Origin of the sequence: Nocardiopsis sp. CC223A (genome assembly GCF_030766825.1) — a bacterium.
Lineage (GTDB): Bacteria > Actinomycetota > Actinomycetes > Streptosporangiales > Streptosporangiaceae > Nocardiopsis.
The window spans coordinates 1-49,095 of record NZ_JASFDV010000052.1 but is presented as its reverse complement, the minus strand read 5'-3'; the positions used below and the strand labels follow the sequence as shown (position 1 = coordinate 49,095).

36 protein-coding genes are annotated in these 49,095 nt (G+C 70.4%); 22 read left to right on the top strand and 14 right to left on the bottom strand.

The window, feature by feature from the left end:
- The 4 genes from QJS33_RS19955 to QJS33_RS19940 all read left to right on the top strand — a co-directional run.
- A partial coding sequence (locus QJS33_RS19955) for an SbcC/MukB-like Walker B domain-containing protein (protein WP_306369546.1) occupies positions 1-2,402 on the top strand: 2,402 nt, incomplete at its 5' end.
- Between the two features lie 159 nt (positions 2,403-2,561).
- A complete protein-coding gene (locus tag QJS33_RS19950) occupies positions 2,562-3,677 on the top strand; it encodes a TIGR02679 family protein (protein WP_306369547.1) in 1,116 nt (371 codons plus the stop codon).
- 181 nt (positions 3,678-3,858) lie between these two features.
- On the top strand, positions 3,859-4,809 hold the full coding sequence (locus tag QJS33_RS19945) for a bile acid:sodium symporter family protein (protein ID WP_306369545.1): 951 nt from the start codon (positions 3,859-3,861) through the stop codon (positions 4,807-4,809).
- Positions 4,810-4,928: 119 nt separating this feature from the next.
- Positions 4,929-5,120, top strand: coding sequence for a hypothetical protein (locus tag QJS33_RS19940; protein WP_306369544.1), 192 nt, complete (start codon positions 4,929-4,931; stop codon positions 5,118-5,120).
- On the opposite strand, the gene QJS33_RS19935 is transcribed toward QJS33_RS19940, so the two are convergent.
- Positions 5,108-5,629: a hypothetical protein gene (locus QJS33_RS19935; protein WP_306369543.1), complete on the bottom strand. Its 522-nt coding sequence runs from the start codon at positions 5,627-5,629 to the stop codon at positions 5,108-5,110. The genes QJS33_RS19940 and QJS33_RS19935 overlap by 13 nt on opposite strands.
- A 520-nt stretch (positions 5,630-6,149) precedes the next feature.
- On the opposite strand from QJS33_RS19935, the gene QJS33_RS19930 reads away from it, so the two are divergent.
- From QJS33_RS19930 to QJS33_RS19895, 8 genes are all read left to right on the top strand, one after another.
- Positions 6,150-6,542, top strand: a complete 393-nt coding sequence (locus QJS33_RS19930) for a hypothetical protein (RefSeq protein WP_306369542.1) — start codon at positions 6,150-6,152, stop codon at positions 6,540-6,542.
- Positions 6,543-6,807: 265 nt separating this feature from the next.
- Positions 6,808-8,841, top strand: coding sequence for a hypothetical protein (locus QJS33_RS19925; protein WP_306369541.1), 2,034 nt, complete (start codon positions 6,808-6,810; stop codon positions 8,839-8,841).
- A 38-nt stretch (positions 8,842-8,879) separates the two neighbouring features.
- Entirely contained in the window at positions 8,880-10,034 is a 1,155-nt protein-coding gene (locus QJS33_RS19920) for a hypothetical protein (RefSeq protein WP_306369540.1), read from the top strand.
- Positions 10,031-11,074, top strand: coding sequence for a protein phosphatase 2C domain-containing protein (locus QJS33_RS19915; RefSeq protein ID WP_306369539.1), 1,044 nt, complete (start codon positions 10,031-10,033; stop codon positions 11,072-11,074). Before QJS33_RS19920 ends, QJS33_RS19915 begins: the two co-directional genes overlap by 4 nt.
- On the top strand, positions 11,061-12,128 hold the full coding sequence (locus QJS33_RS19910; protein WP_306369538.1) for a serine/threonine protein kinase: 1,068 nt from the start codon (positions 11,061-11,063) through the stop codon (positions 12,126-12,128). The genes QJS33_RS19915 and QJS33_RS19910 overlap by 14 nt, the downstream gene beginning before the upstream one ends.
- 30 nt (positions 12,129-12,158) lie before the next feature.
- Positions 12,159-12,860, top strand: a complete 702-nt coding sequence (locus tag QJS33_RS19905; RefSeq protein ID WP_306369537.1) for a vWA domain-containing protein — start codon at positions 12,159-12,161, stop codon at positions 12,858-12,860.
- 7 nt (positions 12,861-12,867) lie between these two features.
- A complete protein-coding gene (locus QJS33_RS19900) occupies positions 12,868-13,539 on the top strand; it encodes a hypothetical protein (protein WP_306369536.1) in 672 nt (223 codons plus the stop codon).
- Positions 13,540-14,105: 566 nt separating this feature from the next.
- Complete coding sequence (locus QJS33_RS19895) at positions 14,106-14,513, top strand: hypothetical protein (protein WP_306369535.1); 408 nt, start codon at positions 14,106-14,108, stop codon at positions 14,511-14,513.
- 45 nt (positions 14,514-14,558) lie between these two features.
- Here QJS33_RS19895 and QJS33_RS19890 read toward each other — a convergent pair whose 3' ends face one another.
- Both QJS33_RS19890 and QJS33_RS19885 read right to left on the bottom strand, forming a co-directional pair.
- Entirely contained in the window at positions 14,559-16,823 is a 2,265-nt protein-coding gene (locus QJS33_RS19890; RefSeq protein WP_306369534.1) for a DUF262 domain-containing protein, read from the bottom strand.
- Positions 16,824-16,893: 70 nt separating this feature from the next.
- Entirely contained in the window at positions 16,894-18,999 is a 2,106-nt protein-coding gene (locus QJS33_RS19885) for a UvrD-helicase domain-containing protein (RefSeq protein WP_306369533.1), read from the bottom strand.
- 445 nt (positions 19,000-19,444) lie between these two features.
- Here QJS33_RS19885 and QJS33_RS19880 point away from each other — a divergent pair, with 445 nt between their 5' ends.
- The 4 genes from QJS33_RS19880 (at position 19,445) to QJS33_RS19865 (ending at position 24,808) form a co-directional block, all read left to right on the top strand.
- Entirely contained in the window at positions 19,445-19,810 is a 366-nt protein-coding gene (locus tag QJS33_RS19880) for a DUF6507 family protein (protein ID WP_306369532.1), read from the top strand.
- Between the two features lie 39 nt (positions 19,811-19,849).
- Positions 19,850-22,540, top strand: coding sequence for an ADP-ribosyltransferase (locus QJS33_RS19875; RefSeq protein ID WP_306369531.1), 2,691 nt, complete (start codon positions 19,850-19,852; stop codon positions 22,538-22,540).
- 100 nt (positions 22,541-22,640) lie between these two features.
- Entirely contained in the window at positions 22,641-23,360 is a 720-nt protein-coding gene (locus QJS33_RS19870) for a hypothetical protein (RefSeq protein ID WP_306369530.1), read from the top strand.
- Positions 23,357-24,808, top strand: a complete 1,452-nt coding sequence (locus tag QJS33_RS19865) for a DUF6177 family protein (protein ID WP_306369529.1) — start codon at positions 23,357-23,359, stop codon at positions 24,806-24,808. Before QJS33_RS19870 ends, QJS33_RS19865 begins: the two co-directional genes overlap by 4 nt.
- A gap of 82 nt (positions 24,809-24,890) precedes the next feature.
- On the opposite strand, the gene QJS33_RS19860 is transcribed toward QJS33_RS19865, so the two are convergent.
- The 6 genes from QJS33_RS19860 to drmD form a co-directional block, all read right to left on the bottom strand.
- Entirely contained in the window at positions 24,891-26,498 is a 1,608-nt protein-coding gene (locus QJS33_RS19860) for a serine/threonine-protein kinase (RefSeq protein ID WP_306369528.1), read from the bottom strand.
- A gap of 111 nt (positions 26,499-26,609) precedes the next feature.
- Positions 26,610-27,380, bottom strand: coding sequence for a DISARM system phospholipase D-like protein DrmC (gene drmC, locus QJS33_RS19855; RefSeq protein WP_306369527.1), 771 nt, complete (start codon positions 27,378-27,380; stop codon positions 26,610-26,612).
- Positions 27,377-29,287: a DUF1998 domain-containing protein gene (gene drmB / locus QJS33_RS19850; RefSeq protein ID WP_306369526.1), complete on the bottom strand. Its 1,911-nt coding sequence runs from the start codon at positions 29,285-29,287 to the stop codon at positions 27,377-27,379. Before drmB ends, drmC begins: the two co-directional genes overlap by 4 nt.
- The gene (gene drmA, locus QJS33_RS19845) at positions 29,287-33,198 is read right to left on the bottom strand and encodes a DISARM system helicase DrmA (RefSeq protein ID WP_306369525.1); all 3,912 of its coding nucleotides are present in this window, start codon (positions 33,196-33,198) and stop codon (positions 29,287-29,289) included. The genes drmB and drmA overlap by 1 nt, the downstream gene beginning before the upstream one ends.
- Positions 33,198-37,289, bottom strand: coding sequence for an Eco57I restriction-modification methylase domain-containing protein (locus tag QJS33_RS19840; protein WP_306369524.1), 4,092 nt, complete (start codon positions 37,287-37,289; stop codon positions 33,198-33,200). Before QJS33_RS19840 ends, drmA begins: the two co-directional genes overlap by 1 nt.
- Positions 37,286-40,462 carry a DISARM system SNF2-like helicase DrmD gene (gene drmD / locus QJS33_RS19835; RefSeq protein WP_306369523.1) on the bottom strand — a complete coding sequence of 1,059 codons (3,177 nt, stop codon included), beginning with the start codon at positions 40,460-40,462 and terminating at the stop codon, positions 37,286-37,288. Before drmD ends, QJS33_RS19840 begins: the two co-directional genes overlap by 4 nt.
- 737 nt (positions 40,463-41,199) lie before the next feature.
- Between drmD and QJS33_RS19830 the strand changes: the two genes are divergently transcribed.
- The 4 genes from QJS33_RS19830 (at position 41,200) to QJS33_RS19815 (ending at position 43,224) form a co-directional block, all read left to right on the top strand.
- On the top strand, positions 41,200-41,979 hold the full coding sequence (locus tag QJS33_RS19830; RefSeq protein WP_306369522.1) for a hypothetical protein: 780 nt from the start codon (positions 41,200-41,202) through the stop codon (positions 41,977-41,979).
- A 232-nt stretch (positions 41,980-42,211) separates the two neighbouring features.
- Positions 42,212-42,634, top strand: a complete 423-nt coding sequence (locus tag QJS33_RS19825) for a hypothetical protein (protein WP_306369521.1) — start codon at positions 42,212-42,214, stop codon at positions 42,632-42,634.
- Positions 42,631-43,020 (top strand): class IV adenylate cyclase, encoded by a 390-nt coding sequence (locus tag QJS33_RS19820; protein ID WP_306369520.1) that lies wholly within the window; start codon positions 42,631-42,633, stop codon positions 43,018-43,020. The genes QJS33_RS19825 and QJS33_RS19820 overlap by 4 nt, the downstream gene beginning before the upstream one ends.
- Before the next feature lie 15 nt (positions 43,021-43,035).
- Positions 43,036-43,224, top strand: a complete 189-nt coding sequence (locus QJS33_RS19815) for a hypothetical protein (RefSeq protein WP_306369519.1) — start codon at positions 43,036-43,038, stop codon at positions 43,222-43,224.
- A gap of 84 nt (positions 43,225-43,308) precedes the next feature.
- Here the strand turns inward: QJS33_RS19815 and QJS33_RS19810 are convergent, their stop codons facing one another.
- Together QJS33_RS19810 and QJS33_RS19805 are read right to left on the bottom strand one after the other, a co-directional pair.
- Positions 43,309-43,509, bottom strand: a complete 201-nt coding sequence (locus tag QJS33_RS19810) for a DUF397 domain-containing protein (protein ID WP_306369518.1) — start codon at positions 43,507-43,509, stop codon at positions 43,309-43,311.
- A gap of 2 nt (positions 43,510-43,511) precedes the next feature.
- Entirely contained in the window at positions 43,512-44,366 is an 855-nt protein-coding gene (locus tag QJS33_RS19805; protein WP_306369517.1) for a DUF5753 domain-containing protein, read from the bottom strand.
- A gap of 412 nt (positions 44,367-44,778) precedes the next feature.
- Here QJS33_RS19805 and QJS33_RS19800 point away from each other — a divergent pair, with 412 nt between their 5' ends.
- Both QJS33_RS19800 and QJS33_RS19795 read left to right on the top strand, forming a co-directional pair.
- Positions 44,779-45,315 (top strand): ATP-binding protein, encoded by a 537-nt coding sequence (locus tag QJS33_RS19800; RefSeq protein WP_306369516.1) that lies wholly within the window; start codon positions 44,779-44,781, stop codon positions 45,313-45,315.
- On the top strand, positions 45,315-45,800 hold the full coding sequence (locus QJS33_RS19795) for a hypothetical protein (RefSeq protein ID WP_306369515.1): 486 nt from the start codon (positions 45,315-45,317) through the stop codon (positions 45,798-45,800). Before QJS33_RS19800 ends, QJS33_RS19795 begins: the two co-directional genes overlap by 1 nt.
- A gap of 182 nt (positions 45,801-45,982) precedes the next feature.
- Here the strand turns inward: QJS33_RS19795 and QJS33_RS19790 are convergent, their stop codons facing one another.
- From QJS33_RS19790 to QJS33_RS19780, 3 genes are read right to left on the bottom strand one after another with little or no spacing between them, the layout of a single operon-like run.
- Positions 45,983-47,041 (bottom strand): hypothetical protein, encoded by a 1,059-nt coding sequence (locus QJS33_RS19790; protein WP_306369514.1) that lies wholly within the window; start codon positions 47,039-47,041, stop codon positions 45,983-45,985.
- Positions 47,028-47,963 carry a phosphotransferase gene (locus QJS33_RS19785; RefSeq protein WP_306369513.1) on the bottom strand — a complete coding sequence of 312 codons (936 nt, stop codon included), beginning with the start codon at positions 47,961-47,963 and terminating at the stop codon, positions 47,028-47,030. Before QJS33_RS19785 ends, QJS33_RS19790 begins: the two co-directional genes overlap by 14 nt.
- The gene (locus QJS33_RS19780) at positions 47,956-49,074 is read right to left on the bottom strand and encodes a hypothetical protein (protein ID WP_306369512.1); all 1,119 of its coding nucleotides are present in this window, start codon (positions 49,072-49,074) and stop codon (positions 47,956-47,958) included. Before QJS33_RS19780 ends, QJS33_RS19785 begins: the two co-directional genes overlap by 8 nt.
- Between the last annotated feature and the right edge of the window lie 21 nt (positions 49,075-49,095).

Genomic DNA, 49,095 nt, shown 5'->3' with positions numbered 1-49,095 from the left:
ATGGCACCTCGGCACCGGGAGCCCTCACTGCTCCTGACGCCTCCGGCGGCACTGTGGTACCTGGAACCTCCGTGGTCTCCGCCGCCTCTGACGGCACCTCGGCACCGGGAGCCCCCACCACCTCCGAAACGTCCACCGCTCACACCACACCGGGCACCCTCGCCCCCGACGCCCCCCAGGGCTCCGACCACGTCGGCGCCGCGCCTGCCCCGGGCACCTTCGAACTCCCCGTCGCCCACATCACCACCGCGGGCCACTTCTCCCTCGGCGTGCTGGCGGGCGCCGGGCCCAAGGCCGCCCCCGAGTTCATCGGCGCCACCAACCGCGCCGCCCGCCGACGCGAGCGCCTGGCCGACCTCGACGCCCGCATCCGGGCGTTCACCGCCGAACTCTCCGACCTGGAGGAGCGCCTGGCCACCGCGGCCGACCGGGTCAAGGCGTTCGCGCTGGCCCGCACCGACCTGCCCGACACCGCGCCCGTCGCCCGCGCCCTCAAGACCGTCGAGCACCACGCCACCCTCGTCGCCGGGGCCCGCACCGCCCGTGAACAGGCCCGCCTGCGCCTGGACTCCGCCACCGCCGACGTCGACGCCCACCGCACCCGGCTGCGCGCGGCCGCCGCCGAGCGCTCCCTGCCCACCGCCCCCGCCGACCTCGACGCCGTGGCCGCGGCCCTGGACGCGTTCCGCGCCGCCCACCGCACCCTGTCCCAGACCCGTGCCGACGTCGAACGCGCCGAGCACGACCTCGCCGAGCGCACCGCCACCATCGAACGCCTCACCCGGGCCCACACCGCCGACACCCGGACCCACGAGGAGCGCGCCGCCGAGCACGACGAGACCGTGACGCGCCTCCAGGTCCGGCAGGAGAGCGTCGGCGCCCCCGCCCAGGAGATCCTCTCCCGGCTGCGCCGCACCGAGGAGGACCTCGCCCACACCCGCGCCGTTCTCGCCGACCTGCGCGAACGCGCCTCCGCCGCCCGCGACGGCGTCGTCCGCGCCGAATCCGGGATCGAGAACGGCCGCTCCTCCCTCCTCCTCTCCCTGGAGGCCGTGTTCGAGCACTGCGCGGGCCTGGCCCCGCTCACCCGCCCCGGCACCCGGACCCTGCTGGGCGTCGACGGCGACCGCACCTGGCCCGCCCCGGCCCTGTGGCCCGGCGCCGAGGAGGCCGCCGACCGGGTGACCGCCGCCGTCACCGGCGGCACCGCCCCCGCCGAGGCCCTGCGTTCGGTCCTGCCGCCCGGCGCCGCCGACACCCTGGACGCCTTCGCCGCGGCCGTCGGCACCGCACCCGTCACCGAGTCCGCCCTCAAGACCGCGGGCACCCGCATGTCCGAGGCGCTGCGCGTGTTCACCGACGCGCTCGCCGCCACCTCCGACGGCCACCAGGTGGACCACGAGGCCGACCCGAGCGGCATCGTCGTCGTCCACGTCAACGACGAGGCCGGGCGCAACCCCCTCCCGGCCTTCGCGCGCCTGGTCGCCGAACGCGTCGAGGAGCAGGACGCCCTGCTCCGCCGCGAGGAACGCGGCGTCCTGGAGGACGAGCTCCTCTCCGCCATCGCCCAGCAGATCCACGAACGCGTCCGCACCGCCCGCGACCTCGTCCGCAGCATGGACTCCGACACCCGCTCGCGCCCGATGACCTCCGGCACCCGGATCGGCATCCGCTGGACCCGAGCCGACCACCTCACCGACCGCCGCCGCACCGTCGCCGACCTGCTGCGCCGCGACTCCGTCGGCCTGGGCCCGGGCGGCCTCACCGAACTGCGCGGCCTGCTGCGCGACCTGATCCGCGAGTACCACGCCGCCCACCCGCGCGCCACCTACAAGCAGGTCCTGGCCGCCGTCCTGGACTACCGCGAGTGGTACCGGTTCGAACTGCGCAAGGCCGTCCCCGGCCAGGACGAGGTCCGCCTCACCAAGGCCAAGCACGAGGAGATGTCCGGCGGCGAGAAGTCCGCCGCCATCCACCTGCCCCTGTTCGCCGCCGCCAACGCCCTGTACTCCTCCGCCCGCGCCACCTGCCCGCGCCTGATCGCCCTGGACGAGGCGTTCGCCGGCATCGACGACCGCTACAAGCCCGAGCTGATGGGCCTCACCGTCACCTTCGACCTCGACGTGTTCATGACCGGGCACGACCTGTGGGTGCACTACGACAGCGTCCCCATGGCCGCCCACTACGACATGCACCACGACAAGGCGTCCCACACCGTCTCCGCCATGTTCATGCTGTGGGACGGCGCCCAGGTCATCGACGCCGACGCCGGGTTCTCCGGCAACGACGCCCTGTCCTCCCACCTGCTCGGCATCACCCCGAGCCGGTTCGTCCCCCTGGCCACCGAGGGCACCCTGCCCGTCGGCACCGACGAGGCCTCCGACGTCCTCGACCCCGTCTGATCCAGAGGAAACCCATGCCTTCCCACCCCCTGGGCCGCCCCGGGTACGCCCGCCTCCTGGAGTCGGCCCGGCGCACCCTGGAACGCCGCAACGCCGTGCTCGGCGGCAGGGCCACCATCCCCCGCCCCCACCGACGACGAGTGCGCGGCCGTCAGCGGCCTGCTGGGCAGCGACCACCTGCCCGGCGCCCGGAGCATCAGCGTGCCGCTGGACCGCTTGGACGCCGGCGTGCGCCGGTCCACCGGCCAGGGGCTCATCGAGCTCCTGGAGACCCTCGGTCCGCCCCTGCGCCGCCCCCGTGACGAGGAGGAGGACCGGCGGCGGCTCCGCGAGGACGTCCTCGCCCCCGCCCGGGACAGCCCCCTGACCGCCGACGCCTGGTACCGGACCTGGCTGGAGCGCATCTGCGGCAACGGCACCGTCACCAGACTCGTGAACCTGGGCGACACCGACCGGCTGCGCCGGGCCGTGCGGATCCTGGAGATCGTCGACTCTCGCACCGACACGGCGCCGCCGCTGCCCCTGCCGTCCCTGGCCGCCACGACCACCGGGGACACCAAGGCCCTGGAACACCGCGCCCCGCTGACCACCCTCGTCCTGGGCGCCCTCGCCGAACGCACCGGCCTGCCCCGGGCCGACACCGCCGAGGCGGCCCGCGCCCTGTGGGAGGCGCACGGCGTCGTCGGCGACGACCTGGCCAGCCGCGTCCTGGTCCTGGGCCTGCCCGCCACCGGAGCCGGGCTGGGGGAGTGGCTCACCGACGCCGCCGCCCGGGGTGTCCCCTTCCAGGTCACGCTGCACCAGCTCGTCACCCTGCCGATCACCGTGACCGCCCCGGTCGTGCACGTCTGCGAGAACCCCGCCGTCCTGCGCCGCGCCGCCGCCGGGCTCGGCGCGGCCTGCGCCCCTCTGCTGTGCACCGAGGGCTGGCCCTCGGCGGCCTTCCACCGCCTGGCCGCCACGGTCCGCGCGGGCGGGGGCCGACTGCGCTACCACGGTGATTTCGACGCCGCCGGGGTGGCGATGGCCCGGTACGCGATCGACCGCCACGGCGCCTCACCGTGGCGCATGTCGGCCGCCGACTACACCGCCCGCGTCGACGACGCGTTCCCCGCGCTCACCGGCACCGGACCCACCCCGTGGGACCCGGCGCTCGCCGAGGCCATGGCCCGGCACGGACGCGCCGTCCACGAGGAGTCCGTCGACGAGGACCTCCTGCGGGACCTGGCCCTCGACCCGGCCGCGACCCCGCCCCGCCCGGAGGGCGCGGGGTGACGGGCCCGGGCCCGATCTCCCGAACGGCGCACCCCGGGAGTACGGCACGGACGCACACCCGGCCGCTCCCGCTTCGAGGCGCAGGGACTACCCTGACCGGGCGGTGTCGACCCCACGGGGCGGCAACCGCCCGGGGCGGGACGTCCCGCCCGCCCCGGGGAACTCTTCGGGAAAGCCACTGATGCACATCATCAAGAACATCGCCGACTTCACCGGCCGATGGTTCGCACTCCTGGTCCTGGGCGGAGCCGTGCTCGGGCTCCTGCTGCCCGCGGCCGCCGCGCCCATCACGCCGTACATCCCGCTGCTGCTCGGCGTCATCATGTTCGGGATGGGCCTGACCATGCGCCCGGCCGACTTCGCGATCGTCGCCCGCCACCCCAGGGCCGTCCTGTTCGGCGTCCTGGCGCAGTACACGGTCATGCCCGTCCTGGGCTGGGGCATCGCCCACCTGCTCGGCCTGCCGCCGATGCTCGTCGTCGGCATGATCCTGGTCGGTGCCTCCCCGGGCGGTACCGCCTCCAACGTGATCGTCTACCTGGCCCGCGGCGACGTCGCCCTGTCGGTGGCGATGACCTCCGTCTCCACCCTGGCGGCCCCCTTCCTGACCCCGCTCCTGGTCCTGGGCCTGGCCGGGTCCACCCTGCCGGTGGCCGCGGGCGACCTGTTCCTGTCGATCCTGCAGATCGTCCTGGGGCCGGTCATCGCCGGCCTCCTGCTGCGCATGGCCGCCCCGGACCTCGTCGAACGCCTGCTGCCGGCGCTGCCGCTCATCTCGGTGACCGGCATCGTCATCGTCGTCGCGGGGATCGTCGGCGCCAACGCCGACGCCGTCCTGGGCACCGGCCTGCTGCTGGCGCTCGCCGTCATCCTGCACAACGGTCTGGGCCTTGGGCTGGGCTACCTGGTCGGTGTGGCCGGCCGGCTGCCCGAGAGCGCCCGCCGCGCCGTGGGCATCGAGGTCGGGATGCAGAACTCCGGTCTGGCCGTCGCCCTGGCCACCGCCCACTTCTCCCCGCTCGCCGCCCTGCCGGGCGCCCTGTTCTCCGTCTGGCACAACCTGTCCGGGTCGGCCCTGGCCACCTACTGGGCCCGTCGCGCCCCGAAGGACGAGCCCGCTCCGACCCCCTGACCGGGAAACCGGTTACCCGGGCACGACCGTGCCCACACCCGCATTCCGGGTCCGCAACCGGACACTTTTCTTCGGGTGATCATGTCGCGCCGGAGAGTGATGCTTGCCAGGCTGTGGCCATGGCACGCATCCTCTCCGGCCTCCTCGCCCTGTCCCTGACCACGACCGGCGCACACCTCCCCCTCACCCCGACCCCGCCGCCCGCCCCCGCCCTGACGGAGCCCGCCCCGGTCCGCGCGCACGAACCCCTGCGGCGCCCCCGCCCCCACCGCAGGCGCAGGGTCCCCCGCCCGCGCTGTCAGTTCGACTGACGCGGCAGCACCCGGCGCAGCGCCTCCAACACCAGGCCGCCGAGCAAGGCGGCCGCCCCCAGCCCCAACAGCCCGCCCAACCCGAAGCCGAAGGCGCCGACCAGTACCACCGCCACCAGCGAGCCCCCGACGCCGCTCCCGAACCCGGCGTCCTCGTAGACACGGTCGGCCGTGGTCGTCGCCGCCCACGTGTCCTTTCCGGGCACCAACCGGACGTCGGCGACCCGGCCGGGCGTGCACTCCCCGGAGGAGTACACCAGCACCTCCTCGCGCACGGCGTCCTCCCCGGAGGAGTACACCAGCACCTCCTCGCGCACAGCGTCCTCCCCGGGCCGGTACGTCCCGTAGCAGCGCGTCTCGTTGCCCGACCCCTCCTCGTGCGTCACCGTGACCCGGCCGCTCTCCCCGGACCACCCGTAGGCGGCCCCGAGCGCCCGCACCTCGTGCCCGACCACCAGCACCCCGATCGCCAGGAAGAAGCATGCGAACACGGCGGAGGCCACGGCCACCGCCAACCGTCCCACCGGCGACTCGGCCCGCGCCGTCGGCCCCCCGGTGCCCCGCCCCGGCCCCGCCCTCCGCTGCCGCTTCCACCCGCCCATAGGCCACCTCCGCCGAACTCCGATCCCCCCGCCCCCCGCCCCGGTTCTCCCAGTGCCGGCAGTACCGCCCCCCGCCCCGCCCTACACCGGCTCCGGGGGAGATCACGGCTTCTCGCGCTCTGAGTGGCATCGTCCCCGGTGTCCGTTGTGCGCCTCCTGCCGATCCACTCACCGGACCGAGGATATTCGAACCATTCTCATGTTTGTGAATATTGCCCATTAAAGGACTTTCGGCATTCTCTGTGCTCCGTGAGGTCCTCCGCGTCCAGCACGTGGGGGAGAAGATCGGTTTGTGAGGGCGTTCGCATGTTCGTCTCCGGTGATCTTCCGGTACTCGGCGCCATCTCATCCGGCATTCCCCTATGATGGTCCCGGTTTCTTTCCGGTGTTGTCCCCGGAGATCACTCACTCTTCCCTCGAGGACCTCATGGAACTGGTATTCGCTGCGGCCTCCGCAGCCGTCGCCCTTCTTGTCCAAGGTGCGCTCAAGACGATCGGCGAGAAGTCCGGTGGCGCATCCTGGGATGCTGGCAAGGCGGTGCTGGATCGAGTCCGCAGTCGTTTCAGTGGTGATCCTGAGGCCGAGGTGGTGCTTTCGGAACTGGAGGAGGCCCCTGGGGAGGAGTCTTCACAGGAGTCCGTGCATCGGATGCTGGTCTCATATATGGTCCGCGACCAGCGGTTCCGTGAAGAATTGGTGGAGCTCCTGGAGAAGGCGAAGGGCGAGGTCCCGCCCGGTACCTCCATTAACGCCAACGTGATCAAGAACGCCAACGTCTTCAATCAGAAGGTCGAGATCTCAGGAGACTGGAACAGCTGACGGAATCCGTTCCCGGCCCTGACCTCCAGGGCATTCTTGCTGGTCATCGACGTTGAAGGCGGGTTTCGCCACCTTGGTCGAAGAAGAACCTCCCCACCGTGGTGACGGTGTACGGGGAGGGCATCCTCCCGAATCACCTCCTCCGTCACCGGACGGGCGCACCTCCGATGACGGCTCGGAGGAGGGACCGCTCTCTCAAGAGGACGCGCTGGGCGCTCTGCGTCGCGACGCCTTCTCATCCCGGGAGCACACCGAGTCGGCACGCATGTCGGCCCTCACCGACAGCCTCCTCGAACGTTTGCAGGGCGGATCCGGTGCGCTGAGGATCGGCACGCTGGCACTGTTCAATGACCAGGTCCGTTTCGGCGGTGGTTTCCACACCGCACGCGATGGCGTGCCCGCCGCGGGCGCCGGTGCGTCGGACACGGTGGAGCTCCCCGCTGAAAAAGTACGGGAACATGTGGCGGACTTCCTCGCCCCGGACGGATTCGGCCGTGTCCACGAGATCCTCCTCCGGCACAGGAGTGCCGTCCTGGCCTGGCCGGACGGGAGCGGCCGTGAGGCGTTCGCCGTCAACCTCCTGGCCGAGGCGCTGGCTCTGCACGTCGGCGGTGGCAGGGGCGGGATCCTCCGACTCGGGGAACGGGACCGACCACGGGGCTCCGTGTGGAATCCCCCGGACAAGGGGTGCGGATACCTGTTGAGATTGGACGGGGCCGAGGACGCCTCCCCCGGGTACGACCCCACCGGTTTCATCACCCCGGAATGGGTCGAGCAGACGAAGACCACCCTGGAAGCGGCCGGCTCCTACCTCGTGGTCATCACCGATCCTCCCCGGGGAGCCCTGCTCGGGACGGCCGCGCACACCGACGCCATCGTGACCGAGGCCGCCCGGGTCGACCCCCTGGCGATCCTCCTCCGCAGAATCCTGGGAGAGGGGGACGACCCGGGCGGGGAACGGGATCTGCTCGCACGGCTGGAGGAGGCCGGGGCCCTGGAACTCCTGAAGCGCTCCCCTTACCCCAGGGTCGCGATGGCTCTTGCGGCGGCCGTTCACGAGGGGCAGGAACTGCGCGGTGTCGTCCGGCGGCTGGGGGATCCCACGTCGCGTGTCCACCGCTGGTTCGCCCGGCAGCGCTTCCCGGAGAGGGTGGGCTTCGCCCTGGCCGCCGCCGTCCTGAATGATGCCCGCTACCTCAGCGTGTCCGACGCGGCCGTCTCCCTTCACCGCCTATTGACGGAGGACACCCAGGCTCCGCCCGCCCTGCGTTTCCACGAGGAACTGGACACCGTCCACTCCTGGATCTCTTTGAGCGAACCTGCGGCGGTCGGCGAGGCCCCCCGGATCGGCTTCCGCGAAGCCGACGTCCAACAGGCGGTCCTCGCCTACGCGTGGAACCACCTGGACGGGCAGCGCACGGCCCTCATCCGCTGGTTGCGCGGGCTCGTCATCCACCGGGACGTCGAGGTGCAGGCCCGCGCCTGCGTCGCCGTCGCCGTCATGGCGGCCCAGGACATCGACCATGCGCTGCACCGCTTCCTCGAGGACTGGGCGGGCGGCACCTCCCCGAACCACAGGAGGGCGGCCGCGACGGTCCTGGGCGTGGTGAGCGAGGATCCGGACCTGTCCGAGCGGGTGTGGCACCTGCTCCACACCTGGGCCGACCGCCCGGCCAGGGCGGTGGAACGCCGCCTGGCCGCCACGGCCGCGCTCGTCGCCGGGGGGCCGCCAGGGCGCAGGGCCCCCGACTCTGCCATCGAGGTCCTCAGGACGGTTCTGGGCGAGGACGGGACCTGGGACTCCCTTCCCCACGTCGCCGAGGCGCTGTCCTCCCTGGTGGTCCGGGACCGCACCGAACACGTCCTGGGCGCGCTCCTCGACTGGTCTGACCCGCAGGACGACTCCCCGCTGGTCACCAAGTCCCTGATGATGTTCTGCTATGTCGCCGGGGCCGCGGTCGAACCCGTCGACGGCGCACCGGGCTCGCGGCGTTCCTTCACAGCACCGCCCCCGCTGCTGCTCCTCGGGGCGGACCGCCACCTGCGCGATCTCGTCGAACTCTGGAAACGCGCCCTCGCCCGGAAACCCGTTCAGGAGGTCGCGCTCGACGTCCTGCGCGCCTGGGTCGGTCACGTGCACCGGACACCGTCGGCCCGGTCCGGCCTCGTAAGGATCCTCCGCGGGATCTCGGCGGGCGGAGGCCGCCACGATTCGCGGATCTCCTACTGGCTCGACCGTTGGTCCAGGAGCCGGGAGCGGGAGGCGGCCACCGCCGCCGAACTCCTGGCGGCCATCTGAACACCTCCCGGCACTCAGGACCCGGGCGAGGGAGAGATATGGAACAGCTGAGCTACGATCCCCTGCTGACCCAGGAGGAGATACAGCCCTTCAGGCTCTTCAAACCGCTGCAATCCCCCGAACACGGCACGGCCATGGTGCTGGAGCCCCACAAGGGGCAGGCCGTCCTGGTCCGTCCGGGGGAGGAGGTCCCGGACGCGCGGTTCGGGACCTACAAGCGCATGTCCCTTATCGACACGGGCGAACACCGCCTCGCCTTCCAGGTCACCCTGGTGAGCCGGGACCCGTCCTTCGGGTTCCGGGCGACGGTGACCCTCTCCTGCCGGGTGATCGACCCCGTCGGCGTCGTCCAACGCGGCATCAGGGACATGGCGCCCACCCTGAAGGGGCCCCTGAAGCGCATGCTCAGAGACGTCTCCGGCCGCTTCGACATCTCGGAGTTCCATGAGACCGAGCGGGCGCTCAACGAGTCGGTCGCCGCCTTCACCGGGGACTCGGCCATCCGGTTGCGACGCATCGTCGTCGAACTCCAAGTCGATGAAGAGGAGATCACCACCGGTGGCCGAGCCTTCCGGGACAAGATGCGCGCACAGCGGCTGGACGCGATGGGCCGCTCCTACAACCTCAGAATCCTCCGTGAGGAGGGACCGGAGGCGCTCCTGGCGGGAATGCTGGAGAGGGAGGGGGAACGCGCCGTACTCGAATGGATCCGTTCCGAGGAGGTCGCCGAACGCGCCGAGCTCATGCGAGCTCTGGACATGGTGATGGGACATTCCTCCGAGGACAGGGAACCCTTCGACAGCGCCGAGATCGAACGGGACATCGTCCACAGGCTGATCGAGGACCGCTCCTCACGGACGACCGGTTCCATCGGCAGGGTCCGGGGCGCGTTGGGCTCCGGGCGCTCTCCGGGGCATCGCCCGCCCCGGGAACTGGAAGGCGGCACCGGTCCGGAGGAGGCGGGCGACCGTCGCCGCCCGCGGGGCAGGACCATACATGGAGAGTTCGACGCCCCCGTGCCGGTCGGCCCTCCCGAGGACGAACCCCTGCCCCCGACCGAACAGGAGGAACGGCGGGCGAGGCGACCCGAGCGCGGTGACACCTTCTCGGATACCGACCGAGCCCAGCAGCACCGGCCCCGGACCAGCCGTGTCAGGGGGGTCCGGGGCGACGGACGGGGGAACGACCGATGAGGGATGGCCCTTTCGAGACACCGGAACCGCTGACCGACACGACGAACTGGTACTTCTCGGATCCCGGTGTGCACGCCTGGGGGGTATGGACCGAGAAGGTCCCCGGGGCGGGCGAAGACGCCGAACCCCTCTGCGAGCATCACCCCTCCGGCGGAGTCATCGGTGTGTTCGACGGTGCGGGTGGTGCCGGCGGGGCCCAGGCGGACCGGGACCGGCAGGACCGGAGACGTACCGGCGCGTGGATCGCCTCACGAACGGCGGCTCTGGCGGTCAAAGAGTGGTTCCGCGCGGAGGCCGTGGGCGCCGAGGTGTCCCGGTCGGAGGTGGAATCCCTGGAGACCCGGGTCGGCGACTACCTCCGTGCCATGCGACCGCGGGAACGCAGCAGGATCAGCGGCAGCATGGTTCGTCAGCTCCCGACCACGATGGCCGCGGTCACCTACAGGCTGGAGGAACGGCACGTCGTCGCGCACACCTTGTGGGCCGGGGACTCCCGTGTCTATCTGCTCTCCCCGCAGGACGGGCTCATGGCGCTGACCCGTGACCACACCGAGGAACAGGACGCCCTCGCACAGCTTCGCGAGGACCCGCCTATGGACAACCTGCTCCACGCCTCGGGCCGTTTCCGTGTCGACTCCGAACGCGTGGACCTGCGGCAACCCTGCATTCTGCTGTGCGCGACCGACGGGGTGTTCGGCTACCTGCCGACGCCGCACCTCGTGGAACTCCTTCTTCTGGAGAGCCTGGAGCACTCCCCGCAACCGCAGGACCTCTCCGCGGAGATCGAGAGGAGGATCCGCTCTCACACCGGGGACGACGCGACACTGGCCGCCGTCGCGCTCGGGTTCGCCGACTTCGACGAGGTGCGCTCCATGTTCCGCGATCGACTGCACGAGATGCGCAGGGAGTTCGGGGGCCACCCCCCGGGCGGAACACGGGAGGAGGAACGCCGGTGGTGCGAGGACGCCTGGCGGCGTTACCGGGGCACCTACGAATCCCGTCTGTCACCGCTCAGGGAGGAACGCGATGAAGCCCGGTGATGTGATCAACGGTTACCGGATCACCACGAACGCCACCAACGCGGGCGGCGGAAAGTGCATGTGGGCCTTTGCCGAGCGCGACGGCCAGGAGTACTTCGTCAAGCGCTTTCTCGATCCCAAGCGTCCCAAGCCCTCCGCGGGACCTCCCGGTAAACGCCATATCCTCTCCATGCAGGCCTGTGAGGAGTTCGAGGAGCGCCACCGGCGCATCATGGACGCTCTGAAGCCTGAAGAAGACGGCGGCGGGAACCTGGTCTTCGCCCGGGACTTCTTCTGTGAGGGCAGCACCTACTACAAGGTCACCGAGCGCATCGACACGTCCAACCTGGACAGTCCCCACACCCTGGGAGCCCGAGAGAAGGCGATTCTCCTCAAGACGCTCGGGCAGAGCCTGCGCCTGCTGCACGGGATCGACATCGTCCACGGAGACCTCAAACCCGACAACGTCCTGATCCAGCGCCCCACGGTGTTCCACACGGCCAAGCTGATCGACTTCGACGACGCCTACATCAGCGGGAGTCCTCCGCCGCGCGAGGAGGTGGCCGGGGACGCCCTGTACGTGTCACCGGAATGGCTGAGCTACGTCAAGGAGGACGAGGGCGTCGGCCCCGAGCACCTGACCACGGCCTCCGACATCTTCGCCCTGGGGCTTCTCACCCACCTCTACCTCACCGGGGCGCTCCCCTCCTACACGGATGCCCACGACAGTCCGGCCGCCGCGGTCAACGCGGGGGAGACACCGGTGTTCGACCCGCGGCTGACTTCGGGAATGCGCACGCTCATCGGCCGTATGTGCCTCCCGGACCCGGTCGCCCGCCCCGGCGCGGGCGTGTTCGTCAATGCGCTCAACCCTTCCCTGTGCGAACTGGTTCTGCCGAGCGCCGGACCGAAGGCACCCGTGGGGGGCGAGAAGAACACCGTGGCGAGCGCGGAGGCCGGACGCAGTCGGCTACGCACCAACATCGGGGGCGCCGTGGATTCCGAGCCGGCCGCGGCCGATCGGAACCGAGCACACGGCGACCGCCGTTCCAGAGTCCGGATCAACTGGTCCTGAATCCGTACCGTTACGACAGGGAGTACCACGATGAACCAACAGAGCAGGGGAAGCCTGGCCTACGCCGTGGACATCGTCCTGTGCATCGACGTCACCGCCAGCATGGGACCGGTACTGGAGCGGGTCAAGAAGAGCGCCCTGGGCTTCCATTCGCGGCTGGGGGTCGTCATGGGGCAGAAGAGCAAGACGATCAGCCAATTGCGTCTCAGGGTGATCGCCTTCAGGGACTTCGCCGACGACCCGGACGACGCCGTCGAGAGCACGGAGTTCCTCACCTTTCCGGAGCAGGGGGGTGACTTCGAGGACTTCGTGCGCGGCCTGGAACCGACCGGTGGGGGAGACGTACCCGAATCAGCCCTCGAAGCCCTGGCCCTGGCCATCCGCTCCTCCTGGGAGACCGGTCTCGACCGGCGCCGCCACGTCATCGTCATGTTCACGGACGCGCCCGCCCATCCGCTCGGGACCCCCGCCGCCCTCGCCACCCCCACCTATCCCCGGGGCCTTCCCACCTCTCTGGAGGACCTCCACGAGGACTGGGGGTACCCCCGCAGCCAGGACTCCCTGATGGACAACTCCGCCAAGAGGCTCGTGATCTTCGCGCCGGACGAAGAGCCCTGGTCGGAGATCGCCGACGAATGGAATCTGACGATGTTCTTCCCCTCCAGGGCGGGCGAGGGTCTGGAGGAGTTCGAGATGGACGAGATCATCAACACCATCGCGAACAGTCTGTGAGCCGTACATGTCCCAGTTCCCCTGGTCGTCCCTGGGAAGAGGCCGGCGGTCGGGCCGTGCCGTTCGCGACGCGGCGGTGCTCTTCGACTCGACGTTCGGCGAATGTCGCATACGCCTCACCGGAGAGTGGCACATCTATTTCGAATGGGCTGAGGGGAGTGGTCAGGCGGCGTTCTCCATGAGGGACTGCGACCGTGTCCGCGTGGACGAGGAGCAGAGGCCGCTGCGCCTGTCTGTGCGCTTCCGCCCCCGCGGTATGTACATGCGGGAGGGCGACCACGGCGGCATGAACCTCGTCGTGATCGACCTCCACGGTGAACACGAACGCGAAGAGGCCCACCGGCTCGTCGGTATGGTGGTGCACGCTTTTCCGGGACTGGCGCCGACGCCGGTGCACGGTTCCGATGGCGGTGGCCACCCTTTCACGGACCCTCACCAAGGGGTGCCCCCTGACGTTCTTCCGCGGTTCGAGGAGGTCCTCGACCCGTCCCGCGGTTCCTCTGCCGACTACGAGGGCGGGCTGCCCGTCGCCCCCGCCGGGATCCGTTCTCCGGAGCCGGCTTCCGCCCCCCGCGATGAGTGGGACCGCGGTCCTTGGAAGGACTTCTCCGTACATGTGCGGACCCGGGAACTGCACGAGGAGATCCGGTACCGCCTTCGGAGGCCGGACCGACGATGACGACGGACACCTGGCGCTGTCACGCCTGCCATACCTACAACGGCCGGAACCGCAGACAATGCCAGACCTGCGAGGAGCCGCGCGCGGAAGGGAAGGATGAGTCCGTCGGGCGGACCACGCCCACGTGGCGCTGCCACGCATGCGACACCTACAACCCCGGAGGGGTCCTGTCGTGCAAGACGTGCGACACACCGCGAGACGTGACGGCGGTGATCCCGCGCCCCACCGCCGTGAAGGAGGCACCGCGAACCTCCTCGTCCTCACGGGTCAGGGGACCCTCGGCGAAACCCGATGGCGGACCTGAGCGCCCCGCCCGCCCCCGGGTGAGTCGCCCCGCGGACCCGCCACCGGTGAAGCGCACGGCCGCGGACTCCTACGCCGCGGACGATGCGATCTTCTTCCCACCGGTGGAAGGACCCCCCGCGGTCGCGCCGACGGTGGGACCTGCTTCCCCATACGTCGTCCCCCCGGCACCGCCCGGCGGCTGGAGCGGCCCGGGCGGTGCCCCCGCACCGGCGGCGTCGGGGCGGAGCGGTGCCGGCTGTGGGATCCTCGCTGCGGTCGTCGTGGGTGTCGTGCTGCTGTTCCTGCTCACGAGCTGTATCCGATGGATCGGTTCCCTCGCGGAGTCCGCCGGGGACACCCCCGACGGGACGGCGCCGGAGCCCGCCTGCCCGTCCCGGGTCGAGGCGCTCATCCCCGGAGGCGGTGAGGCCGTACTGGTCGACGCGTTCGAGACCGAGGCCCACCGGATCATGCTGTGCGAGGCTTCGGACGGCCAGGTGTACTACCACGGGGAGCTGATCGACGCCACCGAGGACCCCATCCTTCTCCCCGCGGACGACACCGGTGACGGATACATCGCCTGGAACGCGACGTATTCCTATGAGATCACCGATGACGTGGTGATCGTTTCCAACAACGGTTCCGAGCTGGGGCGGTACGACCTCGTCCCGTGGGAGGACCCGGCCTGAGGCGGGTGTCCGCGGTCCCGGCGTCCCGGGACCGCGGACCGCGCCCTACTCGCCCAGGAAGCGGTACCCGAACTGTTCCAGGCGCGCACGTGCCCGCCCCAGTTCCTCCTCGGTGAACAGCGGCGCGAACTCCGGCCGCAGCACCAGCGCCTCCACCGTCAGGTCCAGCCGCCCCCGCTCCCACAGGTTCGCGAACCCGTCCGACACCGCGGGCGCGTGCAACAGCCTGCGGGCCGTCCCCAGCGGCCCCAGCTCCGACAACATCGCCAGGAACGCCGACGCCGTGTAGTCCGCCTCCCGCTTCGCCTTCTCGTACAGCCCCAGCATCGCCTTGCCGAAGTCCACCGTCTCCGGCCCGGCGGCGGCCTCCGGCTCCTCCTCGGTCTCCGATTCCCGCTCCCCGGCCGCGTCCCGGCCCAGCCGGTTCACGTACCCCAGCAGGGAGTCCACCGACGTGAACACCTCATAACCCAGCTCCTGCAAGCGCGGCAGGTCGGCCTGCTCCGGGTCCAGCTCCAGCACCACCGGCTCGCCCTGCCCGCGCTGCAACCCGTCGGGCCAGAACGCCTCCGCCTCCGCGACCACCCGCCCGGTCACCGGGTCGGAGATCACCGTGTCCAGCTCGGGCTCGGCGTACCCGAGCCGCAGCAGTTCGCTCACCATGTCCTGGATCTGCACCGAACGCGCGTCGTCGGTCGCCTCGGCGACGACCACCACCGGCCGCAGCGGCTCCCCGGAGTCGGCCTCGGCGCCGTTCGCCAGCCCGGCCAGGAACGACTCCGCCGCCTTCGCCAGCAGCTCCCGGCGGGCCGCCAGGAAGTCGAGGTAGTTCTCCTCCCTCCACAGGTCCGGGTCCGTGGGGATCCACTGCGAGGCCAACGCCCCGGGGTGTCGCTCCTCCACCTCGGGGAAGTACTCCTCGGGCCTGCGGTCGGAGACCTCCAGGTTGGTCTGCTGTGTCAGGAAGCAGAAGTTGGCGATCGCGTTCACGTGCCCGCGCTCGTAGGTGTTGCGCAGCACCTTCTTGGGGAAGATGTGGTGCATCTGCAGCGACGAGTTGCGTCCCAGCAGCTCCGCCCGCAGCTCCAGTCCGCTGCCGAAGTCGCGTGCCCCCTCCACCCGGGTCAGCATGTACAGCAGCGGGTAGAACCGGGACCCCTTGGTGGACCCCTCGAAGTCGTGCGCCCGCACCTCCAGGCTCCCGCCCCTGGCCCGTTCCAGCGCACCGATCAGCCCGTCCACCCCGGCCTCGGCCAGGATGTCGTAGTCGCTCTGCAGGACGGATTCGGTGGAACCGGCGTAGCGGCCCCACAGAGCGCTGTGCACGTACCAGTACAGGACCCGGTCCCGGTGCGCGGCGTCGTCGAACCGGCCCCCGTTGAGCTCCAGCAGCCGCGACACGACCGGCACCGCATAGCGGCCCATCAGCACCCGGTCGTGGTCCAGCCCCAGCCGCCCCGACACCGCGTCCAGGAACGTCCCCACGTGGTCCACCGAACTCTTCAGCGCCTTCTCGAACCCCGCGGCGTCCACCTTCTCCAGCGCCGTGAACAGCGCCCGACCGGTCGCCACGGCCGTCGCGTTGCGCAGCAGCCAGTCCAGGGTGAACGAGTACCCGGCGCCGCCCCACCGGTCCAGCGCCTCCCGCATCCGCGAACGCGCCTCCGGCCACCGGGCGCACAGCTCGGCCAGGGCCAGGTCGCCCTTGGACAGCTTGGTGCCGCCGGAGTTGACCCGGTTGAAGATGTCGACGACCTCGTCGACGGTCCTGCCCGCCCCGGTGATCTCCTCCTGCGGGAAGTCCTTGTCGAGGATCTGGTTCAGCCGGTTGAGCCGGGTCAGGTACAGGTTCGCCTTCTCGGGCGCGTCCCCGAACCGTGTCAGGTAGGGCACCGGCCCCTGCCGGAACAGCTCGGTGACGTCCACCCAGCGGGGGTCGCCGCTCATCTTCAGCGGCCGGTAGAACTCGAACACCTCGGTGTCGACGTTGAACTGCAATCCGGTGAACGCCTTCTCGTCCCCCTCGAAGAACGCGGGGGCCGCACCGCGGATCACCCCGTACAGAGAGGTGATCCGCTGCTGCCCGTCGAGCAGCAGCAGGTGGGCGCCCCCGCCGGTGAGGCCCCCGCGCACCGCCATGTCCTGCACCGAGGTCTCCCACAGCAGCAGGCTGCCGACGGGGTGCCCCAGGTACATGGACCGCATCAGGCCGCGTACCTGGTCGCGGTTCCACACGTAGCCGCGCTGGAACTCCGGCAGCAGCACCGTTCCGGCGTCGATCTGGTCGAGGAGGGTGGACAGCTTCGCCATGGGGCGTTGTCTTTCTCGTCGGGGTCGGTCGTTGAGGGAACAGGGAGTCGAACAGGGAAACCGGGAGGGGTCACGTCCCCAGGAGCGCTTCGACGAACGGGCTGGGACTCCCGTGCCAGCTCACGCTCAGCCGCTCCCGGGCCCGTGTGCACGCCACGAACAGCAGGCTCCGCTCGCGCAGCAGGTCCCGGGCGTGCGCCCCGGGATCCTCCTCCTCGGGGGTGATGCTCGCGGGCGCGGGCAACTGGGCACCGCCCGCACCCACCACCGCCAGGCACCGGAACTCCAGGCCCTTCATCCGGTGCATGGTGCCCACCGACACCGCGGCGGAGGGGAGGTCCGTACTCAGGTTCACGGCGGGCACCCCGGCCTCCTCCAGCGACAGCAGTACCTCGTCGACCGCGCGCCCCGACCGGGCCGCGACACCGATCTCGCCGGGCAGCACATCGGAGTCCAGCCACTGCCGCACGGTCGACACCAGGTGCCCGAGCTCAGCCTCCCAGGAGGCGGCCCCCTTCAGGAGCGGGCCGTCCCCGTGCATCTCGGAGCGGCAGCCCGCGATGTCGTCCAGGCCGCCCTCCAGGTCGTCGACGCGCTGACCGCTCATCAGGGACAGCCCCCACCCGAGGATCTCGGCGGTGGTGCGGTAGTTGAGGCGCAGCCGGGACGAGCGACCGCGCGTCTCGATGCCCAGCTCGGCCAGGTTCACCTTCGGCCCGTAGATGCGCTGGTGCGCGTCCCCGGCGATGAACAGGTCGTCGCCGCCCCGGGGCGCGGCCGCCCGCAGCAGCCGCCACTGGCCGGGGTGCAGGTCCTGCGCCTCGTCCACCACCACGTGCTGGAACGGCTTCTCCGCGTCGGGCCCGGCCGCCAACACGCGGGCGGCCTCCTCGCACACGGTCTCGTGGGTCCACCACCCCTCGGCCTCCAGCTCGCTGCGGAACTCCGAGACGGCCTGCCACACCCGGGCCTTCCTCGCGGGGGACAGGGCCCGGCCCCGCCCGGTGCGCTTGGCCGCCAGGTAGTCGTCGGCGGTCTCCACCCGCCGGGCCAGCACCACCTGGCGCCACTCCTGGGCCAGGAACGCCGGAGCCATATCCACCCCGGCCCGCTCCGCGGCTGCCCGCCACAGCGCGTGCTCCCGGGCGGTGTCCAGCAGCCGGGGGCGGCCGTGCGCCTCACGGAACACCCGGTGGGCGAACCGGTCAACGTTCTCCACCCGCACCTGCGCGGCGGCCGCCCCGTCCCCGGACCGCTCGGAGAGCAGGGACAGCCCCTCCTCCAGCGCCCTGGCCAGGGTCGAGGTGAACGTGGTCAGCAGCACCGGCCCCGTTCCCCGCCCGGCCAGCCGGTGGGCGCGGTGCAGGGCCACGACGGTCTTGCCGGTGCCCGGCCCGCCGCTGACCCGGGCCGGCCCCCGGTGCGAGGCCTCCACCGCCGCCCGCTGGGTCGGGTGCAGGTAGATCCGCCACAGGTCGAAGGGGCGCCGCAGCGTCGCCAGGAGCTCCTCGGGCCCCTCCACCAGCAGGACCCGGTCGGGGCTGCGCCGCACCGCCGCGTCCAGGTCGTCGGGGTCCACCTCGCCGGTGATGTGCGCGCCGAGTTCGCCCCACACCTCCTCCGGGGACATCCCCGACGCCAGCCCGTACAGCACCTGCCACTGCACCGGCGGCAGGAAGCCCTGTGCGGCCTCCAACTGGGCGACGTCGGTCAGCGCGCGGGCGAACCCCAGTGTCTGCTCGTCGATCCCCAGCCGCCCCAGGTCGGGGTCGGAGACCCCGTCGAACAGCAGGGCCGGAGAGGACCGCGCCATCTGCTTCAGGAAGGGCAGGCTGGAGTCGATGGCCTCCACGTCGCGCAGCTCGATGGCACCGGTGGCGGTGTTCACCGAGGCCCTGCGCTTGCGCGCCCAGGCGTAGGCGTCGTCGTGGGGGAGTACCTTGAGCAGCGTGTAGGTGTCCCCCTTCGCCAGGGCCAGCACCACACCGCGCCAGAACCTGTCGATCCGGACGGTGCGGAACCGGTCGTCGCGGGCGGCGCTGACTTTTTCCAGGTGCAGACCGGTGTGCGTGGCCTCCTCGAATTTGGAGAACACTTCGCACACCCGGTCCCTGACGTGTTTCTCCAGTGCGGAGAACTCGCGGAAGAACTCCTTGTCCAAGGCGAGCTGGGCCACGGCATCGGTTTTCGTTGTCGGGGGAGGCACCCGGGCACCTGGGCGGTCCGCGGTCTTCGGAGCGGGCGAGGGGCCGAACCGCACGGGCGGTCCCGAGTACCGGGGGTCACGGTCAACCTATCCGCCTTCGGGCCTGCTCACACGGCCGAAGGTCCTTCTTCACCCGAGCTGTGACCGAAGCGCCGACCATGTCGTCCGTCACGCGGTGACCGGATCCGGCCACCGCCGTGACGGACGAGGGATCGCCTTCCGGGATCTTCGTGCAGGTGGACCCGAGAACGGTGGACGGGGGTGACCGCGACCACCCGTGCACAGGCGTTCGGGAAGCACCGGGGGCATCGGAATCCGGTCCCACCCTTCCGATACATTCTGCTCTCGAACCATTCGTCCCCGTAATGACCGGAGCGCCGCTCCGGCATTCACCCCCGTGAGACGGAGCCACCCCATGTCGACGTGGAACATCCAGCCCGGTGAGGTCGGAGGCATCCTCACCACCGTGTTCTCCCACATCGGGGACGAGGAGGGCACCAGCGGCCTGACCGGGAACATGACCGACCTCGGCGGACACCTGGTCGACGCCGACACCCACGCCGCCAGCGGCCCGATCGGCCTGGCGCTCGGCGAGTTCGCCGAACACTACTTCGGGGTGCTCGGAGACACGGTCGGCCTGGCCTCACGCGCCGTCAACGGTGCCGGCGAGGCCACCCTCCACTACGTCGAGGGCGACCTGGAGATGGCCGCGGAGGCCCAGGACGCCGTGATCACCGCGGACCTGGACGAGGAGCGGCCGCCCGGCGTCAGCCCCTACTGACGGCAGAGCCCCGACCCCGTCCCCGACCCCTGAGAGAACATGCCCTCCTCCACCCCCTGGGACAGCGGCGGCGCCTACGCCTGCCTCCCCAACGGCGCCGTCGACCCCACCCTCATCCCCATCCCCGACGTGGACCCCGACGAACTGGAGGCCACCGCCACAAAACTCACCGGGACCGGCGGTGACATCGGGCGGTCCGGCACCGACATCACCGGTTCGTGGGCCGGCCTCAGCGGTGTCTACAGCGCCCCCGAGGCCGAGACGCTCTTCGCGAAGATGGACCCGGTCGGCTCCGACACGGCCGATGTCCAGGACGCGGTGGGCACCGCCGCCGACGCCCTCTCGACGTTCGCGGAGGAGGCCCGTGAGATCAAGGCCAGGCTCGTCTCCCTCAAGGGTCGGGCCGAGGACCTGCGCGCCGAGATCGGCACCGACGAGGACTGGGCCGATGACGACGACCTGCGGGGTCGCAACAACGCCCTCAACAACCAGGTCGCCGACGCCGTCTTCGAGTACCAGTACGCCGAGCGGAACTGTGCCAACAAGATCACCGGCCTCTTCGGCGGCACCTACTTCGCGGGCTGGTCCGAGCTGTCGCCCGAGGTTCCGGGCCGGACCAGAGACGGCCGGGAGCGGGCGTACTACGGCACCTTCAAGCCCCTGGTCGACGCGGCCAACCCGTGGGGGAGCCCGGTGGACGCCCCGCCGGCCGGCGGGATCCTCGGGGACGGCCTGGCGGCCCTGGGCGACCTGGGCGCGGGGGCACTGCTCGGCCTCGGCGCGACGACCGGTATGTACCGGGACGGGCAGATGGCCTACCCGTTCGGCACCGAGTGGCAGCAGAACATGGGCGCTCACTTCGGGGAGTTGGGGGAAGGGTACGCGACCCTGACCGGGTTCTACGTGGACGGGCAGTGGACCGGCCACGACTCGGTCGACGAGTGGTACTTCCACTTCAGCGGGGCCGCGGGTGAACTGGTGGGGTCGTACTTCGCCTATGACCAGTGGGAGGACCGCCCGGCCTACTCGATCACCACCGGTATCGCGAACACGGCGCTCCTCGCCGGCGGTGTCGGAGTGTTCAAGTTCCTCCTCGACAACCCGGCCGGGATCGGCAACGGACCGGACCTCGGGGAGCCCTCGCCGGACTTCGGGAACGGGTCCTCCTCCAACGGCGGCCACCACGGGGGTTCCGGAGAGCGCCCGGGCGGCTCCTCGCTCCCGGGACAGGAGGGCTTCGGCGGAGGGAACGACGGCACACCCTCCCTGACCGAGACCCGGCAGACGCTCAGCGACCTCAACGACCTCAACGGCACGAACCGGTCCAGCGGTCCGAGCGGTCAGGGGACGGGCACCGCCGACCCCGGCACACCGAGCGGCCAAGGGACCTCCGGCACGGACACGAATGCCACCCCGTCCGCTTCGGGCACGAACGGCAACGGCAGTACGTCCAACGACCCGTGGGCCGCATCGCCGGTCAACGGCACCGACCCGGCGCTCTCCTCCCCGAACACGGCGAACGGTGCGGACCCCTCCTCCTCACATCCCGCGAACGCGAACGGTGTTTCGGGTGGCAGCGGTGGCGGCGGTGGCAGCGTCACGAACGGCACGGATGCGAACGGAACCGGTGCGAACCCGGTGGACCCGAACACCCCCGCGAACGCCGACCCGGGCTCGGGTTCCACCGATGGGGGAGAGAACGGCGGCGACCCCCAGTCGGTCACGGGCGGCCAGGACCCGAACGGCGGCCAACAGAGCGGTTCCAATACCGGTACCGCCACCTCCCCGACCGACGGCACCACCGCACACCCGCTGCCCGCACCGCCACCCGACCCGACGGCGTCCTACCCGGGACACCTGGACGCGGAGGGCATCCGGCGCTTCGCCGACGAGTCCGAGGTGGACGCCTACGCACAGCAGGTGCTGCTGGACCCGACGGTCAACCCGCACGCCTTCGACAACCTCCCCGCCGAGCAGCGGGACGCGGTGCTCAAGTACACCACCAACTCCTGGGTGAACGCCGTGGCGCGTGCGGGCGACTCCGCCGCCGGGCAGCGCCTTCTCGATTCCTGGGTCGATCGGGTGAACTCGGCCATCGCATCGGGAGACATGCGTTACCGAGGGTGGGATCTGTACGAGCTCAACGGTCGGGTCAGACCGACGCTGAACGATCTCGTCACCGCTCGTTCGAGGACGGACCTGACACCGAATCAACGTTCTCTCGTGGAAGAGGTCCTCAACCACCGATATCCACACCTCGCCCTCAACCATTGGCTCTCCCGGTCGGGGCCGCTCGGTGCCGCAGCGGAGACCAACGGCGGGCGCTATCCCGATGTGAATGATGCCCATGACCTCATGGCGGATCTCGACCCTGCGGTGGCCCGTCCCCTGCCCGAGGGGGTCGAAGCGGTCAGAGGGTTGCACAGCCTCGATCATCTGGACGGGTTCGATCCGAATGATCCCTATGCATTGGTGGGGACAGACCAGACGGAGACGGGTTATATGTCAACCTCACTCGGAAGTAATCTCACCACGGTGGATGGAAAGCCCTTCCCCTATACGGTCAATCTCAAAGTTCCCCCTGGAGCCGAAGGGCTGTGGGTGGGGGAGAGGAGCCGATACCCCTCCCAGCGAGAACTCATCCTCGCGAGAGGCACCGAATACCATATTGATAATGTCCGGCATGTCGGTGGCAGATGGATCATCGACGCGACTATCACTGTGAGCTGAAAACGTGGATTCGGAAGGGGGGCCAATGCGGGAAGAGAAGTGGGGGAGCGGTGCGGGGTATCTGTTCTCATGGGAGAAGCCCGTGTCTCACTACCCGGTGGTGCTCGACGGTGTCGTCATCGGCCATCTGTGGGCTGCACAGGACCCGCAGGGGAGTGCCGCCGGATATCTGCCCGTGGTGTCAGCCCTCGACCTGGAGCCCCGTATCCGCGCTGTCATCGTCTGGGACGAGCGCTTCAAGGAGTCCTTCCTTGCAGGGCTCACATCTGAGCAGGCCCTGGAGCGCTGGCGCCGAGCCGGTGCGCACCCGGAGGCCGGCGGTGTTCCCGCCGATGCCGTTGCACAGACCGCGCCGGGTAGTGAGGCCCTATCGCAGGCGATCAACCCCGATTACACCGGGCCTTCACTCGACGAGGTCCCGGACGACGGTCCCGACCTCTTCCCGGAAATGGACCGCTGGAGTGATGTGTCGTTCGCTCCGGTGACGCTCGGCCGTACCTTCGATACCGTCACCGACCAGCCGGTGCGCTACCTTCCTGTGCACCTCGGAGATGAGCTGATCGGGTACCTGTGGGCGTCGGTCACCGACGAGGCGGCCGATTTCCAGTTCCTCCTTCCCGGTGACGTGACCGGCAACCGGGCCCGCGGCTGGTGGTTGACCGAGTTCCGGCACCTCCGGGAAAGCGGAGTGACCCCGCTCCAGGCCCTGTGCTCACGTATCGGCTCCCCCGAGGACCCCAAGGGCGGCCGGATCGACGCCGACGCCGAGGAGCGCACCGCTCCCAGCCTGGACGCCCTCAAGGAGATCGCCCGCCGATGACCACGGCGCTCACCGCCACGACCGTCCCCACCCCCTCCCTACCCGTGGGCCGGACCCTGGTGGCACTGCTCCACGCCCGGCCGACCCTCTCCGGCCTGCTCGACGCCCTGCGCACCACCGGGCTGCGCCCGCACCCGGTGGCCGACGGCGTGCTCATCGAGCTGCGCGACGCCGCCGACCGGACCGTCGCCGCCGTGCAGGCGGCCCGGCACGTCACGGTCCTCGCCGAGGCCGAACGCCTCCTCGGCCCACTGGACGACGAGGACACTCCCGCCCAGCCCTGGTGGGTGGAGGTCCGTGCCGCCCACCCCGACGCCTCCGTCGCCCTGACGGCCTTCACCACCGCCCTGACCGACCGCTACGGCGGGACGGTCCGCCCCTCACCACCCGACGCGACCGCCCCGGCGCCCGGGACCCCCTCCGTCCCCGCACCCCACCCCGCGCTCACCGCCGCCACCGAACACACCCTCCTCACCGCCGACGACCGCCCGCTCGTCCCCCTCTCCGCGATGCTCGGCGACGCCCTGGCCACCCACGGCCCGCAGAGGAGCGCCCTCCAGATCGTCACCCCTCCGGGCAGCACGGCCACCCCGCTGCTGGCGGCCTTCCTCGCCGCCAGCCCCCTCTTCCGCCAGGTCATCGCCACCGACCCGGCCACCCACCACGACGCCTTCACCGGCGAACCCCTGACCTGGGACGAGCGCCACGGCTTCGTCCCCGACACCCCCGTCCTGCACGAACGCGGCCCCCACCCCGACCACATCCCGACCGAGGAGAACCACGCCCCGGGGTGGCGGCTCACCGCCGAACTCACCACCCTCCACCCGGCCACCGAGGACCTGCTCCTGGGCGAGGCCGCCGAACTCCTCGCCACCCACCTGGCCGGTGGCCGGATCGCCCTCTTCGACACCGGCGAACCCCTCTGCCTGCCCTGGGACCCGGTCGCCCTGACCCGCCTGTGCCGTGAGCGCGCCCCGGCGTCCTCGCTCCTGCTGTTCTCCGGAGCACCCGACACCGTCCGGGACCCCGGCACCCTCGACTTCCACGGCATCCTGCGCGTCCAGCGGGTCCGGGAGGGTGTCAAGGAGACCGCCTCCCTCACCGTCGTCCACCCGCCGGGGACCGAACCCGACCTCGACGCGATCCCGCGCGCCGTCGCCGCCCTCGCCTCCCGGGGCCTGCTGCGGACCCTGTCCGTCTCCCGCCGCCCCGGCACCCGGCCCGAACCCCGCTGGACCGGGTTCCCCGCCCCCGTCGGCCTCGCCCTGGGCCCCGAGGGCCTCATCGAACTCGGCATCACCGACCCCGCGACCGCCCCCGTCCCGGTCCGCCTCATCGGACCCCGGCTCACCCCCGCCGCCTGGTACCGGGTCGGCGACGGCACCCGCCCCGAGGACTGGAACCGCCTGCGCCTGCTCCACCGCCATCTGGACCCCGAACGCCGATAGAAGCCGCGGAGGAGTCCCTCCCACGCCCACTCGCCCGTGAGCCCGATCCGGCCCGCGCAGCCCGCCCTTTGCCGGGCGCTCCTCAGAACTCCGAGGCCCGTTGCAGCGAGCCGTCGATCCGGAGCACCGTCGGATGCTCCTCACCGTGCAGCCGGACCAGGTCCGCGCGCAGCCCCCGCAGAGTCCGCTCCGCCTCCTCCCGGTGCCCGGCGCCCAGCTCCAACAGCCCGATCTGGTGCCGCAGCTCCAGGGGGCGCGGGTCGTCCGCCCCGAGTTCGGCGACCTCGTCCGCCAACAGCCCCCGCAGCAGCTCCAGCGCCCGCACCGCGTCCCCGCCCAGCGCACGGCAGGTGGCGTCCTGCAACCGGCAGCGGAACATCAGGGACACGTCACCGCCGGGGGAGTTCTCCAGGTCCTTCGCCAGCGCCGCGTACAGCGGTCCCGCCTGCCGGAAGTCACCGCTCTGGAACAGGATGTTGGCGCGCTCCAGCCGCAGCTCCACCACCTCCGGGTCGGTGCCGCCGAACGCGGACGCCGCCCGGACCGCGGCCCCACGCAGCGCCTCGGCGGCCTCCCGGTTCCGCCCCTGGGAGACCAGCCCGCTCGCCGCCAGCCGCGCCTCGGACACCGCCGAACGGTCGATGGCCGGCAGGTCCGTCCCCGCGCGCGGCCCCGGCCCGGGCTCGGGAGCGGACCCGGCCGCCGTACCCCCGCCCCGCTCCCGGTCCTTCTCCGGCCCCGGGGCCGAGGCCACCCGGGACAGCGCCGCCCCGTACATGCGGTGCGGGTTGGGCCTGGACGGCGGGTGCAGCGCCTGGGGCATCGGCTCCAGGTCGCCGACGAACCCCATCAGCCTCCCGTACACCTCCACCGCGTCCTCCGGCCGGTCCTCCGGCTTCTTCTCCAGCAGCGCCGCGATGACCTCCGACAACCCCGACGGCACGTCCGACCGCACCGACCGCACCCGCTCCGGCGTCTCGTTGGCCTGCTTGGACGCCACCGCCCACGGGGTGGACGCCCGGAACAGCCGCCTGCCGGTGAGCATCTCGAACAGCACGCACCCCAGCGCGTACAGGTCGCTGCGCGGGGTGGCCCGGCCCGCCATCAGCTGCTCGGGCGCCATGTACTCGGGTGTGCCCGGCGTGTGCCCGGTCCGGGTGATCTGGGACATGTCCGTGCGGTCCAGCGCCACCGCCAGCCCGAAGTCCAGGACCTTCACCGTCCCGGTCTTCTCCAGCATCAGGTTGGTCGGCTTCAGGTCCCGGTGCACCAGCGACGCCCCGTGCGCGGCGGCCAGCACCGAGCACACCTGCGCCCCGATCCCGGCCGTCCACCCCACCGACAGCCGCTCCTGCTCGCCGATGAGGTCGCCGACGCTCATCCCGTCGATGCGCTGCATCACCAGGTAGGGCCGCCCGTCGCCGTCGGTGCCCGCGTCGAACACCGACGGCACCCCGGGGTGCTGGAGCTCGGCGGTGATCCGCGACTCGCGCACGAACCGGTCCACCATCTCCTTGCGCTCGGCCTCGTCGGCGTCGTGCGGGAACCGGATGAACTTCACCGCGACCCGGCGCTTCAACCGCAGGTCATGGCCCTCGTACACGGTTCCCATGCCGCCGCGCCCCATCGGCACCGGCTCCAGCGCATACCGCTCGCCGAGCACCCACCTGCCGCCGACCGCTCCGGTCATCTCTCCAGCTCCCGTGACCTCGCCCGGCACGGCCGGCCGCCGACCGTGTTCCGTCCACTCTCCCAGACGTCCCACCCGTGTCCACGGGCCTTCCGTCGCCACCCGCGGCCCTCAGGAGTCGCCTATCCGCAAGGGTTCCAGAATCCCCCGGGTCTGCAACTCGGCGATGTGCTCGGCCACCCGCTCCGGCACCGGCCCGCCGCGCACCAGCAGCCCCGCCTCGATGCTGTGCGCCACCCCGCTCTGGGTGAGGTTGGCGCTGGACACCAGCAGCGCCCGCCGGTCGGCCACCGCCAGCTTGGCGTGCGTGCGCGCGAACCGGTCGGGCCGCCGCTCCGGCGGCCACTGCCACAACCGCACCCCCGCTACCCCGTGGAAGGCCATGGCGGGCTCGCGCCCGGCCAGCGTCCCCCGCGCCCCGGCCAGGGTCTCCACCACCGCCGACACCGCCACTCCGCGTTCCACGGCCGAGGCCAGGGCGGCGCGGACCGCCCGGTGCCGGGTCGCCGAGTAGGTCATGAGCAGCAGCTCCCGCTCGGCGCCCTCGATGAGGTCGACCAGTGCCTGGGCGGTGGCGCGCACCGGGACGGCGTGGCTGCCGGGGCCGGTCCACACCGTCTCCACGGTCACCGTCTCCGCGCCCGCCCCGTACCCGGCGGCCACCCCGCGCAGGAACGCGGCGGCCCGCTCACCACCGACCCCCTCCCGTGCGGCGGCCTCCAGCAGCGGCGCCACCGTCTCCCGCCCGCGCACCGACCCCAGCACCGCCTGGTCCGGCCAGCCCTGCGCCAGGCGGTCGGCGACGGCCCGCAGCCCGGCCGCGCCCAGGACGGGTGCGGCCGCGGCGGCGAGCCGCTCGAACTCCGACTCCGCACCCGTCACGGCAGCTCGGGGTACAGGGCGAGGTCGGGGGAGCCGATGGGCACCACGAACCTGCGGTCCAGGAACCGGTTGCCCCGCTCACAGGTCGTCTCCGACACGAACAGGCACACGTGGCAGGCCGCCCCGTGCAGGAAGTCCGCCTGTGCCTGCGGCAGCCGCTCCGCGCACAACGGGTCGGAGGAGCACCGCATCGCCTCGTGCAGCGCCCGCCGCACCAGCCGGGGCAGCCGGTCCGGCTCGGCCTGCGACACCAGCCCGCCCAGGGTGCCCTCGGCGTCGGGGACGGCGGTGTAGATGAGGATGCCGCCGCGCGGGTCGTCGGCGTCGCCGCTCGCGTAGATGCGCTCGGACAGGCTCGCCGAGTTGTACCCGCAGTCCAGGGCGATAGTGCGGATCAGCAGGTGCGACAGGGTGTGCAGGGCGATGTACCGCTCCCCGGGCCAGAACCGCATCGGCTCGAACCCGCTCCTGCGGTGCGGCGGCACCCGGTTGGCCCGGTAGGTGGCGTACGCCTGCCGGTGCAGGCCCATCGCCTCCGAGCCGGTGACCTTCTTCTCCCAGGCCGCGAGCAGTTCCTCGGGCACGCGCAGGAAGATCCCCTCCCCGCGCACTTCGCTGGCCGGGATCCACTCCGGCTCCACCCGTGCCAGCGGCGCGGACGTCACCAGCTCCGGGTCGTCGGGGTCGGGCGCCTCCAGCCGGGTGAACCCGGTCAGCGCCCGCACCTCGCGCAGCCGCTCCACCTGGAGCACGTCGGAGAACACGCCCTTCAGGGACGCGGGCAGCTCCGCGGTCACACTGCGCAGCGCGAAGTCCTCCGTCGGGTCGGGCAGGTCGGGGGAGGAGAACACCTTCCACTCGGGGGTGCGCAGGTCCGGGTAGCCCTGGCCCTGTTCCTCCTCCTGCGCCTGCCCCTCCTTGGCGGCACGCACCTTGGCGATGGCCGCGGACAGGGTGGCGTCGTCCCACTGCTCGAACTGCCGCAGTGCCGGAACCGTGGTCCGGGCGTAGGCCAGGAACTCCGGGTTGGGCGGCAGCGCGGCGAACGCCTCCTCCCAGTGCTTGTCCACCAGCCCCTCCAGCCCGGCCCCGGCCGGGGGCAGCGCCAGCGCCGACAGCACCTGGGAGAACCACTGGTTGGACGCGCCCACCACCAGCACCTTGGGCCGGGCGTCGCAGCCGCCCTCCTCGAACCGGCGCAGGTGCGGGTGGCGTCCCCGGCAGCGCGGCAGGTTGTCCTGCCCGCGCTCCCCGCTCGCCCAGCGCATGTTGCGGTGTGCACCGCAGCTCACGCAGGTCAGCTCCACGTTCGCGCCGATGTTGCCGCCCCGGTCGTCCATCTGAAGACTCGGGTGCGACGCCTTGGCGCAGGAGGCCCCCTGGTGCACGAAGTGCACGTACGGGAACTCGTCCAGGTGCCCGTTGGCGCAGGTCAGCACGAACCGCGCCGACACCGCCAGCGGCTTGCGCCCCGGATGCCTGCTCACGTTGTGCACGAACCGCGCCTCGTGCGGGCGGCGCGGGTTGGTGTTCTCGAACGCGAACGCCCCCGAGTCCAGCGACCCCAGGTCGTTGCAGGCCGTGCACCGGAAACAGCCGGGGAACGGGAGCGTGGGCACCCCCACCAGGGAGGCCGGACCGCCCGGGTTCGCCTCCATCCCCTCCGTCCACGGCGCGGGCCGCAGCTCCTTCACCCGGCGGTTGCGCTTGTTCTGCCGCACCGCCTCCAGCAGCCGGGGCTCGTCGATCCTCTCCCAGCCGTGGGCGTTGGTGTAGTTCCAGTCGTCCAGGCCGCGGACCAGCACCGCGAAGTTGGGCAGGTCCACCAGGGACCCCACGCCGCTGGTGAACATCAGGTGGCTGGGCCGGACCGCACCCACCCGCCGTCGGTACGTCGCGTCGCGCATCAGCCGCGTCCCTTCCCGCGGGCGGCGGCCGCAGGCACGGCCGTGTCGCCCATCTCGTCGCCCTCGTCCGCGTCGTCGTCCCCGCCGTCCGCGCCGCCCGGCGGCCCGAACGACCACTCCGGGGCTCCCACCACCGGGTCGAACAGCTCGCCGCCGCCCGGGAACAGCAGGTTGATCTCGTTCTCCGTCTCGCGCATGGACATGCCGACGGTGGTACCGGTCCACGGCCCCTCGCCGGGCTTGTGCAGCAGCCCGCGCAGCTGCTGTTTGGCCTCGCTGGAGCGCTCGTACCCCAGCCGGGTCGAACCCTCCCTGCCGTTCTTCCAGATGTCGCGCAGCGCGTTGATCCGCTCGGCCAGGTAGCCCCGCCCGCGCGGGCCGTCCACGGCCTCGGCCCGCCGCAGCATCCGCTCGACGATCTCCTCCACCTCGGGCCCGTCCAGGTCCACGTCGTGGGCGTCGGCGTTGCGGGAGAACCCCTCGGCGGTGTTGCGCACCGCCGCCACGAACATCGCCGCCGTCCCCCGGTCCAGCGAGCGACGCGTGAACGGGGTGACGCTCAGCGCCTCCACCTGCCGGTAGAAGGTCGCGTGGTAGTACCCGAAGTCCTCGTAGTGCGCCAGGTCGCGCGGCCGCGTCCAGTTGTAGAGGGTGACCACCAGGCCGGGCCGGCGCGGGTCGCGGCCCACGCGCGAGGACGCCTGGATGTACTCGGCGGTGTTCTTGGGCTGGCCGGTGACCACCATCAGCCCGAACCGGGACACGTCCACGCCCACCTGGAGCATGGACGTGGCCAGCACCGCGTCCACCGGGTTCTGCCCCTCCCGGGCGATGCGCCGCTGCGTCTGCTGGTGCGGGACCACGTTCACGGCCGACGACCTGCGCCGGGCCTCGAAGACCCGCCGCATCTCGACGCCGGTGGCGCGCCTGCGCGTGCTGGTGTCGATGTCGGGGTCGAACCCCTGCTCCAGCCGCTTGAGCACCTCGCTGATGTCGGCGGAGGAGATGCGCGAGGTCAGCTCCTGCACCGTGAACAGGCCCGACGGGGTGAGCCGGTCCGGCAGCCCCTTGCTGCGGCCGTGCCTGCGCACGCGCACCGTTACGTCGTCGTCCATGTACCGGCGCATGCCGGCCAGCTCACGGGTGGCGTTGAAGTACCCGACCATGGTCATGTACGGGTCGGCGGCCTCGCCGTAGGTGTCGAACACCTGCTGCCCGGCGAGCATGATGATCTCCGCCAGCCGGATCTCCGCGGACTTGAGCCGCACCCCGTGCGCGCACACCCCCATGTAGCGGCGGCCGGGGTCGGTCTCGGTGACCGGCACCTGGGTGGAGAAGAACGTGTCGGTCACCTCCGTCACCTGCGGCGGGAAGATCCGCAGGTCCCGGCCGAACACCCCGCGCACCTGCTCGGCGGCGCGCTTGGTGGTCGCTGTGGACGCCACGATCTTGGGCGCGGTCCGCTTCCCGGACGGGGTGGTCCAGGACGTGAGCTCGTCCACCGCCGCCTCGAACAAGCCCACGGTGGTGCCCAGCGCACCGGAGATCAGGTGCAGCTCGTCCTGGATGATCAGGTCCGGCGGCCGCAGCCGGGGGACCGGCCTGCTGTCCACCTTGGGCAGGTGGCCCTTGGCGTTGTGCCTGCTCGCGCACCCGGTCTTGGCGTCCAGGTCGGCGTGCCGGAACCCGTGCCGGGGGCAGTACTGCGCCACCCGCCCGAACAGCATCCCCGCGAACCCGCGCCAGGGCAGCTGCGCCAGCTTGTCGACGGTGGCGATGACCAGGCTCGGCGTGTACCGGTAGATCTCCTCGTCCACGGTGAGGATCGGCAGGCCTTCGGTGGACTTCGTGCGGGAGAACGGGCAGGCGTCCGCGCCCTCGGCGTTGGCGCAGAACAGCCGAACCCGCCGCTCATCGTGCTGCGGGTACAGGTCCCGGTGCGCCTGGAGGCGGGTGCCGCACCAGGGGCAGGACAGGGTCTGGAGCACGTTGGCGCGCTCGCTCTTGCCCGCCTCCCGGGCCTCGGTGATCTGCTGCTCGGCCTCGGTGAACCAGTTGGGCGACACCCCGCCGCCCACCCACAGGCCGATCCGGAACGGCTCGGTGCCCCAGGTGGCGGGGTCTTCGGCGCGCTGCACCTCGGCCGCGCACACCAGCGCCGCCGCCCGCTGGAACTGCTGGGCGGTGAGCAGGCGCAGCGTGTAGCGCATGAGCACCGCCACCCCCGCCATGCCGCTGCGGGCGTCCGCACCGGAGCCGACCAGGCCCTGGAGGCGGCGGATCGCGAAGGTGTAGGCGGTCAGGCCCAGGTAGGCCTCGGTCTTGCCACCGCCGGTGGGGAAGAACAGCAAATCCACGACGGCGTCGGGGTCCGCGGCCCGCTCGGGGTGGTCGGGATCGGTGATCGCGGGCAGGTTCAGCAGCACGAACGCCAGCTGGAACGGGCGCCACGACGCCGCGGCCGCGCCCCGGGCGAGGACCTGTTCCCGGGCCTGGGCGAAGGACACCTCGGGGTCCTCGCGCAGCCGGGCGATCTCGCTGTGGCGGCGCTGGTCGGCCATGGCCCGGTTGGCGAACCGGAAGGCCCGGAGGGCTTGGGCGTGGTGGGGGTGGGCCGGGTCGGTGAGCAGCCTGATCCCGGCGCGGATGCGCTCGGCCGCGGTACGGGCCTTGAAGACGGCGCTGACGGCGGTCTCGCGCAGGGCCTTGGGCAGGGCGGGGATGGCGTCCTCGCGGTCCTGCAACCAGGCGGAGTAGCCGGTGGAGAGCGGGGCCAGGCCGGTGCGCAGCGCCTCGGGGGAGGCGGTGGCGAGCGCGTGCATGGACAGCTCGACCCTGGCCAGCGCGGAACCCTCGGTGACGGCGGCTGTGGTGGCGGGCACGTCGTGGTGGGGGAGCCAGGTCGTGGCGAGCCGGTGCGCGCGGCGCGTGCCCTCGGTGACCTCGGCATGCACGGCGACGTTGCGGCCGTCGGCGAACTTGAGCTGGTTGCGGTAGAGCAGGCGCAGGTGGAGTTCCTCGGCGTCGTCGGTCACCGGGGCGGTGTCTTCGAGCGGGTCGTCCACCGGGAGGAACACGGGAGAGGCGCCGTCCAGGGCGGTCACGGTGAGCCCGGCCTGGAACAGCCAGCGGGCGTCGCCGTTGGGGGTGACCGGCTCCTGGTTGTTGACCAGGTTCAGTTCGATGGTGCGGCGGGGGCGTCCGTCCCGGGCGGGACGGACGGCGACACCGAGGTAGACGCAGGAGGCGTCGGGGTCGGGGTCGGTGAGGCCGATCCGGAAGTCGGTGTCGCCGTCGAGGCGGACCTCCTGGGTGTACTCCTTGGGCTCGCGCGACCAGATGGTGCGGCGGCGGCCCTCCTCGGTGAGGGAGTCGGTCTTGCCGTACCGGCCCCAGGAGGCGGTGACGGTGACGACGTCCACGTCGGAGGGGACGGAGAAGGACAGGCCCATGGTGGAGGCCCACATGTGGCCGAGGTTCTGAGGGGTGACCTTGTCGGCGAGCTCGCCGGAGCCCTCGCCGTGGGTGTCCCCGGCAGCGCCGTTGTCGGTGTCCACGAGGTCCCCGGCGGCGTCCTTGGTGGACTTGGGCACCTGGTGGCGGGGGCCGAGCATACCGACGAGGTAGCGCTCGCGGGGTCCGGAGGAGTTGGGGGCGAGCTCTTCGGCGGGGCCCTCCCAGGGGCCGAGGAGGTCGCGCTCGATGAGTTCCTGGAGTTCGGAGCGGACGTGGAAGGAGGAGGCCTTCTCGAACTCCTGGGGTTCGTCGAGAGTGGCGATCAGCGCGTCCTCGCGGGCGGCCCGGAGTTCGGCCTTGGTGGGCTTCCTGTCGGGGGCGGCGGCTGCTTTGCCAGGGAGATCGAGTGAGGTCTGCTCCCCGCGGGGGTTGGGGAAGAGGGCGTCGTCGGACATCAGAAGAGCGTCTCTCCTTCGGGGGCCGCGGACTTGCGCTTGCCCTTCTTGTCGTGCAGACCCTGCGCGACCTCTTCGGCGTAGCGCTGGTGGTTCAGTTCGAGCAGGCTGTCGAGGACCTCGCGCTGCGCGGCCGGACCGATGGTGTACCGGGTCTCGCGGCCCACCGGGTGGAACCCGTGGTCGAGCCCGCCGACGGCCTCGATGCGGTCCTCCCAGCCGTAGGCACGGACGGTGGCCTCGTCGATGGCCCGGTGGATGGTACGCAGTTCCTCGATATCGGAATCAGTGCACTTAGGGTCGAAGACGAGATTGTAAGTTTTGGTGAGCCCGATATTCCGCGAGAGCATAAGTTTCTTCCGATGGTCATCAAGATGTTCGCCAAGAATTCGGAGCTCTTGTGTGAGTTCAGGCATGGCGAAAGTTTCAAATACGTCTGATATCGTATACCTTGGGTCTGTTTTTAGGGAAGATCCATGGACCTGCATCCACCAGAAATGCGGGGCGCTTGATAGGGATGCAAGGAAAGCAAAGTCGCTGGTGGTGAAAACGTTAATGTCGGTCGTGAAAACTTGGCTGCTTGTAACTCTAGTCGGGGCAGCGGTTTTGCTCACTCTGGCGATCACGATCACGTGATCCACGGTTTCTAGGAATTTCATTAGCTTGGGGCGCCGATTCCAGAACCACCACCAAGGCGCTTTTTTCACCTGCTCGCTTTTTGTGGCGCGCTCTGGCTTTACGGTTTCTAGTACCCGCAAGAAGGGTTCAGGGTATGTGGCGGCCCTCGCTTCCGTCCAGTCGCGGAAATTGATGATAAAGCGACTTCCGGATTGGCGTGGAGAAGAGTTCAGGTCTCTTCCGTTTAGGAGTGGAAGTATTACTTGCGAGTTTTTGGCTGACTGTGTGAGCATGAATTTCGCTTCTTCGGGGGAGAGGAGAAAACCGGCCCCACCGAAGTCCATGCCCTTCGAGGCTTTTCCGATGTTTGCTGAAAGCTTTTTTGCTTCGCCGGTAATTCGACCCTGGGGGGTTAGCGATGAAGTGATTCCCGGCGCCCTTTCTCCGTCTAAAAGGGATTCTGAATGTGGACTCATCGAGGCTTTTGTCAACCAAACTGCACAGTACTCAACTGAGGCTTTAGTTGGCCACTTCTCGCTCTTCTTGGCTTTTCTGATGAGCGTTCCTGAATTCAGGATTTGATCGAGGCAAACCTCTCTGGAATCTCCCTGTGCAAGAGTGTTTGTTGCAATTACTCCCACTTGCCCATTTTTGTTAGCTATTCGATGTGCGTTGAGAATAAAGTAAGAAACAAGGTCGGCTCGGCCTCCGCTCTGGGTGCCAGATGCTGTAACCGTACTTATGTAATCCCTGAAGTCGGATCCGAGTGATCCGCTGATCCAGGTTCCTCCTAGAAATGGCGGGTTTCCGATTATTGCATCAAACCCTCCACTGTTGAAAACCTCTGGAAACTCTAGGGGCCAGTGTAGGGGTCTGCGTTCAAACGTATCGTCCGGGCGCCCGGAATTCAGCCATTGATTGGCCTTTAGGCTCATCTCTGATTCGTTTTTAGCGGGGTTGCTGGCTAGTTCCACGGCTTGAGAGGAGCCTTGGTCTAGTCCTTGGCTTGCGCGGGCGGAGTTTTTTATGGCTGCTCCGGTTGTCAAATCAGCCAGTATTTTTAGTTTTTCTACTTCTCGCTCAGTCTTTCTCAAGGTGATTCGCTTCTGGTTCAACCCCTCCAAGGTGGCGCCATCGATATTGGTGAGTTCGTGTCGGCTTCTTGCTGCGCGGGTTACTAGTTCTCGGATTCCTGAAGTGAAATCAAAGAGCGTGTTTTCGCCGCCGTGCAGCTTGCGTCCTGCCTTGGGATCCATGTGCATGTACTCGATCTGCTCAAGGGTGGTGATCCCAAGCAGAGAGTCGCCAGCGGCCAACCGGTCATCTAGGAAGGTGAACGGGCGCTTTGGGTCCATGGACACCAGCCACAGCGACAGCTTCGCCATCTCCACGGCCATTGGGTTGATGTCCACCCCGTACAGGCAGTGCTCAATCACCTGACGCCGAGCCTCGACAACGACCGGGTCGTCGTCCTCGCGCAATTCATCGGTTCCCCGAACGGTGGAGCCGTCGGCGCCGACCACCCTCGGGTCGCCCTCCGCCGTCCAGGCCTCAATAAGCCGGTCACCCAGGTACCGCGCCGCCGCCACCAGGAACGCCGCCGAGCCCATCGCGATGTCCGCGACCTTCAGCGACAGGATCTCTTCGCTGCTCTTCAGCTTCCACTCACCGGTGTCCGCCGTCTGCAACGGACCCGGCTCGTACACCAGCGGCTCCAGCGCGCCCTCCACGACCTCCTCCGCGAGGAAGCGCGGCGTGTAGTGCGTGCCCGTGTTCTTGCGCAGCGGTGACTCGGTCACGTACAGCTCGCCCGGCCGCACCAGCATCGGCAGGTCGCGCAGGTCCCAGCGGATGATCCGGTAGAACGGCAGCAGCTGCTCCACCAGCCGCTCGTCGCCCCGCACCACACTGCGCAGCTTCGTGTGCGCCTCGACGGTCTCCTCCGCCGACAGCGGCGCGAGCGCCTTCACCAACTTGCCTTTGCTGCCGATCCCGGAGGCCTTGTACGCGGTGGCCAGCGCTTCCGCCAGCCCCTCCACGTCCGGGTGCCGGGTTGCCAGCTCCTCCAGCTCCCGGAGCGGCACCTCCTCCTCGGCGCCCTCCTTGCCGACGAGCCCCACCACCAGCTCCTCGGCCCGGTAACCGTCAAAGGACAGTAGGCCCTCGTACACGTAGCCGATCTGCTCGACGTCCAGCGCCCGGAAGGACAGCTTGCGCGGCTCGCGCCTCCTGCCCCGCCCTACCTGGACGTACTGCACCGACCGCAGCATGTGCAGCACCGTGCGGTCGTCGATATCCAGCGGCAGCCACGGGAATTCCTTCGGGTCGAACAGCGACCCGTCGTGGGCGTGCATCCGCAGCCGCGGGTGGTCCACCCCGTGGTAGACCGCGTTGAACAGCGCGTTCAGCCGGTACCAGCCCTCGTAGCCGTTCTCCAGGCTGTCCTCGCTGTCGCCCCGCGCCCGGTCGGCCAGCTCGTCGTACAGCCGCCCCGCCGAATAGGTGCTCGCGTACAGGTCGTTGTCGGAGGGCAGCAGACCGCGCTCCTCGGCGAACAGTAGGAACACCATCCGCATCATCACCGACACCGCGCCCCGGTACACGTCGTGCGCGGGCACGTCCACCAGCCCCGGCTCACCGCGCCGCCGTGCCTCGGTGTCCGCACGCCCGATGGCAGCCACCAGCAGCTCCACCGCCTGGCGGACCTGGACGCCCAGCGCTTCGGTGACCTCCTCCTGGGAGTCCAGGCTGCGGGCCAGCAGCCGCACCAGCCGCTCCTCGTCCGGCACCGCGAAGAACCGGCGCCGCTCCAGCAGCGAGTAGAACGCGTGCAGCACGTCCCGCTCCGCCGCCTCCGGCCACAGCACCGCGTCGAACACCGCCGTGGTGGTCACCCCGCCGCGCGGAGCCCACACCAGCACCCACCAGCGCCCGTCCGTGGCCAGGCCCAGCTCCACCCCGTGGTGGCGGCACAGCTTCGCCAACCGGTCCACCGGCGAGGCCGCCCACGACTCGCCCCTGATCCGGGCGGTCGGCACCTGGCCCGGCTCGCACACTAGCCCCAGCAGCCGCACGTCCCCGACCTTGACCTCGCCGGCCGCGTCCCCGTCCAGCGTCTCGGCGGCCTCCGGGGTGGCCAGCGCGAACGACGGCGTCACGTTCGTGTCGTGCTCGGGCACCTCCAGCGCCAGCGGCTCCAGGCCCTCCGTGCGCAGGGACTCGCGCCAGTCCAGCAGCCCGCCCAGCACGTACCGTACCCAGGCGTCCCGGCCCCGGCCGGTGTCGTCCTGCCAGCGCCGGTGCTCCCGGCGCAGCAGGCCCATGCCCTCCTTGCCCACCGGGTCCAGGTTGTGCGGCCACACGTCCAGCAGCACCGGCAGGGTCAGAAACGGCCCGTCGACCTCGACCAGGCTCAGCCAGTTGCGGTGCTGGTCGGCGCTGTCGGTGGCGGAAGCCTTGCGGAAACGGCTCATCGGACGGCCTCCTTGCGGGGAACGACGAAGACGACGGCGACGGGGAACCGGTGCGGTTCCGGTTCGGCGTAGCGCGCGGCGATCGCCGCCAGCTCCCGGTCACGCTCCTCGGCCAGTGAGTCCAGCCGCTTCTGCCAGTTCATCCGGTCCTTCCGGTACTGCTCGCGTTCTTCCTTGGTCTGGGTGACGTCGCGCGTACTGAACAGCGCGTTCTCGTCGTCCTCCGCCAGCGCCGACTCCAGCGTCGCCGCGAACCGGTCGAGCACCGTCGTCACCCGGTCGCGCTCCTGCTCCTGGCGCTGCTGGAGACGGCGCTCCAATTGCTCCAGCCGGGTGTCGGCCCGCCAGTCGATGGCGCGCTCCAGGCCGACCCGGCCGCCGCCCCGCTCCCAGCGGTCGCGGATGCGCGCCCACACCACGTCGGACGCCGGGCGCCCGCCGTCCAGGGCGCGGTTGAGGATGCCGCCCAGCACGGTCAGGTTCTCCAGTCGGCGGAACCGGCCCTGCTCGGGCAGCCAGCCGCCCGAGTGCAGGACCTCCTCGTGCAGGCGCAGCCCGTCCGCACCCACCAGCACGAACCGGGTGTAGGCGCCGACCAGCACGTCCTCCACCTCCGGGTCGTCGGTCACCACGGCCGTCACCCGGTGCAGGCCGATCCGGTCGTTGGACACCGCGGCCCGCAGCAGCCCGGTGGACATCGCCACCAGCGGGTGGTTGAGGTGGGCCAGCACCACGTCGTCGCGGCCCTTGGCGGCCTGCGGGTCGAAGGTCACCGGCAGCTCGCGCGGCACCGCGTCGCGCCCGGCGCCGGAGGGCAGCTTCTCCAGCAGCCCGTCCTTGGCGCGCGCCCACGACTCCGACAGCGTCGGCACCTCGAACAGGCCTTCCGCCAGCCGGACCTCGTCCAGGTGCGGGCGCAGCGCGGGCTGGTGGGCCAGCTCCAGGGCGGTGTCCACCACCCGCTTGACCCGGTCGGGGGTGATGGCCAGCGCCTCCACCGTCTCGTCCAGCCGCTCGCGCAGCCGGCGCACCTGGTCGCGGACGTTGGACTCGGCGGGCACCTCGCCCTTCCTGTCCTTGCGCACCCGCGCGGTCTCGGCGTCCAGGTCGGTGCGCTGGCCGAGCATCCGCCGCTGCACGGCGTCGGAGATCACCGCGTTGACCGCGCCCAGGTCCTCCTCCATCGCGGCGACCTTGGTCGCCACCCGGGACAGGAACTCCAGGTCGCCCTCGTAGGAGTCGGTGGCGTTCTCCCAGTTCGCCCCCACGAAGTGGCGGATCTGCGGTGCCTCGGTCTGGCCGTACCGGTCGATCCGGCCGATGCGCTGCTCCAGCTTGTTGGGGTTGAACGGGATGTCGTAGTTGACCAGCCGGTGGCAGTGCCGCTGGAGGTCGATGCCCTCGCTGGCGGCGTCGGTGGCCAGCAGGATCCGCAACCTGTGCTCCTGCGGAGGCTTCTGGAAGGCGACCCGCAGGGACTCGCGCTCCTGGGTGTTCATCTGCCCGTTGAGGATGCCCAGCTGATCCCCGGCCAGGCCCTCCTGGCGCAGGATCTCCTCCAGCCAGGCCTGGGTGTCCCGGTACTCGGTGAACACCACGACGCGCTCGTTCAGCCAGTGCTTCCCGTCGGGCTTGCACACCGCCTTGAGGTACTTCACCAGCTCGCGGGCCTTGGCGTCGGGCCGGGCCCGGTGGGCGGCCGCCCAGGTGTGCATCCGCTCCAGCAGGGACGCCTCGTCCTCGTCGGTGCCGGGCTGGAGGGGACCGGCCCGGTCCACGGCGTCGTCCTCGGCCTCGGCCAGCTCCTCGTCGTCGTAGGAGGCGGTCTCGTCCCAGAACTCCTCCATCCACTCGGGGACCTCGTCGTCCACACCCGGGTCGAAGAGGTCGGCCTGCCCGGCGCGGGACCGCAGGGTCTCCCGGTACACCTCCAGGGTGTGCGCGAACGCCGCCGGGCTGGAGAACAGCCGCTTCTTGAGCAGCAGCGTCACCAGGTCGGCGGCCCGGCGCCCCTTCTTGGTGGTGAGCCTGGTGCGGCGCAGCTCCGCGAACCGGGTCAGCAGGCCGTGGATCTCCCGCTCGTCCTCGGGGTAGTCCACCTGGATCTCGCGGGCCTCCCGCTTGAGGAACTTGGGGCTGCCGTCAGCGTCGGTGATCTGCGTCTTCAGGCGGCGCACCACCGTCTCCTCCACCGCGGTGGGGCTCGGCGGCACCCCGCGGGCGAACCGCTGGTCGTCGAGGATCTCCAGCAGGGCCGTGAACGACTGCTGGTAGCCGTTGTGCGGGGTCGCCGACAGGAACAGGCGGTGGGTGAAGTGCGGGGCGAGTCTGCGCATCAGCTTGGTCTGCTGGGAGTCCACCGCGTACACCTGCTTGGGGGCGGCCGGCGCCACGTGGTGGGCCTCGTCCAGGATGAGCAGGTCGAAGGCGCGGTGGTAGCTCGAATCGTCGACCGGCAGCACCTCGTCCAGCAGCCGCTGCGCCTTGGCGCCGCGCAGCCACGGCAGGCTGACGATGGTCAGCGGGTACACGTTGAACGGGTTGGCGGCGCTGCCGTACTCGCGGCGCACCCGGGCGGCGCACTCGGAATCGACGACGGTGAAGTCCAGGCCGAACTTCTCCTGCATCTCGTCGCGCCACTTCACCGTCAGGCCGGCGGGGCAGACGATCATGATGCGCTGGGTGCGGTTGCGCAGCAGCAGCTCCTGGGCCACCAGCCCGGCCTCGATGGTCTTGCCCAGGCCGACGTCGTCGGCGAGCAGCAGGTTGACGCGGGGGGCGCCCAGGGCGCGGGAGACGGGTTCGAGCTGGTAGTCCTCGATGGCCACCCCGGAGCGGAACGGCGCCTGGAGGTTGCGCACGTCGGCGGAGGTGACGGCGGACCAGCGCACCGCGTCGAGGAAGGCGGCCAGTCGCTCGGGGGAGTCGAGGCCGTCGGCGGCGATCTCGGGGAGTGTGCCCTCGGGGAGGATCTCCCGGCCGGGCTCGATCTCCCACAGCACGTCGAGGGTCTCGCCGTAGCGTCCCTCCTCGACGCTCTGGAGGGAGACGAGGGTGGCGCCGTCCTTGCTGGGGTCGACGCCGCCGACCACCCACTTCTGCCTGCGCACCCGGACCAGGGTGCCGGTGGTGAGGTCGTCCGCCGGGGGGAGTTCTGCGGTCGTACTGGACATCGGTTCTTCCTGCGTCGCGCCGGATGTGTCCCCGCGCCCTCGGCGGGGGAGGAGGCGGTGAGGCCGAGGGCGGTCGGTGCTCCGGGCGATCGCCGGAGGGGTGTCACCCTCAACCGAGACTTTATTGTTAATAGGGTTCACACGCAACAGGCGTAGGGTGTGTATCTGGGTCGCCGATGCAGATGCTGTGAACAACAGGACGGCGGCCCTGTCCTCCGGGTTTACCCAGGAGGACACCCACTCCCCAGGAGGGGACCTTGGTCCCGATCAGGGCCAAGGTCCTCCGTGTATCCGCCGAGGACGCCATGGAACGCGACGAACCCCCCGGGCCCGGCGAGCGCAGGCCCCGCGCCGTGCACACCGGCCGCACCGGGAACCCGTGCGAGTACCCGGGTTGCGCAAGCCTCGACGCCAGTCTGTCCATCCTATGGAGCCGACCCGACCAGGATCACGAGTTCGGCGGGACGAACCGGGTCCTGCGCTGCGCGGAGCATCGGGGGAGGGGCACCCCAGCGGCGGAGTCGCAGGAATCGCACTCCGTGGAGCGGGCCCCGCCCCCACGTCGAAGACGACGCGTGCCCGCCGGTCGAGACCCCGCGCCGAGACCGACACTCCGCACACTGAGGCTGAGGATGCCGCCCAGGCGGATCCGCAGGCCCCTCGCCCCTGCGGTCAACGGCTCTGGCCGTTCGCTATATGGGCCTGCTTGAAAAATCCTTGCGAAGGGAGTTCTCTCGATGACGTCCGGTCGGTCGGGGAGAACGGGTAACCAGTGCGATCATCCCGGGTGCAATAGAGAGCAGAAGGGGACCTCCATCGATTGGAGTCGCGAAGGCTGGGATGACAAGGACGGCGACAAGAGCATCGGTCACTACTGTGGCCTGCACCTGGCTTCGCGTAAATCCAAGGGCGGGGCGAAGCGCGGCACAAGGAAGGTCGGGGGGAACCCCACCTCCGGTTCTGGTAGGACGAGGCGTGGTGGAGGAGGAGCGAGGGGCGCCGACGACGGTGGTCTCTATCTCCGCCTGTCCAATGCCGTTGCTGAGGTGAGGCGGCTCGTGGAGTCGAACCCCTCGGCGGCGATCGCCCGATGTGACCGGATGTTGCAGGAAAGCGCCCACGCGGAGAAAAGTGGGAACGACGACCTCCTGGACCTCCGTAAAGAGCTGAAGCGTCTGCGCAAGCGTGCCGTCGGTATCAGGGATCAGGCCCCTCCCGGATCGTTCGGGGGTGTCAAGGGAGCGCGTGCATCCGCCGAGCGGAGAAAGGTCGACGCGGGGATCGCGCGGTTGACCGAGGAACTCGAACACGTTCGGAGAATCGTTCGCAGCGATCCGCGAAGGGCGGTGGAGATATGCAACCAGGTTCTGGGCCGTGATTTCTGGGTGTGGATGAGGAAGGAGCCGGTGACCGGGAAGACCTTTGGTGACTTGTTCAGAGAGCTGAGGAGAAGGGCGCGGCAGGAGGGCGGGAAGCAGAAGGGCGGACGACGGTCGACCGGTCGGGGAAAACGGTGACATGTGCACACCTCGCGCTTCGTCTGCCACCGCCCCGTGGTGGCCGTGCAGCCGATGGCCGAAGGCGTCCTCTTCGTACCGGGACAGGTGAACGAGCCTGACCACGACGTGGGTCGCGCTTCCCGCGCGGAAGGCTCTCGGGTACACGGCCGGGTAGGGCGGCACCCCCTCCGGGCCGTGACCGGCCAGGTCTCCCACTGCGCGGAGCACCGTGGACGGGGACATCTTCGACATGCGCACAGACGTGGCCCTGAACGCCTTCCTGGCCGCTGTAGAACAGGGAGACCCCGAGTGCGCGCGGGCCTGGGAGGAGTGGAGCACCCGTGAGGGACGCGAAACCTACGCCTATCTGACGAAGGACGAATTGCTCACCGAGTTCGCGGTCACCTCGGCTCGGGCGAACCCCGCCCGGCCGACCGTACTCCTGCCCTCCTGCGCCGACGACATCGTGGTCAGGCAGCGCCACTACTACAACCGCTACCTCACCAAACGGCTCGCCAACCCCCTGCCCGACGCCAAACAGCTGGTGCTGTTCCGCAACATCCCGGTGCCGGATTCCCGGATTCTGCCCGAGGCCCTGGCCGGGGTACGAGAGTCGTTGAGCAAGCACGACCTCGCCCGCGTGTACGTGGCCCTCACCCCTGGAAGGGGATGAACTCGGTGTCCCTGATCGAGATCGAGCGCAAGCGCGTTCTGGAGGAGCGCGAGCCGCTGGAACGGCGCCTGGCGGAACTGGGCTTCGCCTCCACCGGTTCGGAAGTGGAGGTCGACACCTACTACAGCCGCCCCGACGTCGACTTCCTGGAGACGGTCGAGTGCCTGCGGGTACGTGAGGGTCTGGGTCGGTGCGAGGTCACTTACAAGCCGGCCTCCGATAGCAGCACCCACGGAGCGGGAGGTGTCATCGCCAAGCCGGAGACGAACGTGGCGCTGGCCGACGGAGAAGAGGCCGCGCACGCCCATCGGCTGTTGGAGGCGTTGGGCATGGTCCTGCTGGCTCGGGTGGAGAAGTCGCGCACCTCCTACCGGGTGCCGGAATGACCGGAGCTGTCGTTCGTGGAGACCGAGATCGTGTTCGCGGACGCACGTGAGGAGGTCGTGCGCCGGTTGGAGGAGACCGAGCGGCTTCTGGGGCTGGAGGCCCTTCCGGTGATGACCGTGCCGTACCGGGACCTGGTTCCGGCGGCGACGGCAGCGGTTTCCCGTAGTGCTGGGAACGAAGGATCGCTGTTCGGTGGCGCCTGAGCCCGATCCGCTTTGCTCGGTGGTGCAGGGCCCCGCCTACCGGAAATCTGTAGGCAGGGCCCGGTTGCGGTGTTGCTGTCGGCGTCAGGCGCCCTTGGCGGTGTCGAGGAAGGCCTGCCACTCGTCGGCATCGAAGGCGAGCATCCCCAGCCCCCGATTCTGGGTATCCCGTATGGCCACGCCGAGGTCGAGGTCGGCCACCTCTACACACGCTGCCTCACTCTGCGAGTAACTCGACTTCCGGAACTCTGCCTGGTCGAATGCCTGCTTCTGCGGTGGCTGCATGTCTAGTCCCTGTCCTGCCTGTGTTCGTTGGCTATGTGCTGAAGAAGCTTCATGGTCGGCCTGCCGTCATCCAAGGAGGAGGCGCGGAGCCGGTTGAAAGTTCTTGAGTAGTGGTCGACGTTCTCCTCGCTCGACATGAACATGTGCGAAGAGGGGCCTTGCAGGTAGACGGTCACCAGGCCGTGGTGGTCCACCCGCAGAATCGAGAAGGAGGCGAGTGTCAGGGCCGCGTGTGCACCGGCACTGTAGGGGAGCGCCTGGAGTGTGACCTTGGGGAGATGGGACAGCTCGATGAGGTGGTCGATCTGCGCGGCCATCAGCTTGCCGCTGCCGATGCGTTGGCGCAGAGCGGCCTCCGCGATGATCATCCACACCTCTGGCGTGCTCTCCCCGCTCAGGATCTCCTGGCGGGTCAAGCGAACCTGGACCTCCCGATCAAGGTCGCTGTCCGGGTGCATGGTCGCTTCGATGACGGCTCGCGCATAGTCCTCGGTCTGTGCCAGGCCCGGGATGAGTTGCGACTGGTACATCTCGATCGACGTCGCCTGTGCCTCGATATTGGCGTAGGAGCGGTAGCTGCGTTCCAGGTCGTAGGGCTGCCACCGGTCCGGTTCACGGGCCTGCTTTCGCAATGCGAGGAGGCGGTCGAGTTCTTCCGGGGCTTCATAGAGGGCGAGCAGGCGTTCGATCGCACCGGCACCCGGGACGGCTCCACCGTCCCCGGGAGTTTCCCAGCGTGCCAGAGTGCTCGCGGCTGTTCTCATCGCCTTGACGACATCCCCGAATTTTCGGTCGCCTCGGAGCTTGCGTAGCTCTTGCGCCAGTTGCCACTGCGCAAGAGTCGGGTTGCCTGACATCCCTTGATGATGCCCTTCTTCGCGTTACGGGACAAACTTCGCTACTTTCAAACGCTACTTGCAAATGCTGGTGGCGTTGAGTTTACTGGAGATGGGACTTCGCCCTTCACAGGAGGCGTCATGGCAGATGGAGGACCGGCCGACAAGGCCCGGGCACAGGGAGAAGGGTCCTCGCGCTGGGGGAGGTTCGGGGCTCGGATATGGCGGGCGCGCAGGCGTGAGGGGATCACCCTCGACCCTCTCGTGGACATCGCCGCCCGGGCCCCTGTTCCCGGGCAGCGTGCCCTTCCTGCTGGCTGAGCACCGATCACCCCGGCCACGAAAAAGCCCTGGCGGGTGCTCACAACACCCACCAGGGCCAACGTCGACAACCGATCCACAACAACCACAGAAGCAGAAGGAGTACATCGACATGGCCATTGTGCCGCGTCCCAGCGCGCCCTTCCACACTCCCACCCCCGGATTCGCCGGGCGCCGCTGGGCCAGCCGCATCTACCCGGGCGACCTCGCCGAGATCGCAGGGGCCCGCCAGGACCTGCGCGCCGACCTGCACCGCCTCCAAGGGCTGTGCCCGGACCTGGCCGACACGATCGTTCTGTGCGCCAGCGAGATGTTCGCCAATTCCTGCGATCACTCCCGCTCCGGCCAGGCGGACGGACGGATCATCCGCACGCTGTCCATGCCCACCGCCCAAAGCCTGCACGTGATGGTCGTCGACGACGGGGTCCGCGAGGCCGCCCCCACCCACCCGGCGATCCCGCACCAGCGCACCGTGGAGGAGTGGGAGGAGGCCGAGCGCGGTCGGGGTCTGCTGCTCATCGACGCCCTGGCCACCTGTTGGGGGAGCCGGGCGGTGGTGGACTTCCCGTTCTGTGCGGGGCTGGGCACCGCGGTCTGGGCCGAGTTCACTCTCCCGGCCCCGGCCGCCCCTACCGGCGAGGCCGTCTGATGGGCGCCGAACCGCTCTCCTCCGGGGTGCGCGCCGTGCTGGGCGCGCCTCGGGGGCGCCGCTTCTCCCGCCCGGGGGCTCCGCTCCCGCCCACCTGGGAACAGCTTCTCCTCGCCCAGATGCCCGACAACCCCCGGGTCGCTTACCGCCAGGCCCGCGGTCAGATCCCGCCCTGGATGGACGCGCACTTGGCCCGCCTCACCGAGGACGGCACTCCACGCCCGGCTCGCCGACGCGAACCCGCACCGGCCCCGGAGCACGCCCCGACACCCCGGGTTCCGCGTCCCCGGCCAGCCCCGGACGACGGCCCCACCCGGCCGCGCCCGCGCCCTGAACCCCCGCCGCTGCCGCGCCGCCGTCCGGGCCGTCCCCACAGCCACCGCAGACCCCGAAAGCACGGCCGCACCGCCTGGCGCCTGACCGCCTATACCCTCGCCGCCCTGGTCGGCGCCTTGGCCCACCACCTGGCCGCGCCCCTGTTATAGCCGCCCACCACACCACCACGACCACGACCACGGCCGGGGCGGGGCCACCCGCCCCGCCCCGCCCCGCCTCAGTGCCACCTCTCCCTCGTCATTCGCCGTTCGCACGGCACTCCCGGCAGGCCTCCGACCACGCGGACCGATGTGCGTCGGCCAGGGGCGGGTCGGAACCGCAGGCCGGCCCTTCAGGGGCGAGTGGCCGTACCGTTGCCGTGAACGGCCACGTCCGGAGCGAGGTCGGCGAGATAGGACCTGCTCGCCGTCCACGGGGTGAGTTCCACCCCGAAGGTGTCCTCCCCCTCCTGGGACAGGTGCACGAGCCTGCCCACCACGTGGATCGAATCCCCCGCACGGAAGGCTCCCGTGTACGCGCCCAGGTATGACCGCAGGTGCACGATCCGGTCGGCGAAGGACTCGGGGTCGTCCACGGTCGAGTGCAGGACCCTGTCGACCCTGATCCGGTAGAGAGCGGGGGTCAGCACCCCCTCCGCATGGTCGGTCACCGTGGCGAGCAGGGTGATCTCACCGATCTCCTTGGCGCGCATCGTGTCGAGATGCCCAGCGGTGTCAGAGCGCAACGGCTCGCAGTTGATGTGCGCACCCACCCCCGCGGTCATCCCCTGGAACTTTCGGCGCTCCTGTTCCATGAGCGTCTCGAACCGGCTGCCCTCCATGTACTTCGCCCGGCGCAGGTACAGGCGTGTGAGATGTTCGCCCTCATAAGCACCGATGACATCACGGTCCGCGAAGAGCTCCCGCGCGGCCCCGTAACCCTCAGGGCCGTAACTGACCAGGTCGATGTCCGACCACCGGTTGGCGCACCCCACCAGGAACGACCCGGTGACGCCGAAGAACGGTGACCACCCCCGCTCGGCGATGCGCTCGACGATGGCCAGCAGATCCCCGCCGACACCGCTCGTCTCCGACCCTCCGGCGTTGCCGTGATGCAGCTCGGCGAGTCTGCGGCGCGCCGAGTAGTGGCGAACGACGTCCCGGCGCGGAACCCCGGTGATGACGCTGCCGAGCGCGTCGGAGTACACGTAGCACTCCGGCCTGCGCGCCAGGATCCCGAACGACCTGGAGACGACGCTGTTCTGCTGGTAGGAGCGCCCGAACAGGACACGGTCGCCCCGGCGATGCGGGTGGTACTTCACGTAACCGAGGTAGTGCGAGTCGGGGTGGACGTCGCCGATGACCTTGAAGACGATCCCGTGACGATCGAGCAGGTAGTCACGGTCGCGCACCCGGAGATCGGTGCTCGAAGTCGGCGAGGGAGGGGAAACCGGTGGTGTCGATGTTTCGTGTGCCCGCATATTCCTCTGCGCTCCGGATGAAGAGTGCCCGACGGTAGTGCCACTTGCGGTACTTGGCGGGGGAGGCTCCGTCTTTCGGCCGCATACGGGCGAGGAAGAAGAAGCACTTGGCGAGCAGGAAGTCCCCCGCGTGGGGGCTCAAGGGCCCGCCCGTGCACTGCCGGGCGACATCGTCCAGGGCGCCCGTGTAGCGGGACCTCTGCTCCGAGGTGAAGGTGTAGCCGCGGTTCCCACCCTTGAAGGCGGCGATGTCGAGCATGGGGTAGACGTCATAACCCAGCGGGGCCGGCGCATGGTGCTGCCAGTCGATGACGGCGTTCGGAAAGGCGTTGGGCAGCCCGTAGTCCAAGTGGCCGTGGCACAGGGGCACCTGCGCGAGCCGGTCCACAGCGGTGTCCACGGCGGCTCGGATCTCCTCCGTGTCCAGGTCGGGGTTCTCCGCGAAGACCTCGTCGACGAACCCCGCCCGGTGGAACCACGCCCTCACCTTCGCCCTCGCGCCTTCAAGCGGGTGGGCGGCCTGGGCCCGCAGCAACCGCGAGGAGATGGCCGCGGCGGCATCGACGAGTGTGCCGTCGACCGCTCCGCCACCGTTCTCCGCCTGGGCCATGGCGAGGTCGTGGAGGCTGTGCTCTCCCGCTTCGGGCTCGGTGAAGTAGGACTCCTTCTCATCGGCCCCCACCTCGACCGGCCGCAGGACGGGGAAGCCGAGGGCGGCGAGAAGGCGCTGGTGCTCGCCCTCCTCCTCCACCTCAGGGCCACCGGTCCGCTTGTAGAGCCGTTCGCCGGGCGAGTACCAGACGGCTCCCCCGTCCGAGGCGGTCCTGGCGGTGATCAGTTCCCAGTCAGGCAACGGCTGTGGTCCTCTCGGCGGTTTCCGGCAAGGCGGAGGCGAGGAGGTGTTTGTCCATCACCCAGGATGTGCCTCCCCGAAGGATCTCCTCCCGCACCCTGCCGAGCCGCTCGGAGCCCTCGGGGGCGGGGCGGCTCCGGTGCACCTTGAGGAAGTACTTCAGGAGCGGGGGCAGTCGGCGGGGGTCGGTTCGGTTCTTGTTGTGCCAGGCGACCAACGGGAGGAATCGGGTCTCGAACATCCGCCGTTCCCGATCGGTGGTGCGGTGGAACGCGTAGGGCCTTTCCAACGAGGACAGCGTGTCGTAGGGGATGCGCCCATGGAGGGTGTACCGCAGCCGGTGCCCCTCCCAGGAGGTGAACCCGACTCCGTGGGCCGCGATGTGGGCAAGGGCATGCGTCGTTGTCGTCATGATGGCCTCGGGGGTGCCGATGCTCCGGGCGGCGCTGAGCACCGCCACATGCACGCCGGTTCTCGGATCCAGCACGAGCCCGTCCAACCCGAAGGGATCCAACCGGATCCCGTGCGAGCGGGTTCGGGACAGCAGGAGACGGCGGGGCGCCTGCCCGGTCATCGCCTCCAAGTGCCGGGGGCGTCGGCGGTGGTGGCCGTGGAGAAGCTCTGACAGGGAGAGCCGCCCCTCGGCCGTCCCGTGTACGAGGTGTCTGGCCTGACGGTCGCACAGACGGGTGCCGCCACATGCCGTGCAGCGGTCGGCAACGGCGCCGATCATGTGTCCGCAGGCGGTACATTCCCGGACCGTCGTCCGCTCGATGCGCAGGGAACCCCGGGTCAGGCCCGCGTCGATCATCTCCAGTGCCAGAGCGCCGACCTCGGTGTCGGCGTCCGTGAGGATCCACGCGGGGACGGGCAGCTCCGAACCGTACTTGCCGAGCAGGGTTCGGCGCTCGAATTCCCCTCGCTCGGCGGGGAAGTCCCCGCCGAACCGCAGGTCCCCGGCCAGGGTGACGGTGTTCCACAGATGCGGCGGCCCCGGCAGGCCGAGCATGTCGTCGAGTGCCTCCGCCAAACGGATCCCGACGGCCTTGCCCGGTAGGTCGCGGAAGGTGAAGTCCCCCTTCTGGACAGGGCCGTTGAGGAACAGGGTCACAGGCGCCTCCTGACACGATTA

Bases quoted from the DNA above. Each gene is read 5' to 3' on its own strand.
- drmB (WP_306369526.1), bottom strand. From the start codon at position 29,287: ATGCGCGACGCGACGTACCGACGGCGGGTGGGTGCGGTCCGGCCCAGC.
- QJS33_RS19875 (WP_306369531.1), top strand. From the start codon at position 19,850: ATGCCCTCCTCCACCCCCTGGGACAGCGGCGGCGCCTACGCCTGCCTC.
- QJS33_RS19930 (WP_306369542.1), top strand. From the start codon at position 6,150: ATGGAACTGGTATTCGCTGCGGCCTCCGCAGCCGTCGCCCTTCTTGTC.
- QJS33_RS19800 (WP_306369516.1), top strand. From the start codon at position 44,779: ATGGCCATTGTGCCGCGTCCCAGCGCGCCCTTCCACACTCCCACCCCC.
- QJS33_RS19915 (WP_306369539.1), top strand. From the start codon at position 10,031: ATGAGGGATGGCCCTTTCGAGACACCGGAACCGCTGACCGACACGACG.
- QJS33_RS19945 (WP_306369545.1), top strand. From the start codon at position 3,859: ATGCACATCATCAAGAACATCGCCGACTTCACCGGCCGATGGTTCGCA.
- QJS33_RS19905 (WP_306369537.1), top strand. From the start codon at position 12,159: ATGAACCAACAGAGCAGGGGAAGCCTGGCCTACGCCGTGGACATCGTC.
- QJS33_RS19940 (WP_306369544.1), top strand. From the start codon at position 4,929: ATGGCACGCATCCTCTCCGGCCTCCTCGCCCTGTCCCTGACCACGACC.
- drmA (WP_306369525.1), bottom strand. From the start codon at position 33,198: ATGTCCGACGACGCCCTCTTCCCCAACCCCCGCGGGGAGCAGACCTCA.
- QJS33_RS19830 (WP_306369522.1), top strand. From the start codon at position 41,200: ATGACGTCCGGTCGGTCGGGGAGAACGGGTAACCAGTGCGATCATCCC.
- drmD (WP_306369523.1), bottom strand. From the start codon at position 40,462: ATGTCCAGTACGACCGCAGAACTCCCCCCGGCGGACGACCTCACCACC.
- QJS33_RS19920 (WP_306369540.1), top strand. From the start codon at position 8,880: ATGGAACAGCTGAGCTACGATCCCCTGCTGACCCAGGAGGAGATACAG.
- QJS33_RS19820 (WP_306369520.1), top strand. From the start codon at position 42,631: ATGAACTCGGTGTCCCTGATCGAGATCGAGCGCAAGCGCGTTCTGGAG.
- QJS33_RS19810 (WP_306369518.1), bottom strand. From the start codon at position 43,509: ATGCAGCCACCGCAGAAGCAGGCATTCGACCAGGCAGAGTTCCGGAAG.
- QJS33_RS19890 (WP_306369534.1), bottom strand. From the start codon at position 16,823: ATGGCGAAGCTGTCCACCCTCCTCGACCAGATCGACGCCGGAACGGTG.
- QJS33_RS19805 (WP_306369517.1), bottom strand. From the start codon at position 44,366: ATGTCAGGCAACCCGACTCTTGCGCAGTGGCAACTGGCGCAAGAGCTA.
- QJS33_RS19900 (WP_306369536.1), top strand. From the start codon at position 12,868: ATGTCCCAGTTCCCCTGGTCGTCCCTGGGAAGAGGCCGGCGGTCGGGC.
- QJS33_RS19880 (WP_306369532.1), top strand. From the start codon at position 19,445: ATGTCGACGTGGAACATCCAGCCCGGTGAGGTCGGAGGCATCCTCACC.
- QJS33_RS19860 (WP_306369528.1), bottom strand. From the start codon at position 26,498: ATGACCGGAGCGGTCGGCGGCAGGTGGGTGCTCGGCGAGCGGTATGCG.
- QJS33_RS19910 (WP_306369538.1), top strand. From the start codon at position 11,061: ATGAAGCCCGGTGATGTGATCAACGGTTACCGGATCACCACGAACGCC.
- QJS33_RS19825 (WP_306369521.1), top strand. From the start codon at position 42,212: ATGCGCACAGACGTGGCCCTGAACGCCTTCCTGGCCGCTGTAGAACAG.
- QJS33_RS19840 (WP_306369524.1), bottom strand. From the start codon at position 37,289: ATGAGCCGTTTCCGCAAGGCTTCCGCCACCGACAGCGCCGACCAGCAC.
- QJS33_RS19795 (WP_306369515.1), top strand. From the start codon at position 45,315: ATGGGCGCCGAACCGCTCTCCTCCGGGGTGCGCGCCGTGCTGGGCGCG.
- QJS33_RS19865 (WP_306369529.1), top strand. From the start codon at position 23,357: ATGACCACGGCGCTCACCGCCACGACCGTCCCCACCCCCTCCCTACCC.
- QJS33_RS19925 (WP_306369541.1), top strand. From the start codon at position 6,808: ATGTCGGCCCTCACCGACAGCCTCCTCGAACGTTTGCAGGGCGGATCC.